The following is a 56,403-nucleotide window of genomic DNA, read 5'->3' on the forward strand; positions in this document are numbered from 1 at the left end:
GCTCATCAAGGAGAAGGATGCGCTGGCCAAGCCCGAGAGCGAATTCAGTCTGGTGGACGAGTATCCGGACAGCGTGGTGCCGCTGCGCGGCGAGCCGCGCAAGGCGCCGGCAGCCGACGCTGCGGCAGCCGATGCTGCGGCAGCCGACGCTGCGGCAGCCGATGCTGCATCATCGAGCGCAGCCGGCGACGCGGACCTGCCGGGACGCGCCGCGCCGTTGCCCGACACGCTGCGCCCGCAGCTGGCGACGCTGGTCGAACGCCCGCCGCATGCGCCCGGCGAGTGGATTCACGAACTGAAGTTCGATGGCTATCGCGTGATGGCGCGGCTCGACCGAGGCGAGGCCCGGCTCTACACCCGGAACGGCCACGACTGGACGGCGCGGATGCCGCAACTGGCCCGGGCAATCGCCGCGTTGCCGGTGGAGAACGCCTGGATCGACGGCGAGATCGTCGTGATGGCCGATGACGGCAATCCCAGCTTTCAGGCGCTGCAGAACGCCTTCGACGAGGAACGTGCCGAACGCATTCTGTACTACGCTTTCGATCTGCCTTACGTGACCGGCCGGGATCTGCGCGAGGAGCCCTTGTGGCGCCGGCGCGAGATCCTCGAGCAGGTGATCGCGCGCGGCGAAGAGCCGCTGCGCTTCAGCGCGGCCTTCGACAAACCCGTCTCGGACCTGGTGGCCTCGGCGTGCAAGCTGGGCCTGGAGGGCATCATCGCCAAGCGGCGCGATGCGCCGTATGTCACACGCCGCAGCGATACCTGGATCAAGCTCAAATGCGCCCGGCGCCAGGAGTTCGTGATCGCGGGCTACACCGAGCCTCAGGGCACGCGCGTGGGGCTGGGCGCGCTGGTGCTGGCCGTGCATGACCAGGAAGGCACGCTGCGTCACGCCGGCAACGTCGGCACCGGTTTCGATGATCGCATGCTCGCGGATCTGGTGGCGCGCCTGAGCAAGATCGAGCGCGCCGACAGTCCGCTCGCGCCGGGCGCCAAGCCCGGCCGCAAGGTGCACTGGGTCGAGCCGCGTCTGGTGGCCGAGGTGTCCTTCGGCGAATGGACCGGCGCGGGTCATGTGCGGCATGCCGTGTTTCGCGGACTGCGCGAAGACAAGCCGGCATCGGCGATCGTGCGCGAGACGCCCGAGCGCGGGGCTGGCGCCGCGGACACGCAGGCGGAAGATGGCGGCAAAGCCGACCGGCGCACCCAGGCCGCCAGAACGGCCAAATCCTCGAAAGCGGCCGGGTCCACGACAAAGGCCGACGCCGCGGACAACGCGGCCGCCGGCGAGTCCGGCAAAAAAACAAAAGCCTCGAAGGCCGACGGCGCCGCTCGGGCGGGCCAGGACGACATCGGCGCCCGCGCCAAGCCGGGCCGGCTAACCAGCCCCGATCGGGTCATCGACGAGCAATCCGGTGCGACCAAGCTCGATCTTGCCCGCTATTACGCGCTGGTCGCGCCGCAGATCCTGCCGCATCTGGCCGGGCGGCCGACCTCGTTTCTGCGCGCGCCGGCGGGCATCGGCGCGGCGATGTTCTTCCAGAAGCACCTGGAACACGCCATGCCCGGCGTCCTCACCCTGCCGCAGGAACTCGACCCCGATCATCCTCCCTTGCTCGAGGTGCCGAGCGACACGGCGCTGATGTCGGCCGTCCAGATGAACGTGGTGGAGTTCCATACCTGGAACGCCCACAAGGACGCGATCGACAAGCCGGACCGCATGGTGTTCGACCTCGATCCGGGCGAGGGCGTGCAGTGGACCGCGGTGGTGGAGGGGGCGCAGCTGGTGCGCACGCTGCTGCAGGAACTCGGCCTGACCGCCTGGCTCAAAACCAGCGGCGGCAAGGGGCTGCACGTGGTGGTGCCGCTACGGCGCCAACATGATTGGGACACCGTGAAGGGCTGCGCGCAAGCCATCGTGCGGCACCTCGCGCAGACCGTGCCGCAGCGTTTCGTGGCAAAGAGCGGTCCGCGCAACCGGGTGGGCAAGATCTTCGTCGACTACCTGCGCAATGGCTTCGGCGCCACCACGGTGGCCGCCTGGTCGGCCCGTGCGCGGCCCGGGCTGGGCGTGTCGGTGCCGCTGGCCTGGGACGAACTGAAGTCGCTCAAGCGCGGCGATCAATGGACGGTGCGCAACATTCATGATCGGCTCGACGTCGGCGATACGCCTTGGGACGACTACCGCCCGCAGTCGCTCGCGGCCGCGCTGGACGCGTTCAAGTAGGCAAGTTCGGGTGCGACCCGGCCGCTGACGCCGCAGCCCGGCCTGGGGCGGCGGTGGCGGCGGCCGGGTCGTGCGCAGACGCACGCACAGGCGCAGGCCCGGGCTCAGACCTTGACGGTCGGCGTGGCCACCTGAGCCTGCAGCGCGTCCAGCAACTGGTCGGGCGTGTAGGGCTTGCGCAGCTGGCGGGCGCTGCGCAGCTGCGGATACACACTCAAGCGGTCGCGTTGATCTTCGTCGGAGGTGACGAGGACGACCAGCGCCGGATTCAGCATCCGGGCCGCGGCGGCCACCTCGAGCCCCGAACCATCAGGCAGGGCCGGATCGGTGACCAGCACCTGGAACGCATGCCGGTCGAGCAGCGCATAGGCCTCGGCCACGCCGCCAGCGCCATAGGCGTCGGCGTCGCGCCCCTGAATCAGGGTGCAGGCGTGCGAACGGGCGTCTTCGGCGGCGTCCAGGACCAGCACGCGGAGGTCGCGCAACGGGTTCGGCGCCGCATCCACGGCATCGGCCGCAATGGCCGCGCCGGCCCGCGCCGCCGCCTGCACGACGCCGCGCGCATCCAGCACCTGCCGCACGCGTTGCGCCAGCGCCGCCGCGGTGTAGGGCTTGGACAGCAGATCGATGCCCTCATCGAGCCGGCCGCCATGCACGATCGCGTCGGCCGCGTAGCCCGAGGTGAAAAGCACCGCCAGATCGGGCTGCCTGGCGCGCGCCAGTCGCGCAAGCTCCGGGCTGCGCAGCGGCCCCGGCATGACCACATCGGTAAAGAGCAGGTCGACCGCGGTGCCGGCCTCGAAGATGCCATGCGCGCTCTGCGCATCGCGGGCTTCCAGCACGCGGTAGCCCAGCCCGGTGAAAAGATCGACCACCGTGGCGCGCACCGCGTCGTCGTCCTCGACCACCAGCACCGTCTCGTTGCCGCCCTGCGTGTCGGCGGGCAGCGGCGCATGAACGGGCGCTTCGGCCTGTTCGATACGCGGCAAATACAGTTTGACCGTGGTGCCGCGACCGGGTGCGCTGTCGAGCTGCACATGGCCGCCCGTCTGTTTGACGAAGCCATACACCATGCTCAGCCCCAGGCCCGTGCCCTGGCCCTCGGGCTTGGTCGTGTAGAACGGCTCGAACACGCGCTCGAGCAGGGCTTTGTCGATGCCGCAGCCGGTGTCGGTCAGGGCGAGCGTGACGTACTGGCCCGGCCGCAGCGCGCCTTCATGATCGCGCGGCGGCAGCGTGACGTTGTCGGCCGCGACGATCAGCGAGCCGTGGCCTTCCATGGCATCGCGGGCGTTGATGGCAAGATTCAGCAGCGCGTTTTCCACCTGATGGGGATCGGCCAGGGTGTGCCAGAGATCGGCGGGGATGCGCAGATCCACCTCCACGCCGTCGCCCACGGCGCGGCGCAGCATGTCTTCGAAATCGTGCAGGAAACGCGCCAGGTTGATGACCTTCGGGGCGAGCGGCTGGCGCCGGCCGAACGCGAGCAGTTGCGAGGCCAGCTTGGCGCCGCGTTCGACGCCGGCCAGCGCGTTGCGCGCGCGCTGCTGGCCGCGGGGATTGTCGGCCAGGTCGCGCTGCAGCAGTTGCAGATTGCCGCCGATCACCTGCAGCAGGTTGTTGAAATCGTGCGCCACGCCGCCGGTCAGCTGGCCCACCGCCTCCATCTTCTGCGACACGCGCAGGGCTTCCTCGGCCTCGCGCAGCGCCTCGGCGGCGGCCTTGTCGGCAGTGATGTCGCGGCCGACGCCATGGATGCTGTTGGCCGCGGCGTCGAAGGACCAGGTCCAGGCCACCCAGCGCCACTCGCCGGTCGCGGTGCGCAGGCGGTGCTCGGCGTGCTGGCTGCCGGCCCCGGCGCGCAACGCGGCGAAGACGGCGCCCGCGCCCGCCTCGTCATCGGGATGCACGAGACTGCCGTAGCGCTGATCGGCCAGCGCGGTGTCGGGATAGCCGAGCCGCTGTCTCCAGGACGGGCTGAGACGCGCCAGATGCCCCTCGCCGTCGCAGATCACGAGCAGATCGTCGCTGTGCTCCCACAGGCGGTCGCGCTCGGCCACGGCGTCGGCGATGCGGCGTTCCAGGCTGTTGTTGAGTTCGCGCAGCGCCGTTTCGGCGCGGGCGCGCTCGGCGATCTCGCGTTGTGCGGCCTGATACAGCATCGCGTTGTCGATGCCGATGGCCGCCTGCGCCACGATCCCGATGACCAGCCGCTCGGCGCGCTCGTCGAAGGCCTGCGGCTCCGGATGCACCAGATAGAGATGGCCCATCAGGCTGCCGTCGCGCCCGCGCACCGGCGCGGAGAGGTAGCTGCGGGGGGTAAGCGCCAGACCGGGCAGCATCACGTGCGCCTCGGCCAGATCATCGTGACGCAGGACACCGATTCCGGTCGGCCAGGCCGGCAGGCGCGCGGCGCAATGGTGCCCGAGTAGTCCGTGGTCGCCCGCGATGGCCAGGCGCGGCTGCGACGGCGCGGCGTCGGGCGCGCACGGGTAGGTGAGCAGCCCCAGGGCGGCGCCGGTGAGCTCGGTGGCCGCGCTGATCACCGCCTCGACCGCGCGGGTCATGTCGAACTCGGCCGCCACCACCGCGCCCACATGGTTCAGGACCTCGAGGGTGCGTGCTTCGTCGGCCAGCCGGCGGGCCGACTCCTGCCGCAGCCGGTTGAGCCGGAGATTGCCGCTCACGCGCGCCAGCAATTCGCGCGCGGAGAAGGGCTTGATCAGATAGTCGTCGGCGCCGGCGCGCAGGCCGTCGACCGAGGCTTCTTCGCCGGCGCGCGCCGACACGAGCAGGACCGGCACCGTGTTGAGCGTGGGATCGGCCCGCAAGGCGGCCAGCAGCCCGAAGCCATCGAGCCGCGGCATCATGACGTCCGACAGAATCAGGTCCGGGCGCTTGCGGCGCGCCTGCGCGAGCGCGGCCATGCCGTCGGGCGCGGCCTCGACGTCGTAGCCGGAGGCCAGCAGAATCCGGCCGATGTAGGCGCGCATGTCGTCGTTGTCGTCCACCACCAGCACGCTGCCGCTCTGTGCCGCGACGCCGGTGGCGTCCGGGCGCAGGTCGGCGACGGCAGTGCTGTCTAGGTAAGCGCTCGCCAGCGCCGGCGCGCTGCGCGCGGGCGTGTCGCTGGCCACATGCAGCGGTGGGCCGAGCGGCAGCCGCAACGCCATGGTGGTACCGACGCCGATCTCGCTGCTGGCGCTGACTTCGCCGCCGTTCAGGCGCACGAACTCCTGCACCAGGGCCAGGCCGATGCCGCTGCCTTCGATGCTGCGGCCCTGCGCGCCCGCCACCCGATGGAAGCGGTCGAACACCCGGGGCAATTCTTCCGAGGCGATGCCCAGTCCGGTGTCGGCGATCTCGACCTCGGCGTGCTGGCCGTCGGCACTGGCGCGCACCGACACGCGCACGCCGCCGTCGTAGGTGAACTTGTAGGCGTTCGACAGCAGATTCAGGATCACCTTTTCCCACATTTCGCGGTCGAGCATCACGGCGCGCGGCAGCGGCGGGCAGTCGATGTCGAAGGCGAGCCCGGCTTTTTCCATGGTCGAGCGGAACAGCGCGGCGAGGTCCGCCGTGACCGTGGACAGATCGGTGGGCTGCAGATCGAGCTGGACGCGTCCGGCTTCGATGCGCGAGAAATCCAGCAGCGCGTTGACGAGCTTGAGCAGGCGCAGACCGTTGCGGTGCGCGAGCTCGACCGGCGCGAGGCGGGTGGGATCGAGCGTGGCCTCGTTCAGCAGGTCTTCGAGCGGCGCGAGCATCAGCGTGAGCGGCGTGCGGAACTCGTGGCTGATGTTCGAGAAAAACTGCGTTTTGGCGCGGTCGATTTCGGCCAGGGCCTCGGAACGGCGGCGCTCCTGTTCGTAGGCGCGGGCATAGCGCAGCGAGGCCCCGATCTGCGCGGCGGCCAGATCCAGAAAGTGTGCGTATTCGTGGGTGTAGAGCCGCAGCGGGTTCAGTCCCACGACCAGCACGAAGGCGGGCTCGTCTTCGCTGGTGGCCCGAATCGGCAGCAGGGCCGCCTGCTTCGGCGGCCGCTCCCAGATGTTGGCGGGCAGGGCGCCGGGAAAGCGGGTGTCGAGCTGGTCCACCAGAATGGGTTCGCCGCGGCGCAGCGCCTCGGCGCAGGGCCAGACCGCTTCGGCCAGCGCGAGGCGGGCGGGGGCGAGCGCCGAGTCCGGTTGCGCACCGCACAGTGCCGTCAGCTCCGCCCCGTTGCTTTGGGGTTCGATGGCATAGATCAGGCCGAAGACGATATCCTGCGGATTGACGGCGAAGGCTTCGCCGCTCAGGCGGCAGGCATCGCGCCAGTCGGCGGCCTGCGGCATGACGGTGGCCAGCTCGCGCAGCAGCTTGAGCTGGCGGTCGCCCACCACGCGCCGGGTGTCGTCGCTATTGGCGCAGATGATGCCGCCGATCGAGCCATCGTCATTCGGCAGCGGCGTAAACGAAAACGTGTAGTACGTTTCCTCGGGATAGCCGTTGCGCTCCATGATGAGGAGCTTCTCTTCTTCGTACGTGCCTTCGGCCCGCGTCACCGCCGTATGCAGCAGCGGCTCCATGTAGTGCCAGATTTCGTGCCAGACCTCGCGCGTGGGCTGCGCCATGGCGGCCGGATGCCGTGCACCGAGAATCGACTGATAGGGATCGTTGTACAGAAAATGGAAGTCCTCGCCCCATGCGATATAGATGGGTTGCCGCGAGGTCAGCATGATGCGAACCGCGGTCTTGAGGCTTTGCGGCCAGCCCGCCGGATCGCCCAGCCGGGTGCCGCGCCAGTCGTGCGCGCGAAGCAGGGCACCGGCCTCGCCGCCCCCCGCAAGAAAGGCCCGCGGGTCCGCGCCAGCTGCGGCGACGGTGAGGGTATCGGGCACGTACGACTCCTTGATGCAACGGGATGGCTGAGGGGACGATGACAGCGGCGCAGCCGAATCATAGAACCCTACTGACATCCCTGACCAGATCACAGAAACCGCCGACGACATTAAGTATCCAGTCGTGTCGGCGGTGCTCACTCTTTGTCCAGCGTTCCCAGAAAGGCCGCCATGTCGCGCGCATCCTGTTCCGACACGTCCAGGTCGGGCATGGCGGTGCCCGGCGCGTGGCGGCCCGGATCGCGCAGCCACGCCGCCATGGTCTCGGGGGTGTTCGGCAGCGTACCGGCAATCAACGGCCGGTTGGCCATGCCCGCCAGCGACGGCCCGACGTCGTACTGCGCGCCGACGACGCCCGGGATCGCATGACAGGTGGCGCACAGATATTGATGCATGGCGTCCCGGCCGGCGCGCAGATCGGCGGGCCGCTCCGCGGGCGGGTCGGCCGCCGGCACCGGCCTGGCGGCGCGCGCCTGCTTGCGGTAGTCCGCCGGCGAGAGCTCGGGCAGCGTGCCCATGAAAGCCACCACGTCCCAGATCTGCTCGTCCTCGAGCCGGTACCGCCAGGCCGGCATGCCGGTCATCTTGATGCCGTTGCGGATGACCCAGAACATTTCCGGTGCCGGCCAGGTGCGTGGCGTCTGGGCCAGCGCGGCCGGCGCCGGATTCAAACCGAGCGCGAACGGCTGCGGCGCCACGCCCGGCGCACCGTGGCACTGAACGCAATGCTGTTGATACAGCGCGAGCCCGCGTTGTACCCGGCCCGGATCATCGAGCGGCGGGGCTTCGATGCCGGCGGCGCGGACGGTGATGGCCCGCTTCAAGGCCACATCCAGCACTCGGTGCACCGGCGCGGTGTGCTGGCCGGTGGCGCTGATGTCGTAAACGCCGAAATAAATGGCGGCGGCGCCGCCCAGGCCGGCGAGCAGGCCGGCGCTGGCGAGCGTGAGCAGAACGATGCGCAGAGTCTTGGACATGGGCGCCTCAGTCCTGTGCCAGCAGGTAGGCGGCGATGTCGGCGGCATCGCGCCGGTCCAGGCCGTGGGAGGGCATCGCGGTCCGCGGGTCGATGGCCGGCGGGTCGATCAACCAGCGCACGAGGTTGTCGGGCGTGTTGGGCAGCTTGCCGCCGATGTAGGTTCGCTGAGACAGGCCCTCGAGCGTGGGGCCGACCTGCGCCGTGGGCGACCGCAGGCCGGGCACGCTGTGACAGGCGGCGCAGCCCAGCTCGGCGATGCGCGCGCGGCCGCGGGTCGCGTCGGCGGCGGGCAGGGCGCTGGCCGACGGGGCGGCTGCCAGGGGTTCGGCCGGATCGCCACAACCGGCCAGGGCCAGCAACAGTGCCGGCAGCAGCCCGAGGCGCGCCGGCGGCGAGGGTCGACGGAGAGCCCGAAGGCCGCCGGAGCGAGGACTGACAGGCACGAAGCGGAATCCTTTGAGGCGTGGCGCGGGTTGGCGGGCCGGCGCGGCCCGGGGAGCTCGCGCGGTCGGGGCTGGAACGCCACGTGCTGATGAGCGCGCCAACCTGTCTGATCCCAGCCAGCAAGCCGCATGCCAAAGGAGAAATGACTATCGCCCCGCCGCTTGTGCGTTCCTGTCCCTGGCTGGCCTCGATACCGGCCACCGTGTGGGCCACCGATGTCCGGGCCAACGACCAGTCCGCGCTCGCGCCGAAGGGCGAGGCCGCCGCCCGCATCGCCGAGATGGCCTGGGTGATGACGATCGGCGCGACGCTCATCTTTCTGCTGGTGGCCGTGCTGCTGTGTCTGGCCATCTGGGGCCCGGCCGCGGCACGCCGCAGGATCCGGCATCGCGCGCTGATCATCGGCGCCGGCGTGGCGTTTCCCACGGTCGTGCTGACCGCGCTGCTGGTCTACACCCTCGGGCCCGACCTGCATGAGCCCCGCGAGGAGGACACGCTCCACGTGGAAGTCACCGGCGAAATGTGGTGGTGGCGCGTGCGCTATCACGACGCGCGGGGCGGCCTGTTGTTCGAGACGGCCAACGACATCCGTATTCCTGCCGGCGTGCCCGTGGTGTTTACCCTGAAGGCGGCCGACGTGATTCACAGCTTCTGGGTGCCCAGCCTGGGCGGCAAACGCGACATGGTGCCGGGCCACGTGAACCGGCTGCGGCTGCGTGCCGACGCGCCGGGGGTCTATCAGGGCCAGTGCGCCGAGTACTGCGGGGCCCAGCACGCACGCATGCGGCTGGAGGTGCACGCGCTCGAAGCGGGCGCCTTCGAGGCCTGGATCGATGCACAGCAGCGGCCGGCACGCGAGCCCGATACCGCGCTGCTGCGCCAGGGCCGCGAGCGCTTCCTGGTCTCGTGCGCCGAGTGCCACACCGTGCGCGGCACGGCGGCGGCGGGCACCTCCGGCCCGGATCTGACCCATCTGGCCGACCGCCGCACGCTTGGCGCCGGTCTACTGCCCAACAATATCGGCACGCTCGCCGGCTGGATCGCCGCGAGCCAACAGCTCAAGCCCGGCAACTTCATGCCGTCCTTCGACACCTTCAGCGGCGCGGAGCTGCGCGCCCTGGCCGCCTACCTGGACAGTCTCGAGTGACCTCTATTCCTCAGAATCACGCCGCGCACGCCGCGCACGGCCAGCTGCCCGATCCGGCGCCCCGGCCGGACGGCGAGTACGAGCAACTGGCCCGCGTCTGGGCGCGGCCCAAGGGTTGGCGGATCTTCTCCGACGTCAACAACACCACCATCGGCCTGCTGTATATCGGCACGGCGCTGCTGTTTTTCATCCTGGCCGGCATTCTCGCGCTGCTGATGCGGGCGCAGCTGGCGCTGCCCGATAGCGGCCTGATCGGCCACGAGCTCTACAACCAGCTCTTCACCATGCACGGCACGGTGATGATGTTTCTGTTCGCCGTCCCGGCCGTCGAGGCGGTGGCCGTGCTGTTGCTGCCCAATATGCTCGGGGCCCGCGATCTGCCGTTCCCGCGGCTGTCCGCCTATGCCTATTGGGCCTATGCGATCGGCGGGCTGGTGTTCTTCTGCAGCCTGTTCGTCGGCCTCGCGCCGGACGGCGGCTGGTTCATGTACCCGCCGCTCACCAGCTCGACGTATTCGCCGGCGGTCAACGCGGACCTCTGGCTGCTCGGCATCGGCTTCATCGAGATTTCGGCCATCGCCGGCGCGATCGAGCTGGCGGTCGGCATCCTGCGCACCCGCGCGCCGGGCATGACGCTCGAGAAGATGCCGATCTACGCCTGGGTCATGCTGGTGTTCTGCGGCATGGTGCTCATCGCCTTTCCCGCGGTGATCGTGGCCACGCTGCTGCTGGAAATGGAGCGCGCCTTCGGCATGCCGTTCTTCATGGTGGAGAAGGGCGGCGACCCGCTGTTGTGGCAGCATCTGTTCTGGTTCTTCGGCCATCCCGAGGTCTACATCATCTTCCTGCCGGCGGCGGGCATGGTGTCGATGATGATCCCCGCGCTTGCCGGGGTGCCGCTGGTCGGCGACCGGCTGGTGGTGATGGCGGTCGTGGGCACGGGCTTCGTGAGCTTCGGTCTCTGGGTGCATCACATGTTCGCGACCGGGATTCCCGCGCTGTCGCTGAGCTTCGCCTCGGCGGCGAGCATGGCGGTGGCGGTGCCGACCGCGATTCAGGTGTTCGCGTGGATCGCGACGCTGGCGGCGGCCACGCGCCTGCGCCCGATCAAGACGCCCATGCTGTTCATTCTGGGCTTCTTCTTCGTGTTCGTGATGGGCGGGCTGACGGGGGTGATGGTCGCCGTCATTCCGTTCGATCTACAGGCCCACGACAGCTATTTCGTGGTCGCGCATCTGCACTATGTGCTGTTCGGCGGCATGGTGCTGCCGCTGTTCGCGGCCTTCTATTACTGGACGCCCTTCGTGAGCCGCCGCGCGCTGTCCGAGCGCATGGGCCGTTGGGCGTTCTGGCTGATGTTCATCGGCTTCAACGTCAGCTTCTTCCCGATGCATTTCACCGGGCTGGCCGGCATGCCGCGGCGCGTCTACACCTACGCGGAGAGCCAGGGCTGGACGGAACTCAATCTGGTGTCGACCGGCGGCGCGTTGCTGATCGCGGCCGGCGTGCTGGTGTTCCTGATCGACCTCGCGCGCAACTTCCGCCCGTCGGTCGATGACAATGCCGGCAATGTATGGGGCGCGGGCACGCTGGAGTGGCTGCCCAATGGCCAGTATGGTGTGCGCAGCGTGCCGGTGGTGCGCAGCCGCGAACCGCTGTGGGATCAGCCGGGGCTGGCCGAGGAGGTCGAAGCCGGCCGCTACTATCTGCCCGGCGCGCCGACGGGCCGACGCGCCACGCTGGTGACGAGCGCGGTCGACGCGCGGCCGGAGTATGTGCTCGAGTTGCCGGGGCCCGGCTGGAAGCCCATGCTCGCCGCGATCGGCACGGCCGGCTTCTTCCTGCTGCTGACCTTCAAACTGATCGTGCCGGCGGCGCTGTTCGGCCTGCTGGCGATCGTCATGATCTGGGCCTGGGTCTGGCGCGCCGAGCCCGGGCCGGACGGGCGAGTGGTGGATGTCGGGGGCGGTCTGCGCCTGCCGGTCTCGTGCACCGGGCCGCGCTCCCATGCCTGGTGGGCGATGGTGATGCTGCTGGTCGTGTGCGCCAGCATTTTTGGTGCGTTGATCTTTACCTATCTCTTTCTGTGGACGACCTCGCCGCCCGGATGGGCCGATCTGGCGCGCCTGCCCGGCGGCTGGCGGCCGTGGCTGGCCGGCGGCCTGGCGCTCGCCTGCTGCGCCTTGCTCGAGTGGGCCGGCGCACGCTTGCGGCGCGGCGCACAGACCGGCGTGCGGATCGGCGTGCCGCTGGCGGCGCTGTGCCTGGGCCTGTCGGCCGGGGTGGAAGTCGAGGGCCATTGGCGCGCCGGGCTGCGTCCGCAGGACTCGGCGTATGCCGCCGCCGTCTATGCGCTGGCGGGCGTCCAGGCCGTGTTCGCGGGCATCACCGCCATGATGGCGGCGTTCGCCGTGGCGCGCTCCTGGGCCGGCGTGCTCACCGAGGGCCGGCGCGCCAGCTTCGACAGCCTGCGGCTTTATGCCGCGTACAGCGCGGCCCAGGCCATCGTGGCGCTGACGCTGGTGCACGGCTTTGCCCGGTGGGTGGGCTGACCATGGCCCTGTCCTCGTCCACCCGCGCCACCCTGGCCACGCTGTTCGCGCCCACGCTGTGGTTCGTGCATTTCCTTGCGGTGTACATCATCAATGCGCTGGGTTGCGCGCGGGGGCAGTGGCAGACGCCCTGGCTCGGCCTGCCCGCGTCGTCGTGGATCATCGTGGTGGTCAGCGTGCTCTCGCTGGCGGCGATCGCACTCGTCTGGTATCGGCAATCGACGCGCGGACCGCAAGAGGGCAGCCTTCGGTTCCTGCTGTGGCTGACCGGCGCGCTGTCGCTCCTGTCCGCACTGGCGATCGTGTGGGAGACAATACCGGTATTGATGGTGCCGGCATGCGGCTGATGGCACGTAACGGAGTGCGCCGCGGCGCCCTGCGCCACTTGGGCCCGCGGCAAGACATTCAGAGGGGCGCGATATGAAACTGTTGTTGGTCGGGGCGACCGGCCTGGTCGGCAGCCACGTACTGCGCCTGGCGCTTGCCGATACGCGCATCGACGCGGTGGTGGCGCCGGTGAGAAGGGCGCTGCCCGAGCATCCCAAGCTCGATGCGCCGCGGATCGACTACGACCACCTGCCCGCGACGGCGGCGTGGTGGCGCGCCGACGCCGTCATCTGCACGCTGGGCACGACGATCAAAAAAGCCGGGTCGCAGGCGGCGTTTCGCCGGGTCGATCACGACTACGCGCTCGAGGTCGCCCGCCACGCGCACGACGCCGGCACGCCCGTCTATGCGCTCAACTCCGCCATGGGCGCGGATCCGGATTCACGCTTTTTTTACAACCGGGTCAAGGGCGAGCTGGAAGCGGATCTCGCGCGCGTCGGCTTCCGTTCGCTCACGTATGTGCGCCCCGGCCTGATCGGCGGCGACCGCCAGGAGCCGCGCCTGGGCGAACGGCTGGGTCTGGCGGTGCTGGGGGCGCTGGGGCCCGTGCTGCCCCGGCGCTACCGGATCAATCCCGCCGAGCGTATCGCGGCGGCGCTGCTGGACGCGGCCGTCTCGCCACGCCCGGGCGTGCACGTCGTCGGGTCCGACCGCCTGGTCTGAGCCCTCAGCCGCCGTCGAGGCCGGCCAAGGCCTGCCGCAGGTCGTCGATCAACTCCTGGGTCTGCTCCAGGCCGATGTTCAGGCGCACCAGCCGCCCGGCGTAATCCCGGTTCGGCCGCGCGAGCTCGGGATACGACAAGGCCAGGCTCGTCACGCCACCCCAGCTCATGCCGATCTTGAACAGCTGCAAGGCGTCGATGAACGCGGCGACCGCGGCCTTGTCGTAGGCGTCGCGGAACAGGATGGAGAACACGCTGGCCGACCCGGTGAAGTCGCGCTTCCAGACCGCGTGGCCGGGGCAGTCGGGCAGGGCGGGGTGATACACCGCCTCGATCTGCGGCTGCTCTGCGAGCCAGCGGGCGATTTCCAGCGTGGCGCGCTCGAGGTGATCCAGACGCAGCGCCAGTGTCTGCAACCCGCGCAACGCCAGGCTGCAATCATCGGGCGAGGCGGCCATGCCCAGCTGCTGGTGCGTGTCGCCCACCCGTGTCTTGAGCTCCGCGTCGCGCACCGACACCGTGCCCAGCAGCAGGTCGCTGTGGCCGCCCACATACTTGGTCAGCGCCTGGATGCTGATGTCCACGCCGTGCGCGAAGGCGTCGAACAGCACGCCGGCCGCATAGGTGTTGTCGAGCGCGACCGTCACACCCCGGGCGCGGGCCGCGGCGCAGATCGCGGGCACGTCCTGGATCTCCATCGTGACCGACCCCGGGCTCTCGGTCCAGATCAGCGCCGTCTCCGGGCGGATCAGTGCGTCGATGCCGGCCCCGATCAGCGGATCGTAGGCTTCGATCGTGACGTCGAAGCGGGCGAGCAGGCCGCGCGCGAGCTTGAGGTTGGGCCCATAGGCACTGTAGGGCACCAGCACATGGCAGCCCGGTTTGCACACGGACAGATAGACCAGCGCGATGGCGGCCTGCCCACCGGGCACCACGAAGGTGTGATGCGCGCCTTCGAGCTGCGCGATGCGGGCGCCGAGTTCCAGGGTCGTGGGCGTGCCGTACACCCCGTAGGTATAGCCATGCTGGTCCTGGCGCCAGCCGTCGCGCACGTCGGCCTGGCGCTCGAACAGTACCGTAGATGCCCGGTGGGTGGGCACCGTAAGCGAGGCGAAGCCCTTGGGGGCGAGGGATTGAGGCTGGACGAGTCGCGTGCGCCAATGCATGTGAGGCTCCATGAACGAGGTGCCCGTAATTTATTGCGCCCGGCGCGATAAGTGGATGCGATCTGTCCGATTCATATGAGAAAATTTCTCGCATGAAACCGGCCAACCTGCCTGACGACTTTGACCTGGCCCTGCTGGCCGCCTTGCAGCAGGACAACCAGCTGCCGCTGCGCGTGCTGGCCGAGCGCGTGCATCTGTCGACCGCGTCGGTCCAGCGGCGGCTGCTGCGTCTGCGCCAGGCCGGCTTCATCCAGGCCGACGCGAGCGTGATCGACCCCGAAAAGCTCGGTCAGGTCATCACCCTGATCGTCGAGGTGCACGCCGACCGCACGCAGTCGGCCGACCTCGACCGCATGAAGCAGGATTTCTCGGGGCCGCAGATTCAGCAGTGCTACTACGTGACCGGCGAGGCCGACTTCCTGCTGGTGCTCACCGTGCCGAGCATGACCGTGTTCCAGGCGCTCGCCCAGCGGCTGTTCCACGACAACCCGAACGTAAAGTGGTTTCGGACCATCGTGGTGCTGGAGCGCGTGAAGGCGACCCTGCATGTGCCGCTGCCGGGTCGCGCGCCGGGCTGAACACCGACCGGGGACGGCTGCACAGCGCCGGCCTTCCAGCGCCGAATGGGCGCTGAGGACTTTTCCTTTATGCTGCGGCAAAAGCCCGGGCGTTCCCGTTTTTCCGCAAGGTCGGTCTCTCATTCATGTCACGTCTACGCAGTCCCTCGCTCGCGCACTGGGGCGCCTTTACTGCAGTCACGGAGAACGGCCGCCTGGTGGCCTGCGAGCCGTTCGGGCCCGACCCCGAGCCCTCGGCCATGCTGGCCTCGATTCCGGAGATGGTGCATTCGCCGCTGCGCATCCGGCGCCCGGCCGTGCGCAAGGGCTGGCTCGACGGCAATCGCGAGCGCGAAAACGACGAATACATCGAGGTGTCGTGGGAGCGCGCGCTGGCGCTGGTCGCCGACGAGCTCGCCCGCGTGCGCGCCGCCCATGGCCCGGCCGGTATTTTCGGCGGATCCTACGGCTGGTCGTCCGCCGGCCGCGTGCATCACGCGCGCAGCCTGATCCGGCGCTTCCTGTTTCAGGGCGGCGGCTGCGTCGACCAGATCGGCAACTACAGCTGGGGCGCGGCTCAGTTTCTGCTGCCGCACGTCATCGGCGGCACCAGTCCGGTCAGCGGGGACGTCACCGACTGGGACAGCGTGCTCGGCAATACGCGCCTGATCGTGGCCTTCGGCGGCATTCCGGTAAAGAACAGCCAGGTCACATCGGGCGGCGCAGGCCTGCACAACCTGTCGGGCTGGCTGCAGGAGGCGCAGGCGCGCGGCATCCGACTGGTCGCGATCACGCCCACGCGCGCCGACATTCCCGAAGGCAGCAATGCCGATTGGATCGCCATCCGTCCCAACACCGATACCGCGCTCATGCTCGCGATGGCGCACACGCTGATCGTCGAGGGGCGGCATGACGCGGCGTTCGTGGCCACGCATTGCACGGGCTTCGAACGCTGGGCCGCCTATCTGCGCGGCGAGACCGACGGTCAGGCCAAGAACGCGGCGTGGGCCGCGGCCATCACCGGCGTGCCGGCGGACACGATCCGGGCGCTGGCGCGCGATCTGGCAACGCAGCGCAGCCTGCTCACCGCCGCCTGGTCTTTGCAGCGGGCGCAGTACGGCGAGCAACCCTATTGGGCAATGATCGCACTGGCCGCGCTGGTAGGGCAGATCGGCTTGCCGGGCGGGGGTTTCGCCTTCGGGCACGCCTCGCTCAACGGCGTGGGCCAGCCGCGCCGCGTCGTGCCGGGACCGGAAGTGCCGGTGCCGCGCAACCCGGCACAGCTCGCCATTCCGGTCGCGCGCATTACCGACATGCTGCTGGCGCCTGGCGCCGAGTACGAATTCAACGGCGAGCGCCATGCCTATCCCGATATCAAGCTTATCTATTGGGCGGGCGGCAATCCTTTCCATCACCATCAGGATCAGAATCGCCTTCGCAGCGCCTGGCGCACGCCCGAGACGGTGATCGTGCATGAGTCGTGGTGGACGCCGCTCGCGCGCCGCGCCGACATCGTGCTGCCCGTCACCACGCCGCTCGAGCGCGCCGACGTCGGCGGTTCGTCCCGCGATCCCTACGTGTTCGCCATGCACCCGGCCATAGCGCCGCAGGGTGAGGCGCGCAACGACTTCGACATCTTCGCCGAGCTGGCGCGGCGGGCGGGCTTTTACGAGGCCTATACCGCCGGGCGCGACATCGATGGCTGGTGCCGTCATGTGTACGAAGGGATGCGCGGCGGCTGCGCCGAGCGCGGCGTGACCCTGCCGCCCTTCGATGAATTCTGGGCGCGGGGCTACGCCGAGGTGCCGCCGCCCGAGCGCCCCTATGTGCTGTATGAGAACTTTCGCCAGGATCCCGCGGCGCACCGGCTGCGCACGCCTTCGGGCCGCATCGAGCTCTACTCGGAGGTGATCGCCGGCTTCGGTTACGACGATTGCCCGGGGCACCCGGCCTGGCTCGCGCCCACGGAGTGGCTGGGCGCACCCGCGGCGCGCGACTGGCCGCTGCATCTGCTGACCAACCAGCCACGCACCCGGCTGCACAGCCAGCTGGACCCCGCGTCGCTGTCGCGTGCGGGCAAGGTCGCGGGTCACGAGGCAGTGGCGCTCAACCCCGACGACGCGGCCGAGCGCGGCATTCGCGCGGGCGATGTGGTGCGCCTCTACAACGCCCGCGGCGCCTGCCTGGCCGGCGCGGTGCTCGACCCCGGCCTGCTGCGCGGCGTCGTCATCATGGCCACCGGTGCATGGTCCGATCCCGACGGCGATCTCGACCGTCACGGCAATCCCAACACGCTGACCGCCGACGTCGGCACCTCGCGGCTCACGCAGGGGCCGAGCGCCCAGACCGCGCTGGTGCAGGCGGAACGCTACGCCGGACCGGCGGTGGACCATCGTGCCTGGGTGCCCCCGGCGCTGCGATCGGCATGACGCGCGCGATCGGCTGAGTCCCATGCCGTCGGCGCATGCCGATCCAACCGGCGCCGGCTACTTCACCGGAAAGTACGTGCCGGCCAGCCGGCCGTTGTGGCCGCAATAGGGCGGACCATAACTGTCCGGACCCGAGTTCGTTTCTTCGACCACGAGCGCCGCGCCAACGCGCTTGAAGGTCAGGACCCAGCCTTCGTTCTCGGGGTCTTTGAACACCAGGGCATCGCCCTCGGCGCGCAGCGGCCCCTTGGTCTGGCAAAGCCAGCGCGCGTTATGCGGTTGCGCCGACGAGGCCTCGTGTTGCCAGGTGCCGTCGGCGTTCTTCTTGATGGTCACCAAACCGGGCAGGTTGCCCCACACGCCGGCCGCATCCTTGCGTGGGCGGTGATCGAGCGCGCGAAAAAACGCCTCGCGCCAGCGCAGCTGTTCGGCGAGCTCCTCGGCGCCGGTCTCCTTGTTGAAGGGCCGCGCATAGGCCTCGTCGCGAGTCCCGATGAAATAACGCTGGTCGGCGGTGAGCGCCTTGGCGGTCGTGTCGTCGAAGGTCTTGCGCGCCTCGCCGTATAGGCGTGCGATGTTGGCATCCGCCGTGGCCATGGCCGGATCGGCGCAGATGGCCTTCTCGACGGCGCTCTTGGCCTTGGCGCAATCGAACGAGGGCGCCGCCTGAGCGGCGAGGGCGGTCATGCACAGGGCGAACGCGGGGAGGAAGCGGAATGTCATGCCGTGAATGTCTTCAGGTTGTCGAGGCGCTCGGCCAGACCGGCTTCGCCCAGGTAGTGGCTGAGTTTACCGGTGCGCACGCGGCGCAGGCTTTCCTTGTAGTCGGCCGCCAGCGCCGTGCGCGCCTCCTCGAACGACGCGCTGATGCCCGGGCCCGCGGCCCGCGCCACCAGGCGGGCCGACTCGGGACTGCCGCAGGCCACGCACTTGGCCATGGCAAGGCCATCGGGCGTCGCGCCCCGGTCCAGCAACAGCGCGACCAGCGCGGGGTCGGGTTGTCTGTCGACGTGCGTGAGCGCATCGGCCGGCACCGCCGCGCCGGCCTCGATCAGTGCACGCGCCGCCGCCTCCGCATGGCCCACCAGGGCCACGTCGACGGGCGTGGCGCTGCCGCGCAACGGCGCATCGAAGCGCATGCCGAGCGCCGCGAGCTGCCGCACCAGCGCGGCGTCGTCCTGCGCGATGGCGTGCGCCAGCGCGAGCGAGGCCAGGCGGGGCTCGCGCAGCAGGCTGCCGTCGGCCAGCGGGGCACGCCAATCCAGCATGGCGCGGCGGTAGAACGCCACCAGCTTGTCCGCCAGCGCCTGCGGCAGACCGGCGGACTCGACGCGCTCGTCGAGATACTCGAGCAGGAACACCCCCGGGCTGTCGAGATTGGTTTCGGGGTCTTCTTCGAGGCTCAGCGCGGCGAACGCGCCGTCCAGGTCGTCGGCGAAGGTGACGACGGCATCCTGCTGCAGCGTGTGAGTCCAGCCCGGCAGGCCGCGCTTCCAGGCCACGACGCTGCCGTACTGCGGGCCGGGCGCGACCACGACGTAGATGCGGTCGCAGTATTCGAAACCGCCAACCGGCAGGTAGCGCAGCTTGCCGTCCGATTCGGTGCCGCTCTCTTCGGCCGCTTCTTCGGCGCACTCCTGCTCGTGCTCGATCCAGCCCTGGAGATCGCGATAGTGCTCGCTGCCGTCGTAGAACAGCTCCGACCAGCTCAAGGCTTCTTCGTTGCCATCCATGGTGGCGCGCAGGTCGTAGGCCAACTCGCCACCGGCGGTCTTGCGCCATAGCGCCAGGAGGGCCGGCGGCAGCGGGGCGGCGCACAGCGCTTCGATCTCGTCGATGCGGGCCTGCGACAGCGCGGGCTGCACGCCGTACAGGACGCGTCCGGCGTGGACCACGACGCCGTGTTCGCGCAGCGCATGGAGTTCGTCGGGGGTAAACGTGTCGCTCATGATGCTTCTCTGAGATATCTGACCCCGGCCGATTCTACCCGCGCGTCAGGTCAGGCCGGGTCTTCTACAATGCGCTCTCCGGGCTGCCGCCTCACCGGCGCGCCCTTGTTCCTGGACGCAACCATGGCCGATTCCGGCAACGGCGGCGCCGGCTCGCACGAGCCGCACGCCGACGACCCGACGCTCAACCGCCCGCCGCGCAATCGCTACGATCGCATGGAGTGGGCGGGCGCGTTCGGCGACCTCGGCACCCTGATCCCGTTCGTGGCCGCGTACATCGGCGTGCTCGGCATGGATCCGCTCGGGGTGCTGTTCGCCTTCGGCGTCGCCATGCTGGTCTGCGGTCTGGTGTATCGCACGCCCATCCCCGTGCAACCCATGAAGGCGATCGGCGCGGTGGCCTCGATCCAGGCCGTGCAGACGGCCGTGGTCACGCCGGGCGCGGTGCACGTGGCCGCGCTGGCCACCGGCCTGACCTGGCTGGTGCTCGGCGCCAGCGGGGCGATGCGCCACGTGGCGCGCTGGGTGCCGCCGTCCGTGGTCGCCGCCATCATGCTGGGTCTGGGCGTGGGCTTCATGTTGCAGGGCATCAAGATGATGCAGGGCGATCTGGTGCTTGCCGTGCTGGCCGGCGTGCTCACACTCAGCCTGATCGGCAACCGGCGCATGCCGGCCATGTTCGCGGTGCTGGTGTTCGGCGCGGCGGTCGGCGCCTGGCGCCAGCCCGAGCTGCTGAGCCGGCTGGCGGCGATGCCGATCGCGTTTCGTCTGCCCACGGTCGAGCTGAGCGGCGTGAGCTGGAACGAGGTCTTCGTGGGGGTGGTGCTGCTGGCGCTGCCGCAGATTCCGCTCACGCTGGGCAACGCCATCCTGGCCATCACCCAGGAAAACAACCGCCTCTTTCCGGCGCGCCCGGTGTCCGCCGGGCGCATGTCGGTGTCGACCGGCCTCATGAACCTGTTCTCGGGCGTGGCGGGCGGCGTGCCGATGTGCCATGGCGCGGGCGGCATGGCGGGCCATGTGGCCTTCGGCGCGCGCACGGGCGGCTCGGTCGTGATCCTCGGCGCCATCCTGCTGGCGCTGGCGCTGTTCTTCAGCGGCGCGGTGACGACCCTGTTCGCGCTGTTTCCGCCCGCGGTGCTCGGCGTGCTGCTCTTCGTGACCGGTCTGCAACTCGCGCTGGGCACCGGCCCCTTGCCGGGCGAGCGCGCAGAGCGTGTGGTGGTGCTGGCCTGTGCCGCCGTCTGCATCTGGAACGTGGCCGCGGGGTTTCTGGTGGGGCTTGCGCTGCATCACGCGGCGCGGCGTGGCTGGCTGCGCCTCTGAGCCGCGCGGGCAGGGCGGGCGGGGTGACCCGGTATACTGCCCCCATCACCGCGCGCGCGTGCGCGCCAGCCCCAAACCGATCCGATGATAGATAAAAACCAAATCACTGGCCTGATCCTGGCAGGTGGCCGGGGCAGCCGCATGGGCAACGTCGACAAGGGCCTGCAGAATTTTCAGGGCATCCCGATGGCGATGCATGCGCTGCTCAGACTCGGCCCGCAGGTAGGCGCCATCATGATCAACGCCAACCGCAATCTGGGCGCCTACGAATCGATGGGCGTGCCGGTCTGGCCCGACGCCACCGGCGATTTCGCCGGCCCGCTGGCGGGCGTGGCGGCCGGCCTGGAGCGCTGCGAGACCGACTACCTGGTCACCGTGCCCTGCGACACGCCGCTGTTTCCGCTCGATTTGGTCGAGCGCCTGGCCGCGGCACTGGAAGAGGCCGGCGCCGAGATCGCGATGGTGGTCACGCCCGACGGCGACGGCGTGCGCACCCAGCCCGTGTTCATGCTGATGCGCGCCTCGCTGCTCGACGGCCTGCTCGTGTTCCTGCACGCCGGGCAGGGCAAGGTCGAGCGCTGGGCCGACAGCCACGCCTGCGTCCAGGTCATGTTCGACGACGTGCGCGCCTTCACGGGCGCCAACACCCTCACCGAATTGCATCAGCTCCAATCATGAGTACCACGCTTCCCCCCAGCCTCGCGGCCATCGCATCCTGTGTCAACGGCTACGATCCCGACGCGCTGCCGATCGATCAGGCGCGCGAGTTCATCGACCGCCTGGTCCCGCGCCTGCAGACCACCGAAAGCGTGCCGTTGCGCAGCGCACTGGGCCGGGTGCTGGCGCGCGATATCGTCTCGGGCATCGACGTGCCCGCGCACGACAACTCCGCGATGGATGGCTATGCCCTCTACGGCACCGACCTGCGCGCCGACGGCGACACGGTGCTGCAGGTCGTGGGCAGCGGCCTGGCGGGCGAGGCGTTCCACGGCACGGTTCAGCCGGGCCAGTGCGTGCGCATCATGACGGGCGCGGTCATGCCCGCGGGCCTGGACACCGTGATCCCCCAGGAGTTCGTGCGCCAGCAGGGCGACGACATCGCCATTCCGGCCGGCGTGCTGCGCGCCGGCGATAACCGCCGTCTTGCGGGCGAGGATCTCGCGCGGGGCGAGCCCGCGCTGTCGGCGGGCCGCGTGCTGCGTCCGGCCGACATCGGCATGCTGGCGTCGCTGGGCCAGGGCGAGGTCCCCGTGCGGCGCCGCCTGCGCGTGGCGTTCTTCTCCACCGGCAGCGAGCTGCGCTCGATCGGCGAGACGCTCGACGAAGGCTGCGTCTACGACAGCAACCGCTACACCCTCTGGTGCATGCTGCAACGCCTGGGCGTCGACGTGATCGACATGGGCGTGGTGCACGACGACGAGGCCGCGCTGCGCGAGGCCTTCGGCCGCGCCGCCGCCGACGCCGACGTGGTGATCACCTCCGGCGGCGTGAGCGTGGGCGAGGCCGATTACACCAAGAAGGTCATGGCCGACCTGGGCGATGTGCTGTTCTGGAAGATCGCGATGCGACCCGGCCGGCCCATGGCCATCGGCCGCATCGGCGAGGCGATCCTGTTCGGCCTGCCCGGCAACCCGGTGGCCGTGATGGTCACGTTCTATGCGCTGGTGCGCGACGCGCTGCTCGCCATGAGCGGTGCCACGCCGCAGGTGCTGCCGCTGTTGCGTTGCGTGTCGCCCCGGCCGATCCGCAAGAAGCCGGGCCGCACCGAGTTTCAGCGCGCCATCGTGTCGCGCGCGGACGACGGCAACTGGCATGTGTCGGTCACCGGCTCGCAGGGCTCGGGCATCCTGCGCAGCATGAGCCAGGCCAACGGCCTGCTCGTGCTCGGGCACGACAAGGGCAACATCGAGGCCGGCGAGCTGGTGGATGTGCTGCCGTTCGACGGTCTGCTGTAAGGCGGTGCGCTGATGACCCGAGTGATCGGCTTTGCCGGCTGGAGCGGCGCGGGCAAGACCCAGCTGCTGACTGCCCTGATTCCGGTGCTGAAAGCGCGTGGGCAGTCCGTGTCCACGCTCAAGCACGCCCACCATACCTTCGATATCGATGTGCCCGGCAAGGATTCGTACCGCCACCGCGAGGCGGGCGCGAGCGAGGTGCTGATCGCGTCGGCGTCGCGCTGGGCATTGATGCATGAGCTCAACGGCGCGCCGGAGCCCGAGCTGCCCGAGCTGCTGGCCCACATGAGTCCGGTGGATCTGGTGCTGATCGAGGGGTTCAAGCGCAATCCGCACATCAAGATCGAGGTGCATCGCGCGGCCAACGGCAAGCCCTGGCTGTATCCCGACGATCCCAGCATCGGCGCGATCGCCAGCGACGTGGCGCCGCCCGCGGGCTGTGCGCTGCCGTGGGTGGGACTGAACGATTACGCCGGCATCGCGGACCTGGTGCAGGCCCATGCGTGGCCGCTCGCGCAGGTGACGCGGCCGGCCTGACGGCGGAAGGGCTGACGGCGGAAAGACTGACGGCGGCCGCCACACCCTCAAGCCGCCGCGGAAGCGGGCGGCACGGCTGCCGCCGGACCGCCAGCCGCCGGTTCGCCGGCCGCCCGCCTCACTGCATCACTTCTGTGCGTTCGGGAAGAACAGTTGCTGGCCGTTGATCTTGTAGCTGGCGATCGTGTCCTGGCCGGCCTTCGAGGTCACCCAATCCACGAACTTCTGCGCGGCGGCCGACTTCACGTGCGCGTGCTTGGCGGGATCGACCACCATCACGCCGTATTGGTTGAAGAGGCGCTTGTCGCCCTCGACCAGCACCTTCAGGTCGCCCGGATTCTTGAAGCTGAGCCAGGTGCCGCGGTCGGACAGGACGTAGCCATTGGTGGACGACGCCATGTTGAGCGCCGGGCCCATGCCGCAGCCGCATTCCTTGTAGCCGGAGCCCTTGTTCTCGACGCCCGCCTGCTTCCAGTAGCGCAGTTCGGCGGCGTGCGTGCCGCTCTTGTCGCCGCGCGAGATGAAGGGCGCGTTGGCCGCCGCCAGCTTGTTGAGCGCGGCCACGATGTCGTTGCCCTGCGCCTTCGCGGGGTCCTTGGCCGGTCCGATCAGCACGAAGTCGTTGTACATGACCGGGTAGCGCTTCTGCGCATAGCCCTCGGACACGAATTTCTCTTCGGCCGCCTGGTCGTGCACGAACACGACATCGGCGTCGCCGCGGCGGGCCGTGTCGAGCGCCTGGCCGGTGCCTTGCGCCACGACCTTGATGTCGATGCCGCTGTCTTTCTTGAAGGCGGGCAACAGATGCGCGAACAGGCCGGACTGCTCGGTCGAGGTGGTGGACGCCATCGTGATCGTCTCCGCACGCGCGGTCGATGCCAGGCCCAGCAGGGCGGCCAGACAGGTGAGGGCGGCGCCGCGGCGCAGGGTCTTGTGCAGAGTCATAAGATGCGTTCTCCCTTGAGGAACAGGCTGGCGGTCTCGGGTAGCGGACCGTTGAAAAAGTCGTGCACGGCGAGGTCGGCCAGGATGCGGCCGCCGTCCAGATACACGACGCGGTCGGCCAGGCGCTGGACCTGGCCGAGATTGTGGCTGGCGAAAATCATGGTGGCGCGCGGCTGGGCCTCGGCGCCGAAGTCCTGCATCAGGCGCTCGACCTCGCGCTTGGCGTGCGGATCGAGACTGGCGGTGGGCTCGTCGAGCAGCAGGGCATCGGGCGCCAGCGCCCAGGCGCGGGCCAGGGCCAGGCGCTGCTTCTGGCCGCCCGACAGGCCGCGCGCGTTGCGTCCGGCGAGCTCGGCGAGTTCGACGCGTTCCAGCGCCCGGGCCGCGCACGCACGGGTGGCACGCCAGGGCGTGCCGCGCAGCCAGAGCCCGAGCCGCACGTTGTTGAGCACCGATGTGCGCAGCATGTAGGGATGCTGGAACACCATGGCCTGGCGCGCGGCCGGCAGGCATCGCGCCACACCGGCGCTGGGGCGGGCGAGCCCGTTGAGCACGCGCAGCAGCGTGCTCTTGCCGCTGCCATTGGCGCCGACCAGCGCGATCCGCTCGCCGGCGCGGATGCTGAGGTCCACCCCGCGCAGCGCCTGCACGGCGCCGTAGCGCACCTGCGCCGCCTCGAGTTCGAACAGCACCGTCATGGCGCTTCGGGCGCCAGCGTGGCGATCCCGCGCAGACCGGCGTCGCGGCGTTCGCGCCAGCGCCGCACCTGCGCGCCCAGCACGTTGAGCAACAGCACGACGGCGAGCAGCACGATGCCGAGCGCCATCGCCATGGGCAGATCGCCCTTGCTGGTTTCCAGCGCGATGGCCGTCGTCATCACGCGCGTATAGCCATCGATGTTGCCGCCCACCACCATCACCGCACCCACCTCCGAGACGGCACGGCCGAAGGCCGCGATCACGATCGTGATCAGCGCGAAGCGCTCGTCCCAGAGCAGCAGCAGGCTGCGCGAAAACGCGCCCGCGCCGAGCGAGCGCAGCTGTTCGCCGTGGCCGCTCTCGGCATCGCCCACGGTCTGGCGCACCAGCGCCGTGACGAACGGCAGCACCAGGATGGTCTGCGCCAGCACCATGGCCTTGAACGAAAACAGCCAGCCCAGAAAGCCCAGCGGGCCCGAATGCGACAGCAGCAGATACACGATCAGGCCGACCACGACGGAGGGCAGGGCGAGCGAGGTGTTCAGCAGGGTATGAACGATGGACTGCCCGCGAAAGCGCGCCACGCCCAGCCATGCGCCCGCGACCATGCCCAGGGCACAGGCGAGCGCACAGGCCGTCACGCTCACGGCGAGCGAACGGCCCACGATGGACAGCAGCAGCGGATCGAAGCTCGTGATGAGCCGCAGCGCGGTCAGAATGCTTTCGGAAAATGTATTCATAGGGGTTTGCCAGTACGCGCGAGGGTATCGCATGGCGTGGCGGGCGGCCATATGAACTGATTTGCATAGCGTGCCGTGACGAGGGGCGCTAAGCTTTACGGCAGCTGTCGGCAAGGCCCCCGCCCACCGCCGGGCCGCCCCAAGGTGGGCGCGCCCCCTCGGGGGGCAGCAAGCCGAAGGCGCAGCGTGGGGGCAAACACTCTGGCATACTCGCCGCCGTGCATCGAATCGAATTGAACTATCTGCTGGGCGCCGACGACGCGCGGCCGGCCCTGATCCGTAACGCGCTGATGGACCTGCTGGTCGCGGTGCGCGAGCACGGGTCCATCTCGTCCGCGGCCAAGGCCCTGGGGATGTCGTATCGGCACGTCTGGGGCGAGCTCAAGCGCTGGGAGCAGATCCTCGGGCGCACGCTGATCGTCTGGGACAAGGGCCAGCCGGCGCGGCTCAATGAGTTCGGCGAGAAGCTGCTGTGGGCTGAGCGCCAGGCCCAGGCGCGGCTCGCGCCGCAGATCAGCGCGCTGCATGCCGAGCTCGAGCGCACCTTCGCCGTGGCCTTCGACAACGCCGCGCACGTGGTGCCGCTCTACGCCAGTCATGACGACGCGCTGGCCGCATTGCAGGAGCATGCGGTCGACCTGGCCAAGCTGCACCTCGACGTCTCGTATGTGGGCAGCCTCGACGCCATCAGCGCGCTCAATGAAGGCCGTTGCGTGATGGCGGGCTTCCATACCCGGCAGCAGCCGGTGCCGGGATCGCGCAGCGAGCGCGCCTACAAGCCGCTGCTGCAACCCGGTCAGCACAAGATCATCGGCTTCGCCCAGCGCCAGCAGGGCCTGATCGTGCCGCGCGGCAATCCGCGCGGGCTGCGCACGCTGCAGGATCTGCTGCAGCCCGGCCTGCGCTACGTCAACCGTGGCCTCGGCACGGGTACGCGCGTGCTGTTCGACGAGTTGCTCGAAGAGGCCGGCATCGATGGCGGCGCCATCACCGGCTACACGCGCACCGAGCCCTCGCACAAGGCCGTGGCCCACGCCGTGGCGTCCGGCAGCGCCGACGCGGGCCTGGGCATCGCCTCCACGGCGGTACACGAGCGGCTGGACTTCGTGCCGCTCATCACCGAAAACTACTTCCTGGTGTGCCTCAAGTCCACGCTGGAGCTGCCCGCCACGCAAGCCTTGCTCGCGCTGCTGCAGGGCGACGCCTGGCAGGAGCGGCTCGCCCGCATGCCGGGCTACACGCCCGTGCGCAGTGGTGAGGTGCTGTCCTTGAGCCGCATGCTGCCCTGGTGGGACTTTCCCGACAAAGCCGACAAGCCCGGCCGCCGGGCCGCGGGGTAACGACGGCTTCAATGAAACGAGCCCGGCACCATGGCCGGGCTCGTTTCATTGCGCCACGCGCCGGCGAACCGGCGCAGTGACACGGCCTTACTTCGTCTGCGCTTCGGGCTTCTGCTCGGACTGCGGCTGAGCCTGCGGCGTGGCGTTGTTGGGCGGCTGAGTGGCATTGCCTGCCGGCGAATGCGCGCCGCCGGTTTCGAGCGGCTTTTCCTCGGGCTTCACATAGGCGAAGGGACCGGGGTCCGTGCAGCCGGCGGTCGGCACCGGCGGACGCGTGGTCTTGCCGTTGGCCTTGGCCTGCTCGTAATACACGGAGGCCACGCGATCCTGCGCTTCGCACAGCTGGAACGCATCGACCTTGGCGGCCCAGGCCGCCTTGGCGGAGGCTTCGTCCGCGCGGGCCTTGGCTTCGGGCGTGGGCGCGGGCAGCTTGGCAAACGCCGGCGCCGCGGCCATCACGAAAAGCATTGCGACGATCTTCTTCATGCTGACTCCTGGTTCTGCATCAGGCGCCGGCCGGCCGCGTCGGGCTGGTCTTGGCATCTTTATCGGGGGTGCGCTGGGCCGGGATCTTGCCGTCCTTGATGTCGTCGTACCAGTACTCGTGGTGCTCACGCGCCCAGGTCTCGTCGACATAGCCGGTTTTCATGGCCTTGAACGCGCCTTGCATGCCGATGGTGCCCAGGTAGATATGGCCCATGATCATGCAGGTCATGAGGAGCACGGCGACGCCGTGGATCATGTGTGCGATCTGCATGTTGCCGCGGGTGTAGCTCAGGCCCGGCACGACCATGTCGAGGAACAGGCCCGAAAACACCGAGATCAGGCCCAGGAACAGCATGCCGCCCCAGAACATGATCTTCTCGCCCGCGTTGAAGCGGTGCGAGGGCACATGATCGCCGGTCAGCAGGCCGCCGCCTTTCTTGAGCCACAGCAGATCGTAGCGGCGCGGGATGTTGTCCTTGAAGAAGGTGATCAGCACGACCACGAGCGACACGGCGAAAACCGGCCCGACGAAGTTGTGCACCGTCTTCAGCACCCAGGTCATCCAGCCGAACAGGGCGCTGCCCATGATCGGCAACAGGAAGAACTTGCCGAACGCCATCACGATGCCGGATAGCGCCAGGATCACGAAGGCCGCGGCGTTGACCCAATGGGCGGCACGCTCGAAGTACGTGAAGCGCTCGATGCGCCGGCCGGTGGGCTTGTCGTGCAGCTTGATCGAACCCTTGCCGAAATAGAACAGCAGGATCGCGACGAGCGCGATCAGCAGCAGGCCGCCGCCATAAGGAATGATCCAGTGGTTGCGCACCTGGCGCCAGGCTTCGCCCGCCGTGGTGTAGTCGGAACCCGGGTACTGCACGAAACGCTGGATCAGGATGCCGGCTTCGGGCGCCTGGCTCTTGGGCAGGCTGGAGTAGCCCGGCTCGCCCGAGTTGACCTGACGCCAGAACGGCGCGTTGTTGCCCGGCTGGACCTTGGCGCGCTCGGCGTTGGTCTGCTCGGTATAGCCCGGCAGCTGATTGGCGTCGGGCTTGACCTCGAAGATATTGGTGCTCTGGATGTGGCCCAGGCCGCCGCCCGGAGGCGGCGAGGCGTTCTGAGCCGCCGCGGGCGCGAGGGCCGCGGTGCTGATCACCAGTGCTGCGAAGAGTGACCGTATCATGGCGAACTCCCGGTCAATACACTTTCGTGTATTCGTTCTGGCCGCGCTGGGCGCGGGTTTTCAGCTCTTGCTGCCAACTGTTCTTGTCGCCCGGCTTCCAGCCCGAGGCCATGAAGTTGCTGCCCGTGCCGTCGTACAGCGGCTTGCCGCCGACGTCGGTGTGCTGCATCTTCTGGGGCTGCTCGGTGCAGGCCGTGAGCGCCAGGACCCCCGCGAGAAGGACGAGGCGCGCGATCATGGCTTGGCCTTCGCGTCGGTGCCTTGCTGCGGCGGCTGGCCGGCCTGCTGCGAGCCGTAGGCGGTGCCCCAGCCCCAGACTTCGGCGCCCTTGCCACGATGCAGCACGCGGGTGCGGAAGATGTCGGCCACGACGTCGCCGTCGCCGGCGAGCAGGGCCTTGGTCGAGCACATCTCGGCACAGGCGGGCAGCTTGCCTTCGGCAAGGCGGTTGCGGCCGTACTTCTCGAACTCTTCGGCGCTGCCGTGCGCCTCGGGGCCGCCGGCGCAGAACGTGCACTTGTCCATCTTGCCGCGCACGCCGAAGCTGCCCTGCGAGGGGAACTGCGGGGCGCCGAACGGACAGGCGTACGAGCAGTAGCCACAGCCGATACAGGTGTCCTTGTTGTGCAGGACCACGCCTTCATCGGTGCGGTAGAAGCAGTTCACGGGACACACGGCCATACAGGGCGCGTCGCTGCAGTGCATGCAGGCCACCGAGATGGACTTCTCGCCGGGCACGCCGTCATTGAGCGTGACCACGCGGCGGCGGTTCACGCCCCACGGCACTTCGTGTTCGTTCTTGCAGGCGGTGACGCAGCTATTGCACTCGATACACCGTTCTGCATCACAGACAAATTTCATGCGAGCCATTGCGCTCTCCTTAAGCTCTTTCGATGTTGCAGATGGTGGTCTTGGTTTCTTGCATCATGGTCACCGAGTCGTAGCCATAGGTGGTGCCGGTGTTGATGGCTTCACCACGGACGATCGGGGCCGCGCCCTCGGGGTAGTGCGAGAGCAGATCCTTGCCCTGCCAGTGACCCGAGAAGTGGAACGGCATGAAGGCGGTATCGACGCCCACGCGCTCGGTCACGAGCGCCTGCACGTTCATCCGCGCGCCGGTCGGCGTGAGCACCCAGCAGCGATCACCGTTGCGGATGCCGCGGTCGGCGGCCGCCTTGGGGTTGATCTCGACGAACATCTCCTGCTGCAGTTCGGCCAGCCAGGGGTTCGAGCGGGTTTCTTCGCCACCGCCCTCGTACTCGACCAGACGGCCGGACGTGAGGATGATCGGGAACTTCTCGTACATCTTGTCGGCGACGTTCTTCTTCTGCAGCGAGGTGTAGACCGTGGGCAGACGCCAGAAGGTCTTGATGTCGCTCTGAGCCGGATACTTCTCGACCATGTCCGGGCGCGTGCCGTAGATCGGCTCGCGATGCTGCGGAATCGGATCCGGGAAGTTCCAGACGACGGCGCGCGCCTTGGCATTGCCGAAGGGGTGGCAGCCGTGCTCTTTCATGACGACGCGGATGATGCCGCCCGACGAATCGGTCTTCCAGTTCTTGCCTTCGGCCGCCTTCTTTTCGTCGGCGGTCAGGTCGTCCCACCAGCCCAGCTTCTTGAGCAGCACGTGGTCGAACTCGGGATAGCCGGTGGTGAGATCGGCGCCCTTGGAGTGGGAGCCGTCTTCGGCCAGCAGGCTGACGCCATTGCGCTCGACGCCGAAGTTGGCGCGGAAGTTGCCGCCGCCATCCATCACGTGCAGGCTGGTGTCGTACAGATTCGCGGTGCCCGGATGCTTGAGCGACGGGTTGCCCCAGCACGGCCACGGCAGGCCGAAGTAATCGCCGGTGAGGTCGTAGCCGGTCTCGGGATCCTTGCCGCCCTTGGCGCGCAGGGTCTTCACGTCGAACACATGCATGTTGCGCATGTGGGCCTTCAGGCGCTCGGGGCTCTGGCCCGTGTAGCCGATGGTCCAGACGCAGGCGTTGATCTCGCGCAGGATGTCTTCGATGGAGGGCTCTTCCATGCCGCCCTTGGCCTTCTCCATCTTGTAGTTCTTGACCAGCTCTTTGCCGAAGCCCAGCTTCTCGGCCATCTGGTACATGATCATGTGATCGGTACGGCTTTCCCAGAGAGGCTCGATCACCTGCTCGCGCCATTGCAGCGAGCGGTTCGAGGCCGTACAGGAGCCACGCGTTTCGAACTGCGTGGCGGCCGGCAGCAGGTACACCGCACGGTTGGGGTTCAGCTCTTCGGGCTTGCCCGGCATGGCCGCCATCGCCGCGGTGGCCGACGGGTAGGGGTCCACCACGACCAGCAGGTCGAGCTTGTCCATGGCGCGCTTCATCTCCAGACCACGGGTCTGGGAGTTGGGCGCGTGACCCCAATAGAACACCGCGCGCAGGTTGGTTTCCTGGTCGATGAGGTCGGGGTTTTCGAGGACGCCGTCGATCCAGCGCGACACCGTGATACCCGGCTTGGTCATCATGGCGGGGGAGGCGTAGCGGCTCTTGATCCAGTCGTAGTCGACGCCCCAGGCGCGCGCGAAGTGGCGCCACGAGCCTTCGGCCAGGCCGTAGTAGCCGGGCAGCGAGTCGGGGTTGGGACCGACGTCGGTCGCGCCCTGGACGTTGTCGTGGCCACGGAAGATGTTGGTGCCGCCGCCCGAACGCCCGACGTTGCCGAGCGCGAGCTGCAGAATACAGGAGGCACGCACGATGGCGTTGCCGATCGTGTGCTGGGTCTGGCCCATGCACCACACGATGGTGCCGGGGCGGTTTTCGTTGAGCGTCTTGGCCACATTGAAGACGGTGGCTTCGTCGACGCCACAGGCCTCTTCGACCTTCTCGGGCGTCCACTTGGCCAGCACTTCGGCCTTGACGTCGTCCATGCCGTAGACGCGGGCCTGCAGGTAGGCCTGGTCTTCCCAGCCGTTTTTGAAGATGTGATACAGCACGCCGAACAGGAACGGAATGTCGGTGCCCGAACGGATGCGCACGTACTTGTCGGCCTTGGCGGCGGTGCGCGTGAAGCGCGGGTCGACCACGATCACCTTGCAGCCGGTTTCCTTGGCGTGCAGCAGGTGCAGCATCGACACCGGGTGGGCCTCGGCCGCATTCGAACCGATATACAGCGCCACCTTGGCGTTCTGCATGTCGTTGTACGAATTGGTCATGGCGCCGTAGCCCCACGTATTGGCCACGCCGGCCACCGTCGTGGAGTGACAGATGCGCGCCTGGTGGTCGCAGTTGTTGCTGCCCCAGTAGCTCACGAACTTGCGCATCAGATACGCCTGTTCGTTGTTGTGCTTGGACGAGCCGATGAAGTACACGGAGTCGGGACCGCTTTCCTTGCGCAGGGCGATCATGCGATCGGTGATTTCCTGCAGGGCGGTGTCCCAGCTGATGCGCTGGTACTTGCCGTTGACCAGCTTCATCGGATAGCGCAGGCGGTGCTCGCCGTGGCCGTGTTCGCGCAGCGCCGCGCCCTTGGCGCAGTGGGCGCCGAGGTTGATCGGCGAATCGAACACGGGCTCCTGGCGCACCCAGACGCCGTTCTCGACGACGGCGTCGACGGCACAGCCCACCGAACAGTGACTACAGACCGTGCGGCGCACGGTGAGCTTGGTATTGCCCACCGCGACCTTGCCGTCGGCGGCCTCGGCGCGCTTGACCAGCGCGAGTTGGGTGGCGGCGAGACCGGCGCCCACGCCCAGGCCGGAGCGGCGCAGGAACGTGCGTCGGTCCATCGTGGGCAGGGCCTGGGACATGCCGCGGCGCAGGCTGCGGATGAAATGCGAATCGGCGGCGCTGTCGGCGGCGCCACCGGTTTTTTTGGTGAGCAGCATAGGTCTCGCTCCGCGAATTAAACGAGAGTGGTCTTGTAGTAGCGCTTGACGTGCTCGCTCACGCGATAGCCGCCACCACGCTCGGGAGCGGGCTGCGCTTGCGGCGCGGCGGGCGCGGTCTGCACGCCCGGCAGGACGACGGCACCCACGGCGGCGGCGCCGACGGCGGCCGAACCGGCAAAGAATTTGCGGCGTGTACGGTCGATGGGGTGATCGGACATGGTCGTCTCCTGGGCAGCTAGGTATGAAAAACTTTGCATAATGTACCTCGCGGCAGAAGAGTGCAGCAACCGTCCCTATTCTCGGAAGCAAGTTGCAGCGCAGCAATCCGCGCGGTTTGTAAATGGAAAAAGTGTGCTTTTTCCGGTGCTTACGGTGTCAGCCGAGCATGTCGAAGCCCTGGGCCTCGACGGTGACGAAGGCTTGCGTGAAGGCGGCAACCGCGCCGTAAAAGCGCGCCGCCGGGTGGGCGATGATCACGTCGGCCATGTCGCCCGTCCAGGGCTGCAGGTGTGCCGCGAAGAAGCTGCGCTGTTGCGTCAGGTTGGCCACCGCCGCGTCGTCGCCCGCAATCAGATAGCGCATCACCTCGCACAGATAGGCGATGTGATCCTCGGTCTCGGGCATGGCCGGATCGCGGGCCAGGCCCAGCGCGGCCAGGTCGTCGCGCAGGCCCACCAGCGGCTTCTCGTTGAGAAAGCCGGTGAGGTAGTGCGAGCCGAACAGATAGATCTCGGGCTTGCCCACGCCGCCGAACAGCGCCTCGTACTCACTGGCGATGGCCGCGTCGGTGGCGGCCTTGGCCTGTTCGACCAGGGCCTGCCACGGCGCCTCCAGAAAGCCGCCCGCCATCGGCGCTTCGGGCGCGGCCGCGCGCACGGCGGCCAGCAGCTCGGGCGAGGGCGGGGCGTAATACAGCTGGGCCAGCAGCCCGTAGATTTCGGCGCGCGCGACTTCTTCGTCGAAGCCGGCGGGAGAGAGGTCGGCGAGGGAAACGGAAGCGCTCATAGTTGGGTGATCTTGGTTTCGTTCTCGGACGAGTACATATCGATGACGCGGCAATCGCCGCACATCTTCAGGCGCTCGAGAGCGGCGCCCTGGAACATGGCGTGGCCGGCCAGCCGGCCCACCATGGCGTCGATAGCCTTGGCGGTGCCGAAGGGCTTGCTGCAGCGCACACAATGGAATGGCTGAGTCTCATTCACGACCACCGCCTCCTTGCGCTGCGGCGTGAGCAACAGGCGCGGCACCAGCTCGATCGCCGACTCCGGACAGGTGGTGGTGCACAGGCCGCACTGAACGCAGTTCTTCTCGAGGAAGCGCAACTGCGGCGACTGCGGATTGTCGAGCAGCGCGCCCGAGGGGCAGGCGCTGACGCAACTCATGCAGAGCGTACAGGTGTCGCGGTTGACGCGCACGCCGCCCAGCGGCGAACCCTGGCCGGGCACCCCCGCGGGCAGCGCGATCGCCTCCGGCAAGCCGGCCGGCGCCTGCGCGATCAGGTGTTCGAGCGCGAGCTCCAGCGTGCTGCGCTTCTCGGGCGCGAGGGCGTGGCGCGCGGCGGTACGAGGCGCCTGCGGCACCTCGGCCACGAGCGCGAGCAATTGCGCGTCGAGGCTCGCGGTGTCGGTCGCCCGGCGCAGGTGCAGATGCCGGCCCGCATAGCCCAGGCCGTTGAGCAGGGTCTGTGCGATGTCGAGCTGGGCGTCGAGCCCGGCCAGATATTGCGGCGCCTCTTCGTCGGTGGTCAGCACCACGACCTGCGTGGCGCCGTAAGCCACGGCGGAGAGCCACAGATCCGGGCCGAGGCTGGCCGTATGCCAGAGCGGCACCGGAATGACGTTGGCCGGCACGCCGTGCGCGCGCTTGAGCTGGGCCTGGCGGCCGAGGTCTTCGATCAAGGCCTGGCCGTGCTCCTGGCTGTGCAGCAGCAGGACCGCGTCGCGGCCGCCTGCCTTGGCGTAGGTCGAGAGCAGCGTGCGCAGGCGCGCGCCCTGGTCGGGGTTGCGCGGATAGCTGTAGGTGAGCGCGCCGGTGGGGCACACGGTCGTACAGGCGCCACAGCCCACGCACAGATTCGGATTGACCTTGATCTGCTGGCCGCGCACGTCGCTCGAAATGGCCTGGGCCGAACAGATCTCGACACAGGCGTTGCAGCCCACGGTGGCGTTGCGGCTGTGGGCGCAGAGCTTCTGCTTGTAGTCGAAGAACTTGGGCTTCTCGAACTCGCCGACCATGTCGCGCAGGCGCATCAGCACGCCGGGATTGACGCCGTCCCAGCGGAAATAGCCCTGCGGCGGCGCGTGCTGCGTGAAGAGCGGCTGGGTGCCGAGATCCAGAATCAGGTCGAAGGTTTCGGCGAAGCTTTCGGGCGAGCGGCTGAAATCGATGGCGCCCGCCACGGTACAGGACGCCGCGCAGTCGCGGTGATTGCCGCACTTGGCGCGGTCGAGCTGGTAGTCCAGCCCGATCGCGCCTTCGGTACAGGCGGTGATACAGGCGTTGCAGCGGGTGCACAGATCCAGGTCGATGGGGTTGTCCTGCGTCCACTGCACCTCGAAGGCGCCGAGCCAGCCGGTGGTGCCGGTGAGGCGGCCCGCGAGCGTGGGAAAGCGCCGGTTCTGCGCGCCGCCATGCTGCCCCGGGCCTTGCGAGAACAGGGTGACGTTGAGCACGTCGTCGAGCAGCGCACCCGCCTGTTCGGCGCGGTCGAGCGGACCGACGATGAGCAGGCGGCCCGCGCTCTTGTAGCTGACCACGGCCACCGGATCGGGCTCGGGCAGATGCGCGGCGGCCAGCAGCGCGGCGAGCTTGGGCATGGCCTGGTCGGCATCGCGGCTCCAGCCACCGGTCTCGCGAATGTTCACGAACTTGACCGGGGCGACGGCGCCCTCGGTCGCGGCGCCCAGCTCGCCGAACAGGCGCTTTTCCTGGGTACAGGCGACGACGACGTCGCTATCGCCGCGCACGGCCTGCTGGAAGGCGCCCGCTTCGCGGCGGCACAGGGTGGAATGGCGCGTGAGCGTTTCGCCCAATGCCTCGCCCAGCGCCTCGGGCGCGAGCGGCATCGTGCGATTGCAGTCGCAGATCAGTGTCGTCATGGTACGGCTCGTCAGTGCTTGTGTTTCCGGGCTGCGGCCTCGGCCACGGCCGGATCGCAGTCTTGCGGATCTGTGCCCGCTGGGGTGTGGCGTTCGTCGGCGGCCGCGACGGGCGTGCCGATCGCGGCCTGATGCATCGCGTCGTCGGGCGCGGCCAGGCTCTCGCCGGCGGGCGCCACCGGGTCGGCCGCGGGTTCGTTCAGCACGGCGCCGGCGGCGCAACGCGCTTCGTCTTCGAAGAATCCGAACACCTTCGACACCGCCATTTTACGCAGCATGGATTCGGGCAGCGGGGCCTGCTGCGAATAGTCGTCGATGTAGATGTCCAGGCCGTCCATCACGTTGTAGTGCGGATCGGTGAACAGCTTCTTCAGCGCGGCGTTTTTCACTTCCGGGCTGACTTCGCGCGCCACGAACGCGCTGTAGTCGGAATCGGCCGTGAGCGCGCGCACATCGTCGAGCGTGGGCAGCGCGGGCGCGGCGGTATCGCCGGCGGGCGCACGCGCCGCGTCGGGCGCAGCCGGCGCCGAGACCTTGTCGGCAGGCGCCGGGGCAGTCGGCGCGGTGTCGGCGTCGGGCGCCACATCGGCCGCAGCCGGATCGTCGGCGGGGCGCGCCGGCTCCTGGCGCGCCTCGATCTTGCGGCGCGACCAGCGCTGCAGGAAACCGGAGGGCGGCGTATCGCTCATGACTGCCCCTGGCCGCCGCCGAACTTCTTGATCGTGCTCACCGAAGCCGGATTGCCGAAACGATCCTGCAGCGATTGGAAGCTGGCGGGACGGCGCCTGCGCTTGGGCTCCGGCACATAGTGCTGGGCGATGAATGCGCGCAGCCAGGCCACGATGGGCTCGGGCGCGGGGATCTGTTCCACGGTTTCCTGCGCGTCGAGCCAGCGCCCGGCGTCGTGGTAGCTCAGCGTGACGATCTCGGGCCGCGCGAGCGGCTCGTCGGCGATGGCGGCTTCTTCTTCCATGCGCCACAGCACGAACCAGCACGGCGCGGGCGCATCGGCGTTCAGCAGATAGCCCTCGGCGTCGTCCTTGAACAGCCGCACCGTGTAGCCGGGGTGCAGCCAGCGCTGCTGGTTGTCATCGTGATAGAGCAGGCGCGGCTGCGTGCCGAAGCCGCCTTCGTCGACCACCACGTCTTCCAGCACCCAGCGCCACTCCTGCCAGCGCGCCATCGCGCCGGTGATGCGCTCCTTGCGCATCAGCACGGCGACGTCCAGCGTGATGGGCACGTCGGGCAGAGGGGTGGCGGCGGGCGTGTCCATGGCCGGGTTCACGCGCGCTTGATCGAGATCGACGAAAACGCCGAGGAGTAGTCCTTGCCCATGTCGGCCACCGACACCGCCACCTGGCGTGCCAGCGACTTGTACAGACCGGCCACTTCGCCATCGGGATCGGACACGACCGACGGGCGGCCGCTGTCGGCCTGCATGCGGATATCGATGTCGAGGGGCAGGGCGCCGAGATAGGCCAGGCCATAGTCGGCCGCCATCTTCTTGCCGCCGCCTTCGCCGAAGATATGTTCGACATGGCCGCATTGGGTACAGACATGCACGGCCATGTTTTCGACCACGCCCAGCACCGGCACGCCGACCTTCTCGAACATCTTCACGCCCTTGCGCGCATCGAGCAGCGCGATGTCTTGCGGCGTGGTCACGACCACGGCGCCGGTGAGCGGCACCTTCTGGCTCAGCGTGAGGTGGATGTCGCCGGTGCCCGGCGGCATGTCAATGATGAGGTAGTCGAGATTCTTCCAGTTGGTCTGACGCAGCAGTTGCTCGAGTGCCTGCACGGCCATCGGGCCGCGCCAGATCATGGCTTCGTCGGCGTCCACCAGGAAGCCGATCGACATGACCTGCACGCCGTAGTTCTCGAGCGGCTCCATCGTGTCGCCGTCTTCGCTCTGCGGCCGGCCTTCGATGCCCATCATGAGCGAGAGGCTGGGACCATAGATATCGGCGTCGAGAATGCCGACGCGCGCGCCTTCGGCCGCGAGCGCCAGCGCCAGGTTGACGGCCGTGGTGCTCTTGCCCACGCCACCCTTGCCGGAGGCGACGGCGATCACGTTCTTGATATTGGGTAGCAGCGCCACGCCGCGCTGCACGGAGTGGCTCGTGATCACGCTCTGGACGTTGACGGACACGTTCTGCACGCCGGCAACGGTCTTGGCGGCGCCGATCAGCGCGCGGCGCAGCGCCGGAATCTGGCTCTTGGCGGGATAGCCGAGCTCGACGTCGAACGACACGTCGCCGTCGCCGCTGATGTCCAGGTTCTTGATCGCGCGGGTCGTGACGAAGTCTTTGCCGGTGTTGGGATCGACACAGGCTTGGAGTGCTTTGAGAAGGGTATCGGAGGCGACCATCGGGGTCTTACGCTAGAGAGATCGGGATGGCGCGGCCTGGGCGGAAGGGCCCGGGAGCGCCCGGACGAGTCATGTTATCAGACGTGACGACGCCGCCCCGGGCAATGGCCTTGGGGTACGTAGGGGTAATACCCCTGCGGCTGTCAGGGTAATGAGAACCGTTATTGTGCTGCCGCGGCGGCGCGCACCCGCACGCGCAGCCACCACGTCAAACCCAGGTTCAGGATGGCCAGCAGCGTCAGCACGATGAGCGTGCCCTGGCTACCCGCGTGGGTGATCAGCAGGCCGCAGGCCAGCGGGGTCAGGGCCTGGCACAACAGCGACGAGCGCGCCAGGCGGCCCATGACCGGCGCGAGGTCGGAGGCGGGCAGCAGGGACAGCGGCAGGGTGCCGCGCACCAGCGCGCGCAGGCCGTTACCGATGCCGTAGCAGACGATGCCGACGGCCGCGGCCTGCGGGCTGACCAGGATCAGTGTCAGGCCCAGCGCCACGAAGGCGGCCGAGATCACCGCCATCCAGATGGGATGCAGGCGCTTCATCGACAAGGTGATCACACGCATGGCGACCATGCTCGGGCCGATCAGCGCGCCCAGCGCGATCGCCGAGGCCAGCGAGTGCCCCGCGCCCTGCAGCAGCACGATGATCTGGACGGACACCGCGGTCATGAGAATCGCCGCGACCGAGAACACCCACGACAGCAGCAGATAGGTGCTGCGCGGCAGCGCCGCGCCGGTCGCGCCGGTGGACGCAGGCGTCGCCGACGGGGCCGCCGCCGACGCGTCGCGGCCGGTGTCCGGCGGCAGGCCTTTGAGGTAGAGCGGCGTGGCGCAGAGCGCGAGTACGGCGGCGTAGACGAAGCAGGTGCCGCGCCAGCCCAGGGGTTCGACGATCCACGCGAGGATGGGCCAGACCACGGTGGTGGCGAAGCCCGCGATGAGCGTGACGGCGTTGATCATCGAGCGCGCGCGCTGGCCGTACTGGATGCCGAGGGTGGCGAAGAGCGGATCGTAGAGACCGCCGGCCATGCCGGCGCCGATCAGGCACCAGCCGGCGATGAAGATCGCGAGGTTCGGCGCGGCCCCGACCACGGCAAGGCCGGCCGCCACGATCCAGCACGAGCCGATCAACAGGCGGCGGCCCTGGCGGCGCGCGATGAACACATTGGCGCGCGGCGACAGCAGGCCGGAGATCAGCACGCTGACCGTCAGCGCGCCATAGATCCAGGTCATGGACCAGCCGGTGTCGCGGTGGATCGGATCGGCAAGCACCGAGAGCAGGAAGAACGATCCGCCCCAGATCAGGATCTGGGCAATGCCCAGCAGAAAGCTCGCACGGAACGGCACGCGCGTGGAGGTTGGGGCCTGGGGGGGATTCATGACGACAGCGTGGAAGACGGCAACGAAGGCGAGAGTCTACGCCTGCCGCGGGAAGCGGGCCAGCCGCGTCGCGTCCCGCAGCCGGGCGCGGTGCACGGACTTGTATCCGGGAACGCTGGTTGCGTGAGCAACGATATCGGCGGCACGTCGATTTTTTTACCTTTCATTCAGGAGATAAGTCATGGCTGCAAAAACCCTGCAAGACCTGTTCATCCACGAACTCTCGGACATCTACAGCGCCGAGAAGCAGTTGACGCGCGCCTTGCCCAAGATGGCGCGTGCCGCCACCGACGAAAAGCTGGCCGAAGCCTTCACGCTGCATCTGGAGGAAACCCGTGGCCAGATCGAGCGCATCGACAAGATGGTGGAAGGCAGCGACCTGCGCCTGAAACGCGTCAAGTGCATGGCGATGGAAGGGCTGGTCGAAGAGGCCAAGGAAATTCTCGAAGAAGTCGAGAAGGGCCCGGTGCTCGATGCGGCGCTGATCGCCGCCGCGCAAAAGGTGGAGCATTATGAAATCGCCAGCTATGGCACGCTGTGCACCTTCGCCAAGCAACTGGGCGAAACCGAAGCGCTGAAGCTGCTGAAGGAAACGCTGGCCGAAGAGAAGGCCACCGACGAGAAGCTCAGCATGCTCGCGCTGTCTCAGGCCAACGCCGAGGCGGCAAATGCGGGCAAGGCCAAGTAAAACTTGCCATCACCCGCCGGCCCTCTGGCAGGGTCGGCACGGTGAGATCGGCAAGGGGCACGGCGACGCGGCCCCGGGGAGATGCTCCTGGTGGAGACGACCCCGGGGCCGCGGCGCGTCTGGGCACCGGGGCCGGCTGCCGCCGTTGTCGCGCACCGATAAAAAAACCCGCCGGGATCGCCGGCGGGCCACTCGCTATGCAACCAATTAGTGAAGGGCTGTGCGGCCGCACGGCGCCTGCGCGAGGGGCCGCGTGACGGCAGACGTGGTCAGGGGCGCGCTGCCGCGGCAGACGCGCCACCGCCGTGCTGTGCCAGCGCGGCATCGGTGACCAGCACACCGCCGTCCAGCGTACTCGGCGCCATTTCCGACGCGATCGCATGCAGCCGCGCGTAGTGCCGGCGATACGCTTGCAGCAGGCTGGCCTCGTTGGGCTCGGCGCCCAAGCCTTCGACCATGGCCTTGTTCGACACGGCCACACGCACGGGCGTGGCGCCGCCCAGCAGGGTGAAGCGGACGCAGGCGCCATCGACATGCGCGTCCGGGTCGGCGGCGTCGACGCGGGGCGACGGATCGCCCGCGCCAGGTACCGGGCGCGGGGTCGCGCGGGAAGATTGGGCGGAAGAAGTCAGGGGCATGGTCGATCTCCTGCTGAGCGGGGGATGCACGCTGCGAGCAATCCGCGTGCCCACGGCGGGATCCGGGCTCATCGGCGCTACGCCGGCGCGGGGGCCGTGCGGGCCCTGGCGCCCGCGACATCGGCCGACAGCCACCGGCTGCAGCCGCCGGGCAGCGTCGCGCCGCTCACGTAGAGCGCGCCGGCGCCATAGAGCGAAAGCCGGTCCGCGAAGCCCAGGCCGGTCAGCACCCAGACTTCGCCGGCGGGATCCGACCACAACACGCGGCCGTCGCCTTCCGGCAGACGCGCGATCAGGGCTGCGGGCCCCTGGCCGGGTCTCAGCGTGACCACGGTGGTGTCCAGGTCCTGCCCGAGCGGGAACAGGTTCAGGCCGGCCGCGCCCAGCGTCGCCAGCGTGAGCACGGCGATAGCCATGGACCGCGCGAGCGAAGGGGGCCGCACGGCGTGGGACGCGTGCGCCTGCGCCGGCATGAAGGTCATGCGGGGACCCTGGCCGCCACTCGCCGCGCCGCCGGCCGACGAGACGGGCCGCAGCGGCGCGGCGCCGCTGTGCGAACCGCCGCGCGTGTCGCGATGATCGCCGGGGCCGCCGGTGCCGCCGCCCGAGCCGGGAGGCCGCGCCCGCGAGCGGCGCGCCATCCGCCAGCCGAGCCAGATCGGCGCGAGCCCGAACAGCACGAGCCAGATCAGGTCCCACATGAGCGGCACCTCGCTGTCCATGCGGACCCGGTGGATGCCGGTGATCCAATGCGAGACGAGCGCATCGATCACGTGCCACGCGCCGAAGCCGATCCAGAACGCCGGCCAGGGCGAGCCGGTCGCCGGGCCGAGCGTGCGGGCGCGGTACAACTGCCACAGCCCCAGCGCGGCGATCACGTACATGAGCGCATGAAAAATGCCGTCCATCGTGATCTGGAACCGGAGGCTGGAGAACATGCCCCCGCTCACGCCCGACAGCAGGTGATGCCATTGCAGGATCTGATGCAACAGGATGCCGTCGAAGAAGCCCCCCATCGCGAAACCGAGCAGTCCGCCCGCGCGGCGCAGGCGATGGTCTTGCGGGGCCGCGGTGGCGGGCCAGACGTGAGACGAGGTCATGGTGGCGTCAATCAAGAAGGCGGTGCATGAGGGGAGCCCGCAGCCAGCAACCCGCATACCTGCGACCGACGCAACAGAGGCAGAGGACGCAGGACGGGATAGGAACACAGGTTGCTGCGCCTGCCGCCGCATCCGCCATCGCGGCTTTGGAACCTCCCATGAGTCTGGATACGTCATGACGACCCGGCAGCCCGGCGACAACGATTTCGCCCGCAAGGAGGTCACGCGCACCATTCTCGAGGCGCTGTGGCGACGGCGCCGGCGCACGGCCATCGCGATCGTGCTGCTCATCGTGGCCAAGCTGCTGATGGTGCTGGTGCCGGTGCTGCTCAAACATGTGGTCGACCGGCTCAGCGCGCCCGGGATGCTGGTGCTGCCCGCGTTCCTCCTGTTGGGCTACGCCCTGATACGCTTCGGCGGCAGCCTCTTCACCGAGCTGCGCGACGTGGTGTTCGTGCGCGTGGCGCAACAGGCCGTGGCCGATTTCACGGTCCGCATCTTCGACCAGCTGCAGCGGCTGGGCGCGCGCTTTCATGGCACGCGCCAGACCGGCAGTCTGGCCCGCGATGTGGAGCGCGGCACGGCCGGTCTGGGCTTTCTGCTGGGCACGGGGCTGTTCACGCTGCTGCCCACGCTGGTAGAGATCGTGTCCGTGGTGGCGATCCTGCTGGCCGGCTACAGCGCCTGGTTCGCGCTCATCGTCGCGCTCACCTTCGTCGCGTACTTCTCCTACACCGTGGTCATGGTGCGCAAACGCGTGCCCTACCAGCGCCAGTTGAACGAGCTGGACTCGCTCGCGAGCGGGCGCATCGTCGACAGCCTGTTGAACTACGAAGCCGTCAAGCTCAACGCCAACGAGGCGCTCGAGTCGGGCCGGCTGCGGGGGGTGCTCGACGATTGGGCCGGCGTCGGCATACGCAATCAGTATTCGCTGTCCCGCCTGCACGTGGGGCAGAGCGGCATCATCGCCTGCGGCGTGGCCGCCGTGATGCTGCTGGCCGGACAGCATGTGGTGGCCGGCCGGATGACGGTGGGCGACCTCGTGCTGGTGAATGCCTACATCATCCAGATCTGCCTGCCGCTGAACACGCTGGGCCTGATCTTCCGCCAGGCGAAAGAAGCCTTCGTCAACGCGGAGCGTGTGTGCGAGCTGCTGCGCCTGCCCACCGAACAGGGCGAACAGGCCGGCCTGCCACCGCTGACAGCGGGCGCGGGTGGCATCCGGTTCGAGGGGGTGGGGTTCGGCTACGACGCGGGCCGCCAGATCCTGTGGGATATCGATCTGGAAGTGCCGCCCGGTACGACGCTGGCCGTGGTGGGCGGCAGCGGCTCGGGCAAATCCACGCTGGCGCGCTTGCTGTTCCGCTTTCACGACCCGACCGTGGGGCGTGTGCTGCTCAACGGACAGGATCTGCGCACGGTCAGCCTGACGAGCATCCGGCGCGCGCTGGGCATCGTGCCGCAGGACACGCTGCTGTTCAATGACACGATCGCCTTCAACATCGGCTACAGCGATCCGGCCGCCACGCGCGAGCAGATCGTCCAGGCGGCACGGGCCGCCCGCGTTCACGATTTCATCGAAAGCCTGCCCGCCGGCTACGACACGCCGGTCGGCGAACGCGGGGTCAAGCTCTCGGGCGGCGAACGCCAGCGCATCGCCATCGCACGGGTGATACTCAAAAACCCGTCGATCCTCGTCTTCGACGAGGCCACCTCGGCGCTCGACACGCGCACCGAGCGTGCGATCCAGGGTGAGCTGGAACGGATCTCGCGCGGTCGCACCACGCTCATCATCGCGCACCGGCTTTCCACGATCGTGCACGCGGAGCAGATCGTGGTGCTCGACCGGGGTCGCGTGGCCGAGCGCGGCCGGCACGACGAATTGCTGGCCCGGGACGGCCTGTATGCGCAGATGTGGGCGCTGCAGCGTCAGCAACACGCGCTGGAGGCGGCCGGCGAGCAGGAGACGCGCCAGCCCGTGCATCTTGCGGCTGTCGTGGCGGGCGTGCTCGATGCCGCGCGCGACCTGGCGCACGACAAGGGCGTGAACCTCTACACGCTGATCGGCCAGGAAGCCTCGCGCATCACTGGCGATCCGAGCGCGATCCAGCGCCTGGTGTGGGACCTGTGCATGCACGCCATCGCCGTCACACCGGCCGGCGGGCGCGTGGAAATCCGGCTCGCCCGCGCGGGTGGCCTGGCCTCGCTGGCCGTGACGGACGGCCGCGAGACGACGCTGCACAGCGGCGCGACCGCCGGACCGGACGGCGCCACGCCGCTCGAGACCGGCTTGCCCGGCGCCGCGCCCGGCATTGCCGCCTTGCTGGTGCCCGATACGCTGCGTGAGGTGGCCGCGCTCGACCCGGCCGAGCTGGCCGCCCGCGCGCAACGGCAGGGAGGCATGTTCCACAGCCAGGTGTCGGCGGCGGGCGGTGTGACCTACGCCGTGGAATTTCCGTTGCGGGCGGTCGACAGCGCACCGGCGCGCGAGGAACTGGCGCCGTCGACGCTGCGGCATACGGACGTGATGGTGGTGGACGACCAGCCCGAAGCCCGGGAGATCGTCGGCGAGGTGCTGCGTGAACACGGCGCGAATGTCAGCGTTTACGCCGATGGCACCAGCGCCCTGGCCGCGCTGGCCGCGATGCCCTCGGCCGCGTGGCCGCAAGTGCTGGTGTGCGATCTGTCGCTGGGCGACATGGACGGCTACGAGGTCGTCGGGCGCCTGCGGGCGCTCGAAGCCGAGCGCGGTGCCGCGCTGGCGCATCGGGTCGCGGCATTGGCCTTGTCGGGCCACGCCAGCCAGGAAGACCGCCTGCGCAGCCTGTTGGCGGGGTTTCAGGTGCATCTCGCCAAACCGGCCGACATCAATGAGCTGGTCGCCACCGTGGGCGCGCTGGTGCCGCTGCGCCGGGGCTGAGCGGGCGCGCGACGCTTTGCCGTTTCGCGCGCGCGGTACAGCGCCGCGCTGCGGTCCGGTCGACAGCGATTCGTTGCGCGCGAAACGTTTTCGGCGGGCGCCGTGATACCGGGATCAAGCGGGGGATCAAGCGGGGGAGCAATCGCGGCATCAAGCGGGGGATCAAGTGCCCCTCGTCATTCTTACGCCCGTCCTGTAAGAAGTGCCTGATCCCCGTGGGTGCCGCGAAATCCGTCGCGCTGAGAAGCGCTTCTCAGCGGCCTCGACGGCACAGTGCTTGCGTTCCCGTCCCGCATCTGGAGAGCCTCGTCCGAAGCCTTGGCGGCGGCACCCGGAGACCCGCCACACCCGCTGTGGCCCCGAGTGGCCGTATCAAAGGAGCAGGGACATGAGAAGGATCGCCGTGATCAGTGAACACGCGTCGCCGCTTGCCGTCGCGGGCAGCGTGGACAGTGGTGGGCAGAACATTTATGTGGCGCAGATCGCGCGCCAGCTGGGTGCGTCGGGCGTGCATGTCGACGTGTTCACGCGCAAGGACAACCCCCTGCAGCCGGAGGTGGTGCACTGGCTGCCCAACGTCAACGTCATCCACGTTCCGGCCGGGCCGGCCTGCTATCTGCCCAAGGAAACGCTGCTGCCGCACATGGACGCCTTTTCGGCCTACCTGATGCGCTATGTGTCGCTGAGCCTGCATGGCTACGACGCCCTGCATGCGAACTTCTTCATGTCGGCGCACGCCGCGCTGCCCGTGGCTCAGGCGCACGGCATTCCGCTGGCGGTCACGTTTCACGCCTTGGGCAAGGTGCGCCGGCGTCACCAGCAGGAGGCCGACAAGTTTCCGGACAGCCGCTTCGACATCGAAGACGAGATCGTGCGGCATGCCGACCGCATCATCGCCGAATGTCCCGAGGACCGGCTCGATCTGCTCCAGCTCTACAGCGCCGATCCGCGCCGCATCGACATCGTGCCTTGCGGTTACGACGCCGCGGAAATGCGCCCGATGCCACAGGCTCAGGCGCGCGCCGAGCTCGGCTGGGCCGACGACGACTTCCGTCTGCTGCAGCTCGGCCGCATGGTGCCCCGCAAGGGCGTTGACAACGTGATCCTGGGCCTCGCGAGGCTGCGCCAGGACCATGGCATCGCCGCCAGGCTGTGCGTGGTGGGCGGCAACAGCGATCTGCCGAACGAGCGCGCCACGCCGGAGATCGGCCGGCTGCGCCGCCTGGCCGAGGACGCCGGGGTGGGCCCGTGGGTGCAGTTCGAGGGACGGCGCGCGCGCGCGGACCTGGCGCGCTATTACTGCGCGAGCGACGTGTTCGTCACCACGCCCTGGTATGAGCCCTTCGGCATCACGCCGGTGGAGGCGATGGCCTGCGGGCGCCCGGTGGTGGGTTCGGACACCGGCGGCATCCGAACTACCGTGGTCGATGGGCGCACGGGCCTGCTCGTGCCGCCCAAGAATCCCGAGGCGCTGGCGGCCTGTCTGGCCCAGCTGGCGCGCGATCCGGCGCTGCGCCACCGCATGGGGCAGGCAGGACGCGAGCGCGCGCGGCGTCATTACACCTGGCGCCGCGTGGCGCGGGATCTGTTGAACGTGTACGGCCGGATGATCGCCGGACAACCCGCCACGCAGCCGCGCGCGGCACGCATCGCGGCGTGAAGGAGCGAACGATGAACGAGTGGGAGAGTCTGACGGACCGGGTCGTGCTGGTGACGGGCGGGGGCAGCGGCCTGGGCGCCGCGCTATGCGAGATGCTGGCGGCCGACGGCGCGCGCGTGGCGATCGCCGACATCGATGGGCAGCGAGCCGCCGTGCTGGCGGAGCGGCTGCGCGCGCAGGGCGCGGATGTGCTGCCGCTCGCGATGGACGTGGGCGTGTTGCTCGATGTGCGGGACGGACTCGAGGCTGCCCATCGGCATTTCGGCCGGCTCGACGCCATCGTGAACAGCGCTGGCGTGGACGTGACGGCGCCCCTCGAAGGTCTCGACGCCGACGTGTGGGAGCGTGTGCTGCGCACCAACCTGACCGGTCCGTTCCTGATGGCCAAGTTCGCGCAGCCATTACTGGCGCCGGGCGGTCATATCGTGAACATCGCGTCGACGGCCGCCCGCCGGGCCTGGCCGAATGCCAGCGTGTATCACGCCAGCAAGTGGGGCTTGATGGGCCTGTCGCATGCGCTGCATGCGGAGCTGCGCGGCGCCGGAATCAAGGTCAGCGCGGTCATCGCGGGCGGCATGCGCACGCCTTTCCTGCTCGATCGCTTTCCGGATATCGATGTCGACACACTGCAGGATCCCGCCAACGTGGCCCGCGCGGTGCGCTTCGTGTTGCTGCAGCCGCCCGAATCGGTGGTGCCGGAAGTGATGGTGCTGCCGATGAAGGAGACATCATGGCCCTGAGCCCGGCCATCTTCCTGGACAAGGACGGCACGCTGCTGGCCGACGTGCCCTACAACGTGGATCCGGCGCTGATGACGTTCGCGCCGGGCGCGCGGGCGGGCCTGCGGCGCCTGGCCTCGACAGGCCTGCCGCTGGTGGTGATCAGCAATCAGTCGGGGCTGGCGTATGGGCGTTTCGACGAGGCCCAGCTCGCGGCCATGGCGCAACGGCTGAAGCGGATGTTCAGCGATGCCGGCGCGCAGCTCGACGCCCTGTACTGGTGTCCGCATCATCCGGCCGGCAGCGTGTCGCGCTATGCCCGGCTGTGCGATTGCCGCAAGCCCGCCTGCGGCCTGCTGCGGCGGGCGGCGAAGGATCTGCGCCTGGATCTGTCCGCATCGTGGATGATCGGCGACATCCTCGATGACGTCGAGGCCGGGCGCCGGGCCGGCTGCGAGACCGTACTGCTGAATGTGGGCAACGAAACGATCTGGCGCGGCGGCCCGCTGCGCCGGCCCCGTATCGTGGTGCCCGATCTGCTGGCGGCCGCCGACGCGGTGCTGGCGCGGCTGGCGAGCCGCGGCGGGCTGCTCAACGGGGTGGCGGCATGAGCGCCGTCCTGTCGCGCGACGAGACCGGACACGAGATGGCGCCGCCTGTGCCGGACCCGCATGCCGCGCCGGGTGCCGCCGACTGGGCCGACTGCCGTCATCTGCTGTGCATACGGCTCGACAACATGGGCGACGTGCTGATGAGCACGCCGGCCATGCGGGCGCTGCGCGATGGCGGCAGGCGGCGCATTACGCTGCTGGCCTCGCCGTCGGGCGCGCAGCTCGCGCCGTTCGTGGCGGAGATCGATGCGACGGTCGTACACGAGGCGGCGTGGGTGAAGAACGGCTCTCGTGGACATCAGGGCGATCTCGACGCCATTGCGCGTATGCGTGCGCTCGGCGTGGATGGGGCGGTGATTTTCACCGTATACAGCCAGAGCGCCTTGCCGGCCGCGCTGCTGTGCCATCTGGCCGGTATTCCGCGCGTGCTGGCCTACAGCCGCGAGAACCCGTACCGCCTGATCTCTCATTGGCAACGCGAGACGGAGCCGGAGTCCGGGACGCGGCACGAGGTGCAGCGCCAGCTGGATCTGGTGGCCGCCATCGGCGCGCGCTGCGACGATGTGGGGCTGTCCTTCAAGGTGCGCGAGATCGACCGCCGGGGTCTGCACGCCACCTTGCACGCCGCCGGTGTGACGGAGCGCTCGGGCTGGATCGCGGTGCACGCGGGCGCCACGGCAAGCTCGCGCCGCTATCCGGGCGCGCTGCTGGTGGAGGCGCTCACGCGTCTGCGGGGGGAGGGCCGCCGTGTGCTGCTGCTGGGCGGCAGCGAGGATCCGGCGCTCGCCGCGGCGCTGATGCGGGCGCGCGCCTTGTTGCCCGGTCTCATCGATCTGTCGGGTCGGCTCTCGCTGGGCGAACTGGGCGCGGCGCTCGAAGGGGCCAGCGTGTTCATCTGCAACAACAGCGGGCCGGCCCACATGGCGTCGGCGCTGCGGGTGCCGGTGGTGGACCTCTACGCGCTGACCAACCCCCAGCACACACCCTGGCAGACGGCGGCGCGCGTGCTCAATCACGATGTGCCCTGCAAGTACTGCTACCGCAGCGTGTGCCCGCAGGGGCACCACGCCTGCCTCGCCGGGGTGGCGCCCGCGCGCGTGGCCGCGGCCGCGCACGAACTCTTGGATCTGCGCCGGCGCGCCCCGCGGGCCGCTGCATAGGAGACGACCATGTACACCCTAGGCATCAACGCCGCCTACCACGACTGCTCCGCCGCGCTGGTTCGCGATGGCGTCGTGCTCGCCGCGGCGGAAGAAGAGCGCTTCACGCGCGTCAAGCACGGCAAGCGGCCGGTGCCGTTCACCGCCTGGCAACTGCCGTATCACGCGATCGATTACTGCCTGGCCGAAGCGGGCATCCGGCTGCGCGACGTGGACCACATCGTCTACTCCTACGATCCCCGGCTGCTGGGGCAGGGCGCGAGCCTGGCGCCCGAGATCGTGCTGCCGCTCGAACCGTCGCGGGCCGGCGTCGGTCCGGATGGCGAATCGCCCTGGGACCCGCTGTTCATCTCCTATCTGGTCAACGCGCCGCGTCAGCTGCTGGACGGCGCGCCCCATCACCTCAAGTCCCCGCGCTTCGACGACCTGACGCTGGACCACATCCAGTCCCGCTGGACCTATCTCGACCATCATCTGGCGCACGAAGCCAGCGCGTTCCTTGCCACGCCGCACCCGGAGTCCGCCGTGCTCACCATGGACGGGCGCGGCGAGCGCGTCACCACCAGCTATGGCCATTTTCACGATGGCGAGTATGCGCGGCTCAAACAGATCGATCTGCCGCACTCGCTCGGCCTGCTTTACGAGGACGTCACGCGCTATCTCGGGTTCCTGCATTCTTCCGACGAATACAAGGTGATGGCGCTCGCATCATTCGGCACGCCCACCTATCGCAAGGAGTTTCGCGAGATCCTGCAGCTGGAAGAGGCGGGCGGCTATTCGCTCCAGCCGGCGCGTCTGGTCGAACGCTTCGGACCTGCGCGGCGGCGGGGCGCGACCTTCGATGAGCGGCACAAGAACATCGCCAGCTCGCTGCAGTATGTCTTGGAGGAAACCGCGCTGCACATGGTGCAATGGCTGCACGAGCAGACCGGCGCGCGGGCCTTGAGCATGGCGGGCGGCGTGGCGCTCAACTGCGTCATGAACGCGCGGATCGCCCGCGATGGTCCGTTCGAGGATGTGTGGGTTCAGCCGGCCGCAGGCGATGCGGGCACGGCGCTGGGCGCGGCGCTCTATGTCGATTACCACCGGCGCGGCCAGGGCCGGGCGTGGACGATGGAGCATGCCTACCTCGGGCCCGCGTACGACGACGAGACCATCGAGCGCTTCCTCGATCAATCGCGGCTGGCCTACCGCAGGCTCGACGACGTGGCGGGCGAGACGGCTGCGCTGCTTGCGCAGCAGAAGATCATCGGCTGGTTCCAGGGGCGCATGGAGTTCGGCCCGCGCGCGTTGGGCTCGCGCTCGATCCTGGCCGCGCCGCTCGACAGTGCCATGCAGGCACGCCTCAATGGCCTGAAGGATCGAGAGGATTTTCGGCCGGTGGCGCCGGTCGTGATGGAAGAGCGGGCGGTGGAGTGGTTCGACGGGCGCGGCGCCGCGCGGATCTGTGCGCCGTTCATGCTGTTCGTGTACGACGTCCTGCCGCACCGCGCGCGGCAGATTCCCGCGGTCAGGCACATCGACGGCACGGCGCGGGTCCAGACGGTCCGGCGCGATCAGAACGAGCGCTATTACGACCTGCTCGCCGCCTTCGAAAAGCTGACGGGCGTGCCGGTGCTCGTGAACACGTCGTTCAACACCCGCGGCGAACCCGTCGTCTGCACGCCGCGCGATGCGGTCGAATCGTTCTGGAGCTCGCCGCTGGACGCGCTCGTGATCGGCTCCTACCTGGTCGAGAAGCCGCGATGAGGTCCGAAGCGGGCGGCGTGCTGGTGTCGGTGGTCGTGCCCACTTGCGGACGGCCCGAATTGCTCGGGCGCTGTCTCGCCGCGCTGGGCATGCAGCAGTTCCCGGGCGACATGTACGAGGTGATCGTGTGCGATGACGGCGCGTCCGCGGCGACCGAGGCGCAGGTGACCGGCGTCGCCCTGAGCTGGGACGGCCTGCCGGCGTTGCGCTATCTCGCCGTGCATGAAACCCGCGGCCCGGCCGGGGCCCGCAATGCGGGCTGGCGTGCGGCACGCGGCAGTCTGATCGCGTTTACCGACGATGACACCATTCCGGCGCCGGATTGGGTGGGGCAGGGCGTGCGTGCGCTGACGCCGGATGTGGCGGCGTTGAGCGGCGCGACCTCGATGCCCTTGCCCGATCCTCCCACCGATTACGAGCGTGACGCCAGCGGGCTGACGCGTTCCGAGTTCATCACCGCCAACTGCTTCGTGCGCCGCAGCGCGCTGCAACAGGTGGGCGGCTTCGACCCGCGTTTCACGATGGCCTGGCGCGAGGACTCCGATCTGCATTTCGCGCTGATCACCCAGGGCATGCGCGTGCTGCGCGCGCCGTTGGCGCGGGTCGAGCACCCGTATCGGCCGGTGCCGTTTCTCGGCGGGCTGCGCATGCAGAAGAAGGTGCTGTTCGATGGGCTGCTGTATCGCAAGCATCCCGATCTGTTCCGCACGCGCATCCGCAGCTCGCCGCCCTGGTTCTACTTCGTCACCTGCGCGGCGTTCGTCACGGCCCTTGCCCTGAGCGCGGCGGCGCTTGCCCGCATGCAGGGTCCGATGCCGGCCGCGTTCGTGTGGGTGGTGTGGCTGGCGCTGACCGGCATGTTCTTCGTCCGCCGGCTGCGCGGCACCGCCAGGCGGCCGCGCGACGTGCTGGACCTGCTCATCACCTCCGCCTGCATCCCCGTGCTCGCCACCTTCTGGCGCATCGTGGGAATGCTGCGTTTCGGCCGGGTGTACCCATGACGGCGCTGATCGACCCGGCCCGCCCGCCGCGCAGTATCGCGGTGTTCCGCGCCTTGCAGCTCGGTGACATGCTGTGCACCGTGCCGGCGCTGCGGGCGCTGCGGCGCGCCTGTCCGGACAGCCGCATCCTTCTGGTGGGACTCGCCGGCGCGCGCGGCTTTGTGAGCCGATTCTCCGCCTACGTGGACGAGCTGCTCGAGTTCCCCGGTGTCGCCGCGTTCCCGGAGCAGGCGCCGCGCGAGCAGGAACTGCCCGCGTTCTATCGCCGGATGCGGGCGCTTCGGCCCGACGTCGCCTTGCAGATGCATGGCAGCGGGGGTGTTGCCAATGGCATCGTGGCGCGGTTCGGCGCGCGCCGCTGGGGCGGCTTCGTGCCCGAGGCCGCCGAGGAGAGCCGCGGCGCGCGCATGCTCTGGCCCGACACGCTGCCGGAGCCACAGCGCTATCTGCGCCTGTTGCGTCATGTGGGTGTGCCGGCCGAGGATGACCGGCTCGAGTTGCCGCTGAGCGCGGCCGACGAAGCGGAAGTGGACGCCTTGATGGAGCGCCATGATCTGCGCCGTGAGCGGCTCGTCCTGATGCATGTGGGCGCGCGGCTGCCGTCGCGCCGCTGGCCGGTGGCGCGTTATGCCGAGGTGGCGAACCGGCTGTGCAGCGAAGGCTGGCAGGTCGTGCTGACCGGCACGCAGGAAGAACGGCCCTTGCTGGACGCGCTGCGGGCCCTGACGGGCGCGCGGCTCGGCGACGTGGCAGGGCAGACATCGCTGGGGGGCCTGGCGGCGTTGGTGCGCCGCAGCCGGCTCCTCGTCTGCAACGATACCGGGATCTCGCATGTGGCGGCCGCGGTGGGCGCGCGCAGCGTCGTGATCGCGTCGGGCAGCGACGTGCGGCGCTGGGCGCCGCGCGATACGGAGCGCAATCCCGTCCTGGCGGCGGACATGCCGTGCCGGCCGTGCAGCGTGTTCGACTGTCCGATCGGGCATCCCTGCGCACTCGCCGTGACGGTGCCGATGGTCATGGCACAGGTGCGGCGCCAACTCGCGGAGCCGGCGCCATGACCGCTGCCGACGCGAACAGACAAACGGATCCGGCGCGGGCGCGCAGGCCGCTGCGCATCCTCACCTGGCATGTGCACGGCAACTACTTGTATTCGCTCTCGCATGTGCCGCATACCTTCGTGGTGCCCGGCACCATGGACGGCCGGCCCGGCTATGGCCCGCTGGGAAAGCGCATCCCGTGGGGTCCCAACCTGAGCCAGGTGGCGGCAGGCTCGTTGCGCGACGAGCGCTTCGATTGCGTCATCTATCAGCATGCGAACAATCTGCGGGATGCCGAGCGGCTGTTGACGCCCGAGCAACGGCGGCTGCCCAGCCTCTATCTCGAGCACAACCCGCCGGAGCCGCATCCGACCGATACGCGCCACCCGTTCCAGCATGCCCGCGGCATGCTCGTACACGTGACCCATTACAACGCGATCATGTGGGACAGCGGAGCCATGCCGGCGCGCGTCATCGAGCATGGCGTGGCGGCGCCCGCGGTCCGATATGGCGGTGAGTTCGCCCGCGGCATCGTGGTCGTGAACCACCTGGCCCGCCGCGGGCGGCGGATCGGCCTGGATCTGTTCGAGACGCTACGCGCGCGCCATCCGCTGGACCTGATCGGCATGGGGTCCGAAGCGCTGGGCGGCCTGGGCGAGATTCCGAATATGGAAGTGGCGGCCTTCATGGCCCGCTATCGCTATTTCTTCAGCCCGATTCGATATGCGAGCCTGGGCCTGTCGCTGGTGGAGGCCATGCTGTGCGGGCTGCCGGTGGTGGGCTTCGCCGCCACCGAGCTGCCGACGGTCATCGTCAATGGCCAGAGCGGCTACGTGGATACGCGGCCCGAGCGGCTGGCCGAGGCGATGGCCGCGCTCGAACACGACCCCGACCTGGCGCGCCGCTGGGGCGCGGCCGCCCGCCTGACCGCGCTCACGCGCTTCGGCATGGAGCGATTCGTGGCCGACTGGCTGCGCGCGCTGGACGATCTCATGGAGACATCATGACGGAACTGACTTCTGCGCCGGGCCTGGCACTGGTGGCTGGCGGCGCGGGTTTCCTGGGTTCGCATCTGTGCGAACGGCTGCTGGCGCTGGACTGGCAGGTGGTGTGCCTGGACAACTTCCAGACCGGTCGGATGGAGAACATTGCCGGCCTGATGACGCATCCGCGCTTCACGCTGCGGCGGCAGGAGGTGGCACGGCCCGTCACCGACCTGCGGCCTGAGCGAATCTACAACCTTGCCTGTCCGGCATCGCCCGTGCACTACCAGGCCGACCCGATCGGCACGCTGCGCGCCTGCGTGCTCGGCTCGATGGCCTTGCTCGAACTGGCCGCCGAGAGCGGGGCACGCGTCTTGCAGGCGTCTACCAGCGAGGTGTACGGCGACCCGCTGGAGCATCCGCAGCGCGAGGGCTACTGGGGGCATGTGAACCCGGTGGGTCCTCGCTCCTGCTACGACGAGGGCAAGCGCTGCGCCGAGACGCTGTTCATGGAGTTTTCGCGCCAGCGCGGCGTGGTGGTGAAGATCGCGCGCATTTTCAACACCTACGGCCCCCGCATGGCGCCGGATGACGGGCGGGTCGTGTCCAACTTCATCGTGCAGGCGCTGTCGGGCAAGCCGCTCACGATTTACGGCGATGGCACACAGACGCGCTCGTTCTGCTACGTCGACGATCTGATCGAAGGCCTGATCCGCCTCATGGAGAGCCCGCCCGAACTGGCGTCTCCAGTGAACCTCGGTAATCCTGCGGAGATGAGCATGATGGAGATGGCCACGATGATACGCACGCTCACCGGCGTGGACGCGCCGCTGGAGTACCGCGCGCTGCCGCAGGACGATCCGGTGCATCGGTGCCCGGACATCTCGCTGGCCAGGAGCACGCTGGGCTGGTCCCCGCGCGTGGCGCCCGCCGACGGCCTGGCGCGCACGGTTGCGCATTTCGCGGCGCTGCAGGCCGCGCCGATTTCTTCACCCTGACAGGAGGTAACGATGACCAAATTCACCAAAGACACGCAGGCCCATGTCGAGCAGGACAACGTGGTGTTTCGCATGGAAACCGCGGGGGTCGAACGCGAGTTCGAAATATCGGGCGATGTGCTGCGCCGCCATTTCGGCGCGGAGGATGGCAGCCCGACCGCCTTGCTGAGGGCATTCGAGGCGGGCGCCGATGAGCTGCGCGCGGCGGGCAAGCGCACGCAGTGGGTGCCGGCCGATGGCCGGATCGAGCTCGGCGCGGGGGATTTCGAGGAAAGGTAGCGCGAAGCTGGGGCGCGCGGCGAGCTGCCGCGCGCCCCTTGCCGCCGTCAGTTGTCACGTACCGGCGTGCCGTTCGGACGCCGGACGGCCGCGTTGTTGGTCTCGGGCGCGCCCGGCAAGGTGCCGTCGCGCGCCTCGCGCTCCTCGACGGCCTCGGCCCGGTCGAAACCGGTGCCGTCCGGATCCTGCACGCGCGGCGGATGATCGAGGTCGGGCGTCGCGGGGGTGTCGGCCCGGCCACTGGGCCGCAGTGCGCCGGCGTTGGTGTCGGGTTGGCCGCTGATGCGGTCGGGGAATTTTTCGGTCATGGAAGACTCCTTGGTTCGAGCCTGGCGGCGACGCCAGAGCAGGGAAGCGAGGCCGATCCCCGCGCCGAAGGCGAGGTAGGCACAGAAGAGGGCGGTGCGCGGCAGCCGGTGCTCGAAGCCCGGCGTAAAGCGCTTCGGCGTCAGCACGTAATCGGCGAAGCAGGCCACTGCGGCGGCGGCCATGCCGCCCACCATGGCCCCGCCCGGCGTGTCGGCGCGGGGCAGGTCCTGCGTCGCCCGCGCATGCAGGGCGGCCCAGAACAGCGACGCGCCGTGGTGCACCACGTAACCGGTCACGGTGTGACGGACCGAGGGGCCGTCGGCGCGCAAGGCGGGTCGGCCCCACAGCCACTGGCTGGTGGCGTTGGTGGGGGCATAAGCGCTGTCGCTGTAGCGGCGGCCGGCCGCCATGAGTACGGCAGTGGACAGCAGACTGGCGGCGGTGCCGCTGCGCAGTCCTTCACGCACGGCAGAATTCCACTTCGACATGTTTCCTCCGGGGCGGTTGCGGGTATGGCGGTTGCTTGCCCGCTGTGCGGGTGACGGCGATTCGCATTCGGCCGTGTCGGCCGAAGAAAGCGCAAAGGAACTACGACATGAAAATTCTCGTGACGGGCGGGCAGGGCTTCATCGGCAGCCATCTCGTCGTGGCGCTGGCCGGGCAGGGGCACGAGCTGGTCTGTCCCGTGCGCCGGCCGCCGTCCGGCGCCATCGATACGCGAGCAAAGTTCGTTCCCGCGGAGGTTTCCCGCATGGTGTCCGCCGCTGACTGGGACGAGCTGCTCATCGGCGTGGACGCGGTGATCAACGCCGTCGGCATCTTCCGGGGCACGGCGCAGGACCACGAGACGCTGCATACCCGGGTGCCGCGCGCGCTGTTCGCCGCGGCGGCCCGGCGGGGCGCCCGGGTGATCCAGATATCGGCGCTGGGCGCCGACGCCCATGCGCGCACCGTGTTCCATCGCAGCAAGCGCGCCGCCGACGACGCGCTGCGCAACGCGGGCCGCCCCGCCTTCATCGTTCAGCCTTCGCTGGTGTACGGCCCAGGCGGGGCCAGCGCGGCCTGGTTCGAAAAGCTGGCCGTGCTGCCCGTGCTGGTGTTGCCCGACGGCGGCCGCCAGCGGATCCAGCCCGTCCACATCGACGACGTGGTCGACGGCGTGGTGGCGCTACTGCATGCGCCGTGCGAACGCGTCGCGACCCTGGCCTTCTGCGGACCCCGGCCACTCAGCCTGCGCGCCTATCTGCAGTCGTTGCGCGAGCAACTGG

General features: G+C 69.1%; 49 protein-coding genes (2 of these 49 only partly in view). 25 read left to right on the forward strand and 24 right to left on the reverse strand.

Going from position 1 to position 56,403, the window contains the following annotated elements:
- Positions 1-2,230, forward strand: partial view of a DNA ligase D gene (ligD, locus tag CEK29_RS11385; protein ID WP_094858142.1) — the 3' portion only. The gene continues 458 nt to the left of window position 1, outside the view; 2,230 of the gene's 2,688 nt are visible here — the last part of the coding sequence; its start codon lies off the left edge, out of view; the stop codon is at positions 2,228-2,230.
- Between the two features lie 104 nt (positions 2,231-2,334).
- On the opposite strand, the gene CEK29_RS11390 is transcribed toward ligD, so the two are convergent.
- From CEK29_RS11390 to CEK29_RS11400, 3 genes are all read right to left on the reverse strand, one after another.
- The gene (locus tag CEK29_RS11390; RefSeq protein ID WP_255176135.1) at positions 2,335-7,110 is read right to left on the reverse strand and encodes a response regulator; all 4,776 of its coding nucleotides are present in this window, start codon (positions 7,108-7,110) and stop codon (positions 2,335-2,337) included.
- Positions 7,111-7,247: 137 nt separating this feature from the next.
- Complete coding sequence (locus tag CEK29_RS11395) at positions 7,248-8,087, reverse strand: c-type cytochrome (protein WP_094858144.1); 840 nt, start codon at positions 8,085-8,087, stop codon at positions 7,248-7,250.
- A 7-nt stretch (positions 8,088-8,094) separates the two neighbouring features.
- Positions 8,095-8,532 carry a c-type cytochrome gene (locus CEK29_RS11400; RefSeq protein WP_249279018.1) on the reverse strand — a complete coding sequence of 146 codons (438 nt, stop codon included), beginning with the start codon at positions 8,530-8,532 and terminating at the stop codon, positions 8,095-8,097.
- 143 nt (positions 8,533-8,675) lie between these two features.
- On the opposite strand from CEK29_RS11400, the gene coxB reads away from it, so the two are divergent.
- The 4 genes from coxB to CEK29_RS11420 all read left to right on the forward strand — a co-directional run bounded on the left by coxB (position 8,676) and on the right by CEK29_RS11420 (position 13,282).
- The gene (gene coxB / locus CEK29_RS11405; RefSeq protein ID WP_094858145.1) at positions 8,676-9,680 is read left to right on the forward strand and encodes a cytochrome c oxidase subunit II; all 1,005 of its coding nucleotides are present in this window, start codon (positions 8,676-8,678) and stop codon (positions 9,678-9,680) included.
- Entirely contained in the window at positions 9,677-12,232 is a 2,556-nt protein-coding gene (locus tag CEK29_RS11410; RefSeq protein WP_255176136.1) for a cbb3-type cytochrome c oxidase subunit I, read from the forward strand. The genes coxB and CEK29_RS11410 overlap by 4 nt, the downstream gene beginning before the upstream one ends.
- Positions 12,233-12,234: 2 nt before the next feature.
- Positions 12,235-12,579, forward strand: coding sequence for a hypothetical protein (locus CEK29_RS11415; protein WP_094858146.1), 345 nt, complete (start codon positions 12,235-12,237; stop codon positions 12,577-12,579).
- Between the two features lie 73 nt (positions 12,580-12,652).
- Positions 12,653-13,282, forward strand: coding sequence for an NAD(P)H-binding protein (locus CEK29_RS11420; RefSeq protein ID WP_094858147.1), 630 nt, complete (start codon positions 12,653-12,655; stop codon positions 13,280-13,282).
- Positions 13,283-13,286: 4 nt separating this feature from the next.
- Here CEK29_RS11420 and CEK29_RS11425 read toward each other — a convergent pair whose 3' ends face one another.
- Entirely contained in the window at positions 13,287-14,447 is a 1,161-nt protein-coding gene (locus CEK29_RS11425; RefSeq protein ID WP_094858148.1) for a cystathionine beta-lyase, read from the reverse strand.
- Positions 14,448-14,539: 92 nt separating this feature from the next.
- Between CEK29_RS11425 and CEK29_RS11430 the strand changes: the two genes are divergently transcribed.
- Together CEK29_RS11430 and CEK29_RS11435 are read left to right on the forward strand one after the other, a co-directional pair.
- Positions 14,540-15,025 (forward strand): Lrp/AsnC family transcriptional regulator, encoded by a 486-nt coding sequence (locus CEK29_RS11430; RefSeq protein ID WP_094799884.1) that lies wholly within the window; start codon positions 14,540-14,542, stop codon positions 15,023-15,025.
- Positions 15,026-15,150: 125 nt separating this feature from the next.
- The gene (locus tag CEK29_RS11435) at positions 15,151-17,433 is read left to right on the forward strand and encodes a molybdopterin-dependent oxidoreductase (RefSeq protein ID WP_094858149.1); all 2,283 of its coding nucleotides are present in this window, start codon (positions 15,151-15,153) and stop codon (positions 17,431-17,433) included.
- Between the two features lie 57 nt (positions 17,434-17,490).
- Here the strand turns inward: CEK29_RS11435 and CEK29_RS11440 are convergent, their stop codons facing one another.
- Entirely contained in the window at positions 17,491-18,156 is a 666-nt protein-coding gene (locus tag CEK29_RS11440; protein ID WP_094858150.1) for a lysozyme inhibitor LprI family protein, read from the reverse strand.
- Positions 18,153-19,382: an SMI1/KNR4 family protein gene (locus CEK29_RS11445; protein ID WP_094858151.1), complete on the reverse strand. Its 1,230-nt coding sequence runs from the start codon at positions 19,380-19,382 to the stop codon at positions 18,153-18,155. Before CEK29_RS11445 ends, CEK29_RS11440 begins: the two co-directional genes overlap by 4 nt.
- A 123-nt stretch (positions 19,383-19,505) precedes the next feature.
- Between CEK29_RS11445 and CEK29_RS11450 the strand changes: the two genes are divergently transcribed.
- From CEK29_RS11450 to mobB, 4 genes are all read left to right on the forward strand, one after another.
- Positions 19,506-20,708: a putative sulfate/molybdate transporter gene (locus CEK29_RS11450; RefSeq protein ID WP_094858152.1), complete on the forward strand. Its 1,203-nt coding sequence runs from the start codon at positions 19,506-19,508 to the stop codon at positions 20,706-20,708.
- Positions 20,709-20,792: 84 nt separating this feature from the next.
- Positions 20,793-21,386 carry a molybdenum cofactor guanylyltransferase MobA gene (mobA, locus tag CEK29_RS11455; protein ID WP_094799893.1) on the forward strand — a complete coding sequence of 198 codons (594 nt, stop codon included), beginning with the start codon at positions 20,793-20,795 and terminating at the stop codon, positions 21,384-21,386.
- A complete protein-coding gene (moeA, locus tag CEK29_RS11460; protein WP_094799894.1) occupies positions 21,383-22,663 on the forward strand; it encodes a molybdopterin molybdotransferase MoeA in 1,281 nt (426 codons plus the stop codon). Before mobA ends, moeA begins: the two co-directional genes overlap by 4 nt.
- Before the next feature lie 12 nt (positions 22,664-22,675).
- Positions 22,676-23,200, forward strand: coding sequence for a molybdopterin-guanine dinucleotide biosynthesis protein B (gene mobB, locus CEK29_RS11465; protein ID WP_094799895.1), 525 nt, complete (start codon positions 22,676-22,678; stop codon positions 23,198-23,200).
- A 126-nt stretch (positions 23,201-23,326) separates the two neighbouring features.
- Here the strand turns inward: mobB and CEK29_RS11470 are convergent, their stop codons facing one another.
- The 3 genes from CEK29_RS11470 to CEK29_RS11480 are packed head-to-tail and all read right to left on the reverse strand — an operon-like array spanning position 23,327 to position 25,583.
- Positions 23,327-24,145, reverse strand: a complete 819-nt coding sequence (locus tag CEK29_RS11470; protein WP_094799896.1) for an extracellular solute-binding protein — start codon at positions 24,143-24,145, stop codon at positions 23,327-23,329.
- Positions 24,142-24,843: an ATP-binding cassette domain-containing protein gene (locus tag CEK29_RS11475; RefSeq protein ID WP_094858153.1), complete on the reverse strand. Its 702-nt coding sequence runs from the start codon at positions 24,841-24,843 to the stop codon at positions 24,142-24,144. The genes CEK29_RS11470 and CEK29_RS11475 overlap by 4 nt, the downstream gene beginning before the upstream one ends.
- A complete protein-coding gene (locus CEK29_RS11480) occupies positions 24,840-25,583 on the reverse strand; it encodes an ABC transporter permease (protein WP_094858154.1) in 744 nt (247 codons plus the stop codon). The genes CEK29_RS11475 and CEK29_RS11480 overlap by 4 nt, the downstream gene beginning before the upstream one ends.
- A gap of 218 nt (positions 25,584-25,801) precedes the next feature.
- On the opposite strand from CEK29_RS11480, the gene CEK29_RS11485 reads away from it, so the two are divergent.
- A complete protein-coding gene (locus tag CEK29_RS11485; protein ID WP_094799899.1) occupies positions 25,802-26,923 on the forward strand; it encodes a substrate-binding domain-containing protein in 1,122 nt (373 codons plus the stop codon).
- 87 nt (positions 26,924-27,010) lie between these two features.
- On the opposite strand, the gene CEK29_RS11490 is transcribed toward CEK29_RS11485, so the two are convergent.
- The 12 genes from CEK29_RS11490 to CEK29_RS11545 all read right to left on the reverse strand — a co-directional run bounded on the left by CEK29_RS11490 (position 27,011) and on the right by CEK29_RS11545 (position 39,283).
- The gene (locus CEK29_RS11490; protein WP_094799900.1) at positions 27,011-27,409 is read right to left on the reverse strand and encodes a hypothetical protein; all 399 of its coding nucleotides are present in this window, start codon (positions 27,407-27,409) and stop codon (positions 27,011-27,013) included.
- A 19-nt stretch (positions 27,410-27,428) separates the two neighbouring features.
- Entirely contained in the window at positions 27,429-28,589 is a 1,161-nt protein-coding gene (locus CEK29_RS11495; protein ID WP_094858155.1) for a formate dehydrogenase subunit gamma, read from the reverse strand.
- 13 nt (positions 28,590-28,602) lie between these two features.
- Entirely contained in the window at positions 28,603-28,827 is a 225-nt protein-coding gene (locus tag CEK29_RS11500) for a hypothetical protein (RefSeq protein ID WP_094799902.1), read from the reverse strand.
- Entirely contained in the window at positions 28,824-29,459 is a 636-nt protein-coding gene (gene fdh3B / locus CEK29_RS11505; RefSeq protein ID WP_094858156.1) for a formate dehydrogenase FDH3 subunit beta, read from the reverse strand. The genes CEK29_RS11500 and fdh3B overlap by 4 nt, the downstream gene beginning before the upstream one ends.
- 10 nt (positions 29,460-29,469) lie before the next feature.
- Positions 29,470-32,436: a formate dehydrogenase subunit alpha gene (locus tag CEK29_RS11510; RefSeq protein ID WP_094858157.1), complete on the reverse strand. Its 2,967-nt coding sequence runs from the start codon at positions 32,434-32,436 to the stop codon at positions 29,470-29,472.
- 17 nt (positions 32,437-32,453) lie between these two features.
- Positions 32,454-32,657 carry a twin-arginine translocation signal domain-containing protein gene (locus CEK29_RS11515; RefSeq protein ID WP_094799905.1) on the reverse strand — a complete coding sequence of 68 codons (204 nt, stop codon included), beginning with the start codon at positions 32,655-32,657 and terminating at the stop codon, positions 32,454-32,456.
- A gap of 157 nt (positions 32,658-32,814) precedes the next feature.
- Positions 32,815-33,444: a TorD/DmsD family molecular chaperone gene (locus CEK29_RS11520; RefSeq protein WP_094858158.1), complete on the reverse strand. Its 630-nt coding sequence runs from the start codon at positions 33,442-33,444 to the stop codon at positions 32,815-32,817.
- Positions 33,441-35,537 carry a 4Fe-4S binding protein gene (locus CEK29_RS11525; protein ID WP_094799907.1) on the reverse strand — a complete coding sequence of 699 codons (2,097 nt, stop codon included), beginning with the start codon at positions 35,535-35,537 and terminating at the stop codon, positions 33,441-33,443. The genes CEK29_RS11520 and CEK29_RS11525 overlap by 4 nt, the downstream gene beginning before the upstream one ends.
- Before the next feature lie 11 nt (positions 35,538-35,548).
- Positions 35,549-36,226, reverse strand: a complete 678-nt coding sequence (locus CEK29_RS11530; RefSeq protein WP_094858159.1) for a DUF3306 domain-containing protein — start codon at positions 36,224-36,226, stop codon at positions 35,549-35,551.
- Positions 36,223-36,810, reverse strand: a complete 588-nt coding sequence (locus tag CEK29_RS11535; RefSeq protein ID WP_440588323.1) for a DUF3305 domain-containing protein — start codon at positions 36,808-36,810, stop codon at positions 36,223-36,225. Before CEK29_RS11535 ends, CEK29_RS11530 begins: the two co-directional genes overlap by 4 nt.
- An 8-nt stretch (positions 36,811-36,818) precedes the next feature.
- Positions 36,819-37,907, reverse strand: coding sequence for an iron-sulfur cluster carrier protein ApbC (gene apbC / locus CEK29_RS11540; protein WP_094858160.1), 1,089 nt, complete (start codon positions 37,905-37,907; stop codon positions 36,819-36,821).
- Positions 37,908-38,068: 161 nt separating this feature from the next.
- Positions 38,069-39,283, reverse strand: coding sequence for an MFS transporter (locus CEK29_RS11545; RefSeq protein WP_094858161.1), 1,215 nt, complete (start codon positions 39,281-39,283; stop codon positions 38,069-38,071).
- 181 nt (positions 39,284-39,464) lie between these two features.
- Between CEK29_RS11545 and CEK29_RS11550 the strand changes: the two genes are divergently transcribed.
- On the forward strand, positions 39,465-39,971 hold the full coding sequence (locus CEK29_RS11550; RefSeq protein ID WP_094799911.1) for a YciE/YciF ferroxidase family protein: 507 nt from the start codon (positions 39,465-39,467) through the stop codon (positions 39,969-39,971).
- A gap of 269 nt (positions 39,972-40,240) precedes the next feature.
- Here the strand turns inward: CEK29_RS11550 and CEK29_RS11555 are convergent, their stop codons facing one another.
- A complete protein-coding gene (locus CEK29_RS11555) occupies positions 40,241-40,609 on the reverse strand; it encodes a DUF1488 family protein (protein WP_176456883.1) in 369 nt (122 codons plus the stop codon).
- 77 nt (positions 40,610-40,686) lie between these two features.
- Positions 40,687-41,709 carry a DUF2243 domain-containing protein gene (locus CEK29_RS11560; protein ID WP_094858163.1) on the reverse strand — a complete coding sequence of 341 codons (1,023 nt, stop codon included), beginning with the start codon at positions 41,707-41,709 and terminating at the stop codon, positions 40,687-40,689.
- Between the two features lie 175 nt (positions 41,710-41,884).
- Between CEK29_RS11560 and CEK29_RS11565 the strand changes: the two genes are divergently transcribed.
- From CEK29_RS11565 to CEK29_RS11615, 11 genes are all read left to right on the forward strand, one after another.
- Entirely contained in the window at positions 41,885-44,629 is a 2,745-nt protein-coding gene (locus CEK29_RS11565; protein ID WP_094858164.1) for an ATP-binding cassette domain-containing protein, read from the forward strand.
- Positions 44,630-45,017: 388 nt separating this feature from the next.
- Positions 45,018-46,289, forward strand: coding sequence for a glycosyltransferase (locus CEK29_RS11570; protein ID WP_094799914.1), 1,272 nt, complete (start codon positions 45,018-45,020; stop codon positions 46,287-46,289).
- Between the two features lie 11 nt (positions 46,290-46,300).
- Entirely contained in the window at positions 46,301-47,029 is a 729-nt protein-coding gene (locus CEK29_RS11575) for an SDR family oxidoreductase (RefSeq protein ID WP_094858165.1), read from the forward strand.
- A complete protein-coding gene (locus CEK29_RS11580) occupies positions 47,020-47,619 on the forward strand; it encodes a D-glycero-alpha-D-manno-heptose-1,7-bisphosphate 7-phosphatase (protein WP_094858166.1) in 600 nt (199 codons plus the stop codon). The genes CEK29_RS11575 and CEK29_RS11580 overlap by 10 nt, the downstream gene beginning before the upstream one ends.
- Positions 47,616-48,779 carry a glycosyltransferase family 9 protein gene (locus CEK29_RS11585; protein ID WP_255176137.1) on the forward strand — a complete coding sequence of 388 codons (1,164 nt, stop codon included), beginning with the start codon at positions 47,616-47,618 and terminating at the stop codon, positions 48,777-48,779. Before CEK29_RS11580 ends, CEK29_RS11585 begins: the two co-directional genes overlap by 4 nt.
- Positions 48,780-48,788: 9 nt before the next feature.
- A complete protein-coding gene (locus CEK29_RS11590) occupies positions 48,789-50,528 on the forward strand; it encodes a carbamoyltransferase family protein (RefSeq protein WP_094858167.1) in 1,740 nt (579 codons plus the stop codon).
- The gene (locus CEK29_RS11595; RefSeq protein WP_094858168.1) at positions 50,525-51,529 is read left to right on the forward strand and encodes a glycosyltransferase family 2 protein; all 1,005 of its coding nucleotides are present in this window, start codon (positions 50,525-50,527) and stop codon (positions 51,527-51,529) included. Before CEK29_RS11590 ends, CEK29_RS11595 begins: the two co-directional genes overlap by 4 nt.
- Entirely contained in the window at positions 51,526-52,587 is a 1,062-nt protein-coding gene (locus CEK29_RS11600; protein ID WP_094858169.1) for a glycosyltransferase family 9 protein, read from the forward strand. The genes CEK29_RS11595 and CEK29_RS11600 overlap by 4 nt, the downstream gene beginning before the upstream one ends.
- Positions 52,584-53,573 (forward strand): glycosyltransferase family 4 protein, encoded by a 990-nt coding sequence (locus CEK29_RS11605; protein WP_094858170.1) that lies wholly within the window; start codon positions 52,584-52,586, stop codon positions 53,571-53,573. The genes CEK29_RS11600 and CEK29_RS11605 overlap by 4 nt, the downstream gene beginning before the upstream one ends.
- The gene (locus CEK29_RS11610) at positions 53,570-54,547 is read left to right on the forward strand and encodes a UDP-glucuronic acid decarboxylase family protein (protein ID WP_094799921.1); all 978 of its coding nucleotides are present in this window, start codon (positions 53,570-53,572) and stop codon (positions 54,545-54,547) included. Before CEK29_RS11605 ends, CEK29_RS11610 begins: the two co-directional genes overlap by 4 nt.
- A 12-nt stretch (positions 54,548-54,559) precedes the next feature.
- Positions 54,560-54,826, forward strand: coding sequence for a DUF1488 family protein (locus CEK29_RS11615; protein ID WP_094799922.1), 267 nt, complete (start codon positions 54,560-54,562; stop codon positions 54,824-54,826).
- 47 nt (positions 54,827-54,873) lie between these two features.
- Here CEK29_RS11615 and CEK29_RS23895 read toward each other — a convergent pair whose 3' ends face one another.
- A complete protein-coding gene (locus tag CEK29_RS23895; protein WP_176456884.1) occupies positions 54,874-55,623 on the reverse strand; it encodes a hypothetical protein in 750 nt (249 codons plus the stop codon).
- 107 nt (positions 55,624-55,730) lie between these two features.
- On the opposite strand from CEK29_RS23895, the gene CEK29_RS11625 reads away from it, so the two are divergent.
- On the forward strand, positions 55,731-56,403 hold the 5' portion of the coding sequence (locus CEK29_RS11625) for an SDR family oxidoreductase (protein ID WP_094858171.1). 623 nt of this gene lie beyond the right edge of the window; 673 of the gene's 1,296 nt are visible here — the first part of the coding sequence; its start codon is at positions 55,731-55,733; its stop codon lies off the right edge, out of view.

Origin of the sequence: Bordetella genomosp. 5, assembly GCF_002261475.1 — a bacterium.
Taxonomy (GTDB): Bacteria; Pseudomonadota; Gammaproteobacteria; order Burkholderiales; family Burkholderiaceae_B; genus Bordetella.

Excerpts from the sequence above, each read along its gene's own strand:
- CEK29_RS11395 (WP_094858144.1), bottom strand. The coding sequence starts at position 8,087 with ATGTCCAAGACTCTGCGCATCGTTCTGCTCACGCTCGCCAGCGCCGGC.
- coxB (WP_094858145.1), top strand. The coding sequence starts at position 8,676 with ATGACTATCGCCCCGCCGCTTGTGCGTTCCTGTCCCTGGCTGGCCTCG.
- CEK29_RS11415 (WP_094858146.1), top strand. The coding sequence starts at position 12,235 with ATGGCCCTGTCCTCGTCCACCCGCGCCACCCTGGCCACGCTGTTCGCG.
- CEK29_RS11420 (WP_094858147.1), top strand. The coding sequence starts at position 12,653 with ATGAAACTGTTGTTGGTCGGGGCGACCGGCCTGGTCGGCAGCCACGTA.
- CEK29_RS11425 (WP_094858148.1), bottom strand. The coding sequence starts at position 14,447 with ATGCATTGGCGCACGCGACTCGTCCAGCCTCAATCCCTCGCCCCCAAG.
- CEK29_RS11430 (WP_094799884.1), top strand. The coding sequence starts at position 14,540 with ATGAAACCGGCCAACCTGCCTGACGACTTTGACCTGGCCCTGCTGGCC.
- CEK29_RS11435 (WP_094858149.1), top strand. The coding sequence starts at position 15,151 with ATGTCACGTCTACGCAGTCCCTCGCTCGCGCACTGGGGCGCCTTTACT.
- CEK29_RS11440 (WP_094858150.1), bottom strand. The coding sequence starts at position 18,156 with ATGACATTCCGCTTCCTCCCCGCGTTCGCCCTGTGCATGACCGCCCTC.
- CEK29_RS11445 (WP_094858151.1), bottom strand. The coding sequence starts at position 19,382 with ATGAGCGACACGTTTACCCCCGACGAACTCCATGCGCTGCGCGAACAC.
- CEK29_RS11450 (WP_094858152.1), top strand. The coding sequence starts at position 19,506 with ATGGCCGATTCCGGCAACGGCGGCGCCGGCTCGCACGAGCCGCACGCC.
- mobA (WP_094799893.1), top strand. The coding sequence starts at position 20,793 with ATGATAGATAAAAACCAAATCACTGGCCTGATCCTGGCAGGTGGCCGG.
- moeA (WP_094799894.1), top strand. The coding sequence starts at position 21,383 with ATGAGTACCACGCTTCCCCCCAGCCTCGCGGCCATCGCATCCTGTGTC.
- mobB (WP_094799895.1), top strand. The coding sequence starts at position 22,676 with ATGACCCGAGTGATCGGCTTTGCCGGCTGGAGCGGCGCGGGCAAGACC.
- CEK29_RS11470 (WP_094799896.1), bottom strand. The coding sequence starts at position 24,145 with ATGACTCTGCACAAGACCCTGCGCCGCGGCGCCGCCCTCACCTGTCTG.
- CEK29_RS11475 (WP_094858153.1), bottom strand. The coding sequence starts at position 24,843 with ATGACGGTGCTGTTCGAACTCGAGGCGGCGCAGGTGCGCTACGGCGCC.
- CEK29_RS11480 (WP_094858154.1), bottom strand. The coding sequence starts at position 25,583 with ATGAATACATTTTCCGAAAGCATTCTGACCGCGCTGCGGCTCATCACG.
- CEK29_RS11490 (WP_094799900.1), bottom strand. The coding sequence starts at position 27,409 with ATGAAGAAGATCGTCGCAATGCTTTTCGTGATGGCCGCGGCGCCGGCG.
- CEK29_RS11495 (WP_094858155.1), bottom strand. The coding sequence starts at position 28,589 with ATGATACGGTCACTCTTCGCAGCACTGGTGATCAGCACCGCGGCCCTC.
- CEK29_RS11500 (WP_094799902.1), bottom strand. The coding sequence starts at position 28,827 with ATGATCGCGCGCCTCGTCCTTCTCGCGGGGGTCCTGGCGCTCACGGCC.
- fdh3B (WP_094858156.1), bottom strand. The coding sequence starts at position 29,459 with ATGGCTCGCATGAAATTTGTCTGTGATGCAGAACGGTGTATCGAGTGC.
- CEK29_RS11510 (WP_094858157.1), bottom strand. The coding sequence starts at position 32,436 with ATGCTGCTCACCAAAAAAACCGGTGGCGCCGCCGACAGCGCCGCCGAT.
- CEK29_RS11515 (WP_094799905.1), bottom strand. The coding sequence starts at position 32,657 with ATGTCCGATCACCCCATCGACCGTACACGCCGCAAATTCTTTGCCGGT.
- CEK29_RS11520 (WP_094858158.1), bottom strand. The coding sequence starts at position 33,444 with ATGAGCGCTTCCGTTTCCCTCGCCGACCTCTCTCCCGCCGGCTTCGAC.
- CEK29_RS11525 (WP_094799907.1), bottom strand. The coding sequence starts at position 35,537 with ATGACGACACTGATCTGCGACTGCAATCGCACGATGCCGCTCGCGCCC.
- CEK29_RS11530 (WP_094858159.1), bottom strand. The coding sequence starts at position 36,226 with ATGAGCGATACGCCGCCCTCCGGTTTCCTGCAGCGCTGGTCGCGCCGC.
- CEK29_RS11535 (WP_440588323.1), bottom strand. The coding sequence starts at position 36,810 with ATGGACACGCCCGCCGCCACCCCTCTGCCCGACGTGCCCATCACGCTG.
- apbC (WP_094858160.1), bottom strand. The coding sequence starts at position 37,907 with ATGGTCGCCTCCGATACCCTTCTCAAAGCACTCCAAGCCTGTGTCGAT.
- CEK29_RS11545 (WP_094858161.1), bottom strand. The coding sequence starts at position 39,283 with ATGAATCCCCCCCAGGCCCCAACCTCCACGCGCGTGCCGTTCCGTGCG.
- CEK29_RS11550 (WP_094799911.1), top strand. The coding sequence starts at position 39,465 with ATGGCTGCAAAAACCCTGCAAGACCTGTTCATCCACGAACTCTCGGAC.
- CEK29_RS11555 (WP_176456883.1), bottom strand. The coding sequence starts at position 40,609 with ATGCCCCTGACTTCTTCCGCCCAATCTTCCCGCGCGACCCCGCGCCCG.
- CEK29_RS11560 (WP_094858163.1), bottom strand. The coding sequence starts at position 41,709 with ATGACCTCGTCTCACGTCTGGCCCGCCACCGCGGCCCCGCAAGACCAT.
- CEK29_RS11565 (WP_094858164.1), top strand. The coding sequence starts at position 41,885 with ATGACGACCCGGCAGCCCGGCGACAACGATTTCGCCCGCAAGGAGGTC.
- CEK29_RS11570 (WP_094799914.1), top strand. The coding sequence starts at position 45,018 with ATGAGAAGGATCGCCGTGATCAGTGAACACGCGTCGCCGCTTGCCGTC.
- CEK29_RS11575 (WP_094858165.1), top strand. The coding sequence starts at position 46,301 with ATGAACGAGTGGGAGAGTCTGACGGACCGGGTCGTGCTGGTGACGGGC.
- CEK29_RS11580 (WP_094858166.1), top strand. The coding sequence starts at position 47,020 with ATGGCCCTGAGCCCGGCCATCTTCCTGGACAAGGACGGCACGCTGCTG.
- CEK29_RS11585 (WP_255176137.1), top strand. The coding sequence starts at position 47,616 with ATGAGCGCCGTCCTGTCGCGCGACGAGACCGGACACGAGATGGCGCCG.
- CEK29_RS11590 (WP_094858167.1), top strand. The coding sequence starts at position 48,789 with ATGTACACCCTAGGCATCAACGCCGCCTACCACGACTGCTCCGCCGCG.
- CEK29_RS11595 (WP_094858168.1), top strand. The coding sequence starts at position 50,525 with ATGAGGTCCGAAGCGGGCGGCGTGCTGGTGTCGGTGGTCGTGCCCACT.
- CEK29_RS11600 (WP_094858169.1), top strand. The coding sequence starts at position 51,526 with ATGACGGCGCTGATCGACCCGGCCCGCCCGCCGCGCAGTATCGCGGTG.
- CEK29_RS11605 (WP_094858170.1), top strand. The coding sequence starts at position 52,584 with ATGACCGCTGCCGACGCGAACAGACAAACGGATCCGGCGCGGGCGCGC.
- CEK29_RS11610 (WP_094799921.1), top strand. The coding sequence starts at position 53,570 with ATGACGGAACTGACTTCTGCGCCGGGCCTGGCACTGGTGGCTGGCGGC.
- CEK29_RS11615 (WP_094799922.1), top strand. The coding sequence starts at position 54,560 with ATGACCAAATTCACCAAAGACACGCAGGCCCATGTCGAGCAGGACAAC.
- CEK29_RS23895 (WP_176456884.1), bottom strand. The coding sequence starts at position 55,623 with ATGTCGAAGTGGAATTCTGCCGTGCGTGAAGGACTGCGCAGCGGCACC.